This is a genomic window from Aliikangiella coralliicola (genome assembly GCF_007004725.1).
GTDB classification, from domain to species: domain Bacteria; phylum Pseudomonadota; class Gammaproteobacteria; order Enterobacterales; family Kangiellaceae; genus Aliikangiella; species Aliikangiella coralliicola.
Genome location: NZ_ML660160.1, coordinates 346029 through 403699, shown reverse-complemented (window position 1 = coordinate 403699; position 57671 = coordinate 346029). Strand labels below are relative to the sequence as shown.

Below are 57671 nucleotides of genomic sequence, written 5' to 3'. Positions count from 1 at the left end.
TAATGCATAAACTACTGCTATTTATTATTTTTGTCGCGGAGGTATCCTGCCTCGACATAGCAAAGGCGAAAGGTAACTTATCAGAAAACATCAGGATAGAAAGTAAAATACTCAATTATCCGCTTCAGTATCGCGTATACACGCCCGCAGGGATGAAACAGTCAGATAAATTACCAACGATTTACGTGACCGACGGCCAATGGTATCTGGACCCAGGGAAAATGTTATCGGTTCTCGACAGGGAGATCACTAATGGCACTATCGCACCGGTAATCGCTGTTTTTGTTGATAATCGCAACCCGGACAATCTAGAACAAAATCGGCGTAACGAACAATTTTTCTGTAATGAGAAATACGTTGATTTTTACAAAAAAGAACTATTGCCAACAATTGACGCGTCCTATCCAACCGCTAACACGAGGGAAAGTCGTGTCATCCAAGGCGTTTCATTTGGGGGTTTAAACGCAGCTTGTTTCGGACTCATGGCTCACGAAGTTTTCGCAGGTATATCAATGCACTCTCCCGCAAACAGCAAGTACCTGAAAGATATGCGTGCACGCTATCAAAAGGCTGAAAAACTACCGATAAAGATATTCTTAAGTTTTGGCAAAAAAAGAGACAACTCTGTTGAAGGAAGAAAGTTCCGCGATTTGTTAATCAGTAAAGGATACCAGCTGGACTTTAAGGAAAGTAAATTCGGCCACGAGTGGAAGAATTGGAGGCCGCTACTTGACGATAGCCTGCAATGGTTCTTTCCACCGAGCCCTTAGCCCCGATTCGATATAGGCCCGACTGTAGAAAAAAACGTACTCAAAGCTTGCTAAAAATCGTGAGTAGCAACTTGTGCTAGAAACAAGTGAAATGTGTCGCAAAATAATCTTAAAAAATGGAATAAATAAACTAAGCTTAACAGAATGTGCTTTGTGCGCTGGCCAAGAATGTTGAATTTCAATATTTTCTTTTAAAATAATTGTCATCTTAATACGACCGTGAAACAATCTTACTTACAGGACGTGAAATCATAGCCTTTGAGCGATCTAAAACCTAATTCTCGAAACACTACATTTACGGATTCAACAGCATTTATCAACAATGTCACACAAACTGAATCAAATACTTTTTTCCAGCTCTTCAATAGGTATCGGTTTGTTTGATTGTCCGATAGGACAACCGGATTTTAGAAATACCGGCCCGATAAAAAATTACCTTATCGCTTTTCCCCGAACAGCCATCAAGATCCGTCATAGCCATATGAAAGAAGCCTTTATCGCAGATTCAACATTAGTGACACTTTACAACGACGGACAAGAGTATGAACGATACGCGTTATCTGATTATGGCGATCGATGCGATTGGTTAACCGTAAGCCCAGCGATAGCACAATCAATTGAGCAGTTCAACTACGACTCGATTAACGCGTTTCCCAGAAATGGATATAAAAAAGGCTTGGATAGCTCCCCTTGCCTATTTCCGATAACACATTGCGCTAGCTCTCCGACTGCTTACGCCCAATTTAAATATTTGATAATGGGTTTACAAAATAAACAAAAGCTGGATAGTTTATTGGTAGAGGAAACAGCACTTAATATTTTTAACACTATTATTCAATCAGCTTTTTCTAGCCGAGGAATAAAAGCATCACCAAAACGCTCAACGACTCATCAACGGCACCAGAAATTAGTTCAACACACTCAAGAAATTCTAACGGCAACCTACAAACAAAATATATCGTTAGCAAACCTGGCCAAGTCGCTCAATTGCAGCACTTATCATTTGTGCAGAATTTATCACCGGATGACAGGCTCAAGCATACATCAGACCATCAATCAGCTACGTTTAAGAGAAGCGTTGCACGGTCTAACCGAATCAGAACACGATCTCGCCAGCCTGGGTATTCAATTAGGCTATTCCGATCACAGTCATTTTTCCCTTTCGTTTCGTAAAACTTATGGCTTATCTCCTTCTCAATTTCGACATCATTCATTATCTCAAAACAAAATAAAACTGCCGATTGACGCCTAAATAAGCAAGATTTTCATAGCGTAGCCAATTTTTATTTTCATAAACTTTCTCCTGATATTTTTGAGAGTCTTTCTAAACTATCACTACCACTCTGCTACAGGAGAAATTGATGAGAACAAAACATCTATTGTGTTTGACCACACTATTACTATCTTGCAACGCTTACTCAGAAAATTCAGTTACCATTCCTCATAAGCACCAAATTGATCTCAATTCGGAAACACTTTTCAATTCACGCATTTCTAGTAAAGCGATGACAATGTCTTCAGAATTTTTCGAGGAGCCAGGGGTAAATGTGTTGAATACCTTTACCGGAGAACAGCCGACAGATGGGTTTGGCTGGGTTGCCGAAAACCTGGGGGACATTAACAATGATGGAGTCAATGATTTTATCGTTACCGCACCATTTTTCGCGACCAATGTTCCCTTTCCTGCCGGTAAGTTTTATGTCTATTCAGGACTTGACGGAAGCGTGCTTAACAGCGTCACCAGTCCCGGCATTCCTTTGTGGGGTTACAGTGCAAAAGACGCGGGTGACGTCAATGGCGACGGCGTAGGTGACTATGTTATTGGCTCATTTTCAAGTGTCACCGTATTTTCCGGCGCCACTCATGGCATTTTGCAACAATGGTTTAAAGCGGGCGAGTTTTTTGGCTCGTCAGTAACCGGCATTGGTGACATTAATAATGACGGTTTTGATGACATTATTGTCGGCGCAAAGTACGCCAGTAAACGAGCCAACACAAGCGGCAGTGTTTATGCCTATTCAGGTAAAGACGGTAGTTTATTGTGGCGACGTAATGGCCGCCGTGAAGGTGATGAATTAGGCACAGCCACAGGACGTATCGCGGACATTAATTATGACGGGCTCCCTGATGTGGTCGTCGGCGCTCGAGGGGCAGGCAAAAATGAAGAAGGTCGCGCCTATGTACTATCGGGTCGCAACGGTCGAATTATTCACCGCTTAAAACCAGTTGGAGAGCCCGGATTAGTGACTGACGGCGCAGGTGTAACTGCAGGCACATTCGGACAGTTTCATGCCTTTGGCGTCGGCGACGTTAACGGCGATCATGTCGCCGATATTTATGTGGGAGACTACAATGCCTCGCAAGACGGCGTTGCAGGAACCGGACGCGGTTTTTTATATTCAGGAAAAAATGGAAAACGATTACATATATTTACTGCCGAAAACCCTGGTGACGGATTCGGACCAGCACGGGGAGCCGGTGATGTAAACGGCGATGGACACAACGATTTGTTTATTGCAGCTTACACCTATACCGGTGGCACGAATGCCGGGAAAGGTTATGTTTATTCTGGTGCTGATAACTCTTTGCTACGCACTATGACAGGCACTGTGAGTGGTCAATTTCTTGGCGTTGATGCGCTAACGCTGGGCGATTTGAATGGCGATGGTTTAACTGACTATCTACTGACGGGCTCAGGTGTAATACATATCGTTTCTGGGGCTGAAGAATAAATATTGGCTCAATAAAACTGATAATAAAAAGAGGCAATGCCGACCGGGAAATATCTAACTGGCATTGCCTGAAAAATTAGAGAAACGAATGAAACACTTTGTTATGCAAATTCGACTCCCGTAAAATTATCCAATGTAGGAGGAGGAGAGGAAATGAATAAATTTCAGAAGTCGAATCTGCAAACCCTTTTAAAAGCGGCACTATCACTTGAGCTTATTTCAAATTTCGTGCCGCACTTATTAACCTTTGATTAAGTTAAAAATTAGCGCGAACTCCAACAATAAATCGTCGACCATTTCGGTACAAGCCGGTTAAGGCATTCTTAACACCTTCTTGTTGGTAGGTAAAATTAAACTCGTCAGTCAGATTAACTGCCTCAAAAACCAATGCCACATTATCATTAAGTTCGTAAGAAACACTGGCGTCAACTTGCGCATAATCATCGACATATCCAGGCCAGCCTGTACCAGAATCGTATCCTGAACGATAGTTATAGGAGATGCGTCCACTTAACGCTTCGTGCTCATAGTAAGCACTCAGATTCAACGTGTGCTCTGAGTTTCCAGGAATCGTTGTATCATTTCCATCAGCGTCTTTTGCTTCTCCATCAACATAGGTGTAGTTCGCCAAAACGCCTAAACCTTCATAAATTTCTTGCTGATAACCCAACTCTAAACCTTGAATGGTTCCGCTCCGACCATTGGTTGGTCGATTAATCAAAATTTCGACGCCTTCATGTACTTCCAGACCCGCGACATTTTCAAGAAAAGATAAGATGTCTTTGTGAAAATATACTGCTGATAAAAGCGCAGCCTCTTCGAAATACCATTCAACACCAATATCAAATTGGTTGGCGCGAAAAGCATCGATATTAGGATTCCCACCAGTACCCGTTTGAGTTTCCCTGTTGTATGAGGTAAATGCCGTCATTGCGTTATAATCAGGACGCGACATCACTTTAGCCGCAGCAAATCGAACGACAACATCGTCAGTAATGTTTGCAGCAAGATTCAAACTAGGGAGTACGTCAGTATAAGTTCGCTCTTTTTCAACCCATACTTCACTACCAGAAGCGCCTTCATAAGCACCGGATGTTTGTTTAGTTTGTACAACCCGAATTCCAAAGTCTCCGCGTAATTCTTCAGCTTCGATATTGACTTTGAAATAACCCGCCAGAATTTTTTCGTTAATATCAAAAGTACTAGCCTTCAGCACTCGGTAATCCCAATTTAACGCATCGCCTTCGGCACGAATCTGATTTGAGTTGGTGATTGCATAATTTCTTAAAGTGCCGGCACTACCCTGCCCTGATAAAAAATCGGACGGTATTGGTAACGAATAATCCGCCAAATTCCATCCGAGATCGGTGCGGTTATCTGTGGTCATCTTAGTATTAAAACGAGAATGATCGCGGTGCTTGATTCCCATTTTTAATTGACTAAAAATGGAAAGGTCTATTTCTCTCAAAAAGTCCGCCTGAAAGTAAGTTTCATCATCCTTTGCATCATTATTATCGTAACGAAGAAAACCTAAATTCCAATTGGCACCATTCGCCGGGTCAAGTGCATAACTGGTTTCTATACTCTCAACATTAGCTGCACTAAAGCTATGCACCGCATTGCCTTCCCAACCAACACTTCGATCAGCTTGCGTTCCCCCCTTTGCCTCGGTAGTTCCCAGTTGCAAAGTTGTTGTCCACACATCACCAAAATGCTCAAATTTAAAGTCGTAAACTTCAGTGGTCATTTTTGAATTTCGCACTTTGGTTTCATCTAAAATATTATTGCCGGTCGGCGAAAGACCAAAAGTACCGCTAATTAAAATATCGCCGACAGTGTCGTTCGATAAAAAGTTGGCAGAGGTGTATTGCGACCCACCGTAACCAACAAGCCAGAGAAAGTTCTGGTTTTCATTATCCAATTTCAAAGTATTATCGATGACATTGAAAACCATACTGGTGTTTTCTGTTGGTTCTAACTGGAATGTCGCGTTAATGCCAGTGCGTTGTCGGTCTTGCAAAAACATCGCCGAACCACCGCCGCCAGGTGCATAAACATTGTCATAAACGGTCCCGTCTTCGAGTGTCACTGTTTTATTCGCCCAGCTCCAGGCTTCGATACCATCGCGGCGTAAGTTTCGTTTCTGCGAGATAAGGGATACCAACATACCAAAGTTTTCATTCTGATTTTTCCAACTGTACATGCCTGACAGTTGCGGATCGGTTTCACCAGATAACTCACTGTGTTGAGCCAGTGCTGAACCAAAAAATGAATGGGCATCCAAATCAAGAGGCTGCCGAGTTCTGACAATAATGGTTCCGCCGATAGAACCTTCATCAAGGTCAGCTTGAGGTGATTTATAAACTTCTAGGTCAGATACAATTTCCGACGGTAACATCGTGTAGTTAAACCCGCGACTAGCAGCAGAGTTGGTCCACCAGTCAACAGAACCAACAGCTTGACCATTTAACAAAGTTCGATTTTGGCTATCGGTTGTTCCTCGAATGCTGACTCGTTCGCCTTCACCGAAAGCGCGGGTAATTGAAACACCTGTAATACGTTGCAATGATTCCGCAACATTTTGATCGGGAAACTTACCGATATCTTCAGCGGTAATTGCATCGACAATTGATTCTGCATTTCTTTTGGTATTTAACGATTTGACAACACTGCCACGAATTCCTGTGACAACTAATACATGAGCTGATTCAGATTCTGAACTTGTGTCTGATTCAGTTTCTGTTGCTTCTTCCGCAACAACACTGGATGAACTAAATATCGCCAGGAAAGCGCTGGCAAGACTATTCAAAAATGTTTTTTTCTTAACTTTATCCATATTATCCTCAGGCGTTTTTGTTTCTTCTTGAGAAAGTGCGGAGATCGTGATCACCTTACTTTCTGTGAAGCCGCCGGAGAGATTAGTGCCTTCGAGCAGAAGGTCTAGTGCCTGCTTTAGCGTATATGTTCCACTAATGGCATTGGTAGTAACAGATTCAATTTCGATATTTTGGAATAGCAATGAATGCTTTGTTTGACGGGCTAAACTCTTCAACGCAATACTCGCCTCCGAAGACGGTATCTGCAAGTTATAGCGAGCGTCAATTTCACTAGCGCGGGTTAATTGTATTGAAAAAACCAATTGCGCCGAGAAAAAATACACCAGCATTAAAGAGAATGAAAAACATCGCTTTAATAAACTTGTACAATTATTTTTTTCCCAAAATATGGAAATTGAAGCCATTATTATCATCACTACGATTGCGGCTTCTAAAGAGGTAGTACCCTCAGGATAAAAAAACCGCTATAAAAAATTAAAAATATTTTTCTTTTTTTTGGAAAATGGTAATTTGGAACGTTATCAAAACCTCTGTGGGTCGCTTAATCTGGTGATTACAGTTGATTTTATTTCTTCTGGAGAAAAATCGACAGCTAGCTATCAATTGGCGAATTACGACTTAAGCGAACAAGTTTATCATTTACTTTTACGACCTTGATATCGAAGGTTGTCTCCAGTGCATCAAATAATGCCTGTAATTCATCGGTTCTAAAAAGGCCACCAAATTTCATGTTTCTCAGTTCAGGGTCTAGTATTTCAATCTCAAGCGACGTATATCGGCTGAGATCTTCAACGACCTCAATGAGAGGCGTTTCCGAAAAATCAAGCAGTCCATCTTGCCATGAAAGTTGCCGTCTTATCTCTCGTTCCGAAACGATTTTAATTTGTTCAGTGCGTATTTGTTTTTCGTCTAACGGATTATAAGCAAGGGTCTCTCCAGCACTTAAGTAGATTTTTTCGGGCTCATCAGTTATCTGTTCACTATCTTTCGAGGGCTCTAATAGTGCCGTCTTAGTCACTTTTTGCTCACTAACAATCGGCTTATCCTTCGCAGTATCAGACAATTCAACTTTACCTTCTGTCACCGTTAACTCAAAGGTTTGAGGAAGTAAACTGACAGCAAACGCAGTACCAACGGCGCGCACAGAATTCTTACCTGCATAGACGATAAAAGGCCTATTACTGTTATGAGCCACCTGGAAAAATGCTTCGCCTTTCAGTAAACGAACTTTTCGTCGATTTTCGTTGTAATCAACTTCAACTTCACTATCAGTATTTAACGCTAACAATGTACCATCAGACAAAATAACCTCTCGGTGTCCCCCAACAGCGGTGGTATAAAGCTGTGGAGTAGTTAGGGAGTCGTTTTGTTGAATGATGAAGATAAAGCTGAAAAACAGGACTGTTGCCAGCGCAATACCCGCGGTGAAATAGTTTTTTGACCAATAATTTTTTGACACCCGGGAGCTATGACCAGGATTAATCAACTCTCTCTGTCTGGCCGCGGCGTCCTTCAACGGCGAAGCCATTTCGGTCAATATATTAATTTCGCCAGACAATTGAGCTAAACGCCTGATTTCCGCTTTATGGGCAGCGCTTCGTTCAATCCACTCTTTAAAGGCGGCCAAGTCATCCGATGTCATACCTTCACTTTCGATTTGCGCAATCCAGGCACACGCTTCGGCAGTGATGTCATTTGCTTGATTTGATGAGAGTTTTTCGCTCATTTCTTAACTACTTTGTGATTGTCGTAATTTGGAATGTCAACGATGTTGTCATGCTTTACCGCACCCGACTGATGCATCTCCATGTATTCGCTGCAACGCTTAAGCCCAGTTGCCACGTGCTTTTCGACCGTACTAATTGATATTTCAAGGTTTTTAGCTATTTCCTTGTGAGAGTATCCATGAACTTTTTTTAACACAAAGACTTTCTGACATTGTGAAGGCAAAACAGAAACGGCCTCCCAAAATATCAGCATTCTTTTTCGGCTATCAATACTCTCATCAATACTGGGCTCATTAGATAAGTACTCTTTGTCACCAAAATCCTCAATAAAATCAATGAGAGATTGGGATTTTTTCTCTAAAGACTTACGCGCGATATTTTTAGCAACACCAAAAAGAAAAGCCTTAGGTTGTTGAATTTCTCGATTTTTTTCTGCGTCAAGGGCCCGCAAGATGGTTTCCTGGCTGATATCTTCAATATCGTGAGAATTTGAGGAATAGCGACGTAAGAATCGTTTAATAATGACTTCGTTTTCAAGGAAAACGTTATAGATGCGTGAGCCAAGGGACATTAGCCCTTGCTTTTTATTTTTGTCACTCATCTTATTAATCTCCCATTTTCTTAGCCCAGAATATAAAGGCCCGGGGGGAGGTTTGTCAAATTAGTACATTGTCTTAAATGTCAGCAATGACAAAATATTCTAACACTGGATCTGATTAGATATATACTTTTTGTGTCGAATAGAGACTTCAAGTTTGCAGATAGTTTTAAGAAATAAAAAATGGGATTTATCAATTTTTCCGATTACTGGCAGACTGATTTTTTCAACATGCCTGACTTTAAAATTATCTAAAATATACTTTGGCATTAAGCTCAGGAGAAAAAAGTATGTTAATAAGAGATGCAAAAATAAGTGATAGTTCTGCTATTTCAACAATGCTAACAGAACTAGGCTATGCTGATACCGATCTATTTATTGAAAAGAAAATTGCTCAACAATTAGCACATAACGATGCGAAAATATTTGTCGCCACAGACAAAAATAATATTTTGGGTTTTATTTCTTTGCACTTTATTCCTCAACTAGCTCTTGAAGGAGATTTTTGTCGCATTAGTTATTTTTGTGTCAGCCAAGCTTCAAGAAGTAAAGGCGTTGGTGCTGAGTTAGAAAAACACACATTGCAACTCGCAAAGAAACGCAACTGCAATCGAATTGAGGTGCATTGTCATTCTCGAAGAAAAGGTGCTCATGAATTTTACAAAAAACAAGGTTACAATGAATCACCTAAATACTTGATAAAGATGATTGAATTGTGAATGTCGTATAGCCCTGATAAATCATGCAAATTCGAACATCTTATTTTTCTTCCGCATAATCAACTCGCGCATAAGACTCAATCGCCGACCAATCGGAATAATGATCTTTTTTATAAACGATTCGCGCGCGCCAATGATAAGTCATAGAGTCATAATCAACCACATTCATGTCAGGTTCAACGAAACTATTATTACGACCAAAATAAGCAGGCAACCAGAAAGAACCGATTTCGTAAGCTCGTTGATATTGCAACTCATAGAATGCGTCGTCCGGTAACTCACCGTTAATTGACATTACCAGTTGCATCTTATTGTCGGACGTCACCATCTTAGTTAACACAGGACGAACTTTATACAACGCCGCCTGTGCATCAACAATCCCTGCACCGCAGCCGCCGGTACAAATACCAGGAATTGGACGTGCAGTTTGTTTCAAGATAGTTTCAACTTCTCTGGGCGTAATCGACGCATTTTTAGAATAAAGTAAGGCTGCTATGCCAGCAACATGAGGAGCCGCCATACTGGTCCCCTGATAGAAACCATAAGTATCACCACCGGGAGTTGTCATACCGTTATTTAAAGTGGAGAGAACGCCATAATCGGCAGTGATTTCAGTTTCTCCTCCTGGTGCAGTTACATCAATACCTGCTCCAAAATTAGAGTAGTAAGCTCTGTTTCCCTCACGACTGTTTGCAGCAACAGAGACTACACCTTTACAATTTGCGGGTCTTTGAACTGATACATCCGTGTTACCATTTCCGCCCGACACAACAACCGTTGCCCCCTTAGCACGAGCGAAATTAATCGCCTGTTGATAGGTCGCACCACAACGACCGCTACCACCGAGACTTAAATTAATAACCTTTGCCGGGTGTCTATTAACGGGCACGCCGACAACGCTTCCGCCGGCAGCCCAAACAATGGCATCGGCGACATCGGAAATAAATCCTCCACATCGCCCTAGCACTCGAACGGGCAGAATCTTAACGCCGTAAGCAACTCCGGCAACGCCTCTTTCATTATCGGTTACAGCGCCGATCGTACCGGCTACATGGGTTCCATGCCAACTGCTGGTACGCGCTCCACACCAGTCACCTTCATCAAGCGCTTCATTGTCACGTCCATCCCCGTCGCGTGCCTGAAATGCATCGCTGATAAAATCATATCCCTGAACAATATTATCAATTAAATCTCGATGCTTGGTATATCCGGTATCTAAAACCGCAACCACCACATTATCACCATTATGAGTATTCCACGCCTTAGCCGCGTTAATTCCTCCTGCTTCTTCATGATAATGCCATTGTTCATTGAGCCGCGCGTCGTTCGGCTTTGAAGTGTGTTTCATAATTGCGTCGTACTCAACTGAAACAACACTTGAGTTTTCTTTGAGCTGCTCGATCAGTTTATTTAACGCCCCCTTAGACACATTCTCATTTAACTTGAAAACATATTTACCGGGTAACGCCATGGAGCGAACATAGGAAAGTTCTTGCTGACCCACTGCAAATTCAAATTCTTGAACATCCCGTTCAATTGAAGCATCAGCACTATCTTTAATTTGAATGATTAACTGTTGTGCTATTGGAACTTCCGCATTAGCGGCGAAATTCAAGAGCGCCGAAGTAACAATGACACCGAACACTATTGTTTTTTTAATCAAGGGGAAAGTGGCAATCTTAAGTATTTTCATCAGCTATTCCTTATTGCGATACCAGAAAGAAATCATCCAGTGGATCATTGACGAACAAAAAGTGACTGGCTCGTAAAAACGGAATGCTGATTTATTAAGGGTTAGATTAATTTAACTAAACGCTAATTAATCTCTTAAAAAGATAAAATTGAGGCGCTTTTATTTCTCGCCGCGAGCATTGATAACATCAAGTTCTTCTGCGAGCCGATTCAAGTGCTTAATACGAGATTGTGAAGTTGGGTGAGTGGAAAGAAAACTGGCAAAAGAAGCTTCCTTTTCTTTCACTAATTGAAAAAATCCATCAATGCCTTCAAGATTTCCGTATGCTTGCATTACAACTGAAGCGCCAAATGCATCCGAATCTTTTTCTTGCTGTTGCGAGTGCCTTGCTTCTAAAAACGCGATGATATTTTGAGTGATAGCTAATTCGCTATCTCCACCAAAAATAATTGAAAATACGACGCCAAGACCAAGCGCTTTTGAAAAACCTTTTAAATGATGACGGTGTTTGAAATGTCCTAGCTCATGACCAATCACAAAGGCTAACGCCTTCTCAGAGTTTAACTCATCTAATAGCCCGGTTGTTAAACCGATAGTCCCACCAGGAAAAGCAAAAGCATTGATTTCGTCAGAGTCGAGAGCGATAAGTCTGTAATTTAAATCCGGTACATCACGACTCTGAATCAAATTGGCGAGAATTGAGTTGGCTTTCGCCAGCTTCTCTTCAGAGTCTCGGCCCCCTGATTGCCTATCAACAAAAACATTCCCGTGACCAAACCATTGCTTTTCTTGTTCAATCGAAACTCCAGAAATAAAATATTCGGCGAGGTAGACGGTAATCAGATAAAGGCAAACAATCAGCACTAACGCCAGTGACAACAATTTGGCAAGCTCAGCCAGTTGATTACCATCACCAGCGTTGACTTCGGCCGCATCACCCATATCTTTCGCAACATATTTCATTAACCGGCTTGCTCCCATGGTTGATAATGAATTGCGGTTCCATAGGCGATTGCTTCTACACATCCAACAGAGCGTTCTCCTGAACGACCTTGTTTAGAAATTGTTGAAGTCTCAATTTTAAGATTGATAATAATGTTGGCAGCTGGGCATTTTGCCTTCATTCGCAAGATTGCTTCACGACGCGCCCTATCAACCAAACTCTCATAAGCCACAACTCGGCCGCCAAAAATATTCCTCAGTGCAGCAAGAAGCCGTTTAAAATAGTCAACAGAAATCACGGCCGATCCCGTTACCAGATAAGATTTATGGATCGGTTGTTCATGTTGAATTTTACGAAGGTTGACCACCGGCGTGTGCCGAGTCGCTTCTTCCCGCTCTCTGATTGAAACATAATGCCTTCGCTCAAGATAAGAACCGACTAGAAGGCCGAGCAAGACCAACGCCAATGGGATTAGCAGTTGAATCATTATTTCCAGCGATTCACTCATTTGAATCCTCCAGTTTTACCGCAGTTCCATAAGCGTATAGCTCTGATGCGCCCTGGGCAACTGAAGAAGTTGAGAAACGAATGTTGATAATTGCGTTGGCGCCCAGTGCTCGCGCCTGGGTTTTCATTCGCTCGACAGATTCAGCGCGAGACTCTGCCAATAATTCGGTATAGCCCTTTAATTCTCCGCCGACAATGTTCTTAAGCCCCGCCATAAAGTCTCTACCAAGATGTTTTGCCCTGACTGTACTGCCGGAAACTAAACCATAGTGTTCTGCGATAACCTTCCCTGGAACATTTTCTACATTAGTGATGATCATTTATTTTTTTCTCCTTATCATTGATATTGTTTGATACTCATAGTTGAACGAACAACCACCGAAAATATTTCTCTTCCGATGCAATTTTTTCCTGGCGTAAAAAACTGCGACTAGATTCAGTCGTTTGTTTATCGGCTGATGCGACTATAGAAGAATAACAGTGAAAATCAGTAATTATGAGAGATTAAAAATTAATATATTTTATCGATGAAAAAGTACAATCTCTTTTTTCACCGATGCAACCGTGGTAACCAGCATCCTTTGTGTCTTCAAATCAACACTATCAATATGTTTTAAAACGTCGACAATCTTGAACAGCTTTTCTTTTGAATGAGTGTTTAAATCGAAAATCCAGATAGAATTATCGCGGGCTGTTAAAACAAGCTTCTGTGCTTGATAGAGAAACCTGCTCGTTACTCTAATATCGCTAATCCCTTGCAGTGGTATTAGCCTGCCATTAACCACCTGAGAAACCGTATCGTTGCTACTGGCGATGTATAGCTTTCCGGATTCTGAAAGCTGCGCCCAGCGAACTTGGCCCTCAAATAAAACTTCGCTGTCCATTGTTTTTAAATCGAGCAGAATAATTTGTTTTCGCTTATCCTTAAAAACATCTAATAGAACTTTATCTTCCGCGGGCGCTTGATAAATATTAAGAATACTATAATCCGTTTCCAGTGATGTGATTTGGCCATCCAGATTGATCAGCTTCAATTTTCCATCGACCACAGCCACGATTAAGTGACCATCATAAGACCAGACAAACGAATAAATTAGCGAACTACCAGAAAGCTGACTCAATTGCTTCGGCTGACCGATAGGTTTCAGTGAGTTTTTACGCACAGTTGCAAGCCAGATTTGTTGACTTCCATTGCTCTGAGAAATATAAGCAATTCCATTTCCCACAGGTTGGAATTTTGCGTCTCGATCAATGACGATACTACGATGGAGAGTCTCACTTTGATATGGCGTCTCAACATCTAGCATTTCGCCGTTTATTTTATCATACCACTGCAAAAGCTTGACGTCCTTATCGAAAAGCCCCATTGAAGCAATAATACTTTGCCCGTCTGGATGAAACATTGGATCAGAAATACTTTGCATGGTTGGTACAGGATATTCCGTAAACTCTCCGTTAAGATCAACTTCAAACATTGAATTTCTTTTCGCAGTAATTAACCGTGGTTCCGTTGGATGCCAATTTGTATTCCATGCCAGTATTCCGGCAAAGTTACCCGGCGGTTTGAATGGGATCTGAAACACTTCCTGAGTATCGATATCAAACAACATCATACTACTTTTCAGAGAAGAATCATGTTGGGTGACAGCCAATTTTCTCTGAGCCGGAGAATAAGATAACGAAACAAAATTAACATTTTTACTTTCGTAAAGTTGCTCAATTTTTTTCTCAGGCAAGTTCATCCTTAACAACTGCTGTTCAACCCCTTCCTTACCTAAAAATGCGATGTTGTCATCATCAAGCCAAACCGCGGCAGAAAAATCCTGCTTATCGCAAGCCATGAGAATTCTCGCATCCTGAGGTTCGCTTTTGGCAAGCGCAAAAGAGAGAATCCTGATGTCTTTACAGCCCTGAAAATCACTTGCTTGAGAACAATGGGTCACATTAGAAAAAGCCAGGCTTTGGCCGTTTGGCGACCAAGAAGGTGTGCCATAGATACCGCTATGTTTGGTTAACAAATATTCTCTGTTATCGACTAAATCTTTCGCCCACAGCTCATTTTCACATAGTCCGACATATCGTTGAAACGCAACAAATCGGCCATCAGGTGAATAAGTCGGCGAAAACTCTTTTTTGTCAGTGGTTGTTAGAGCGGTCAGTTTGACAAGTGGCAAGGACGAATGCCCCGGCTGATTAGTCCAAATAGTAGCCAGAGAAATCAATAGAACTATTGCAACCATTCCAGCCATGAGGAATTTGCGGGTCGATTGTGTTTTTTCTATCGGCTCACCAGGTGTACTGGTCACTTTTTTCTGAGCTTCTTTCTTCTGAGCTTCGGTTAAGTGCGCTTGCCAAACAACATCAACGATTAAACTGTAACCAACCTTAGGATGAGTTTTGATCACATTCTGGCGTTTTGCGTCATCGCCCAAAGCTTTACGTAGCTGGGCAATACACCGCTGTAATGTATTCGGAGCAACTTTTACATCTTTCCATACCTTGTCGAGTATTTGTTGATGGGTAAGTACTTGCCCCTGCTGCTCCGCCAGAATTAATAAAACCTGCAGGACTCTGGGTTCCATTGAAACGATCGCATCTTGCGCGACAATTTGGGAACGACCCATATCAACTCGAAATTGGCCAACAAAAAACTCATTCATAGAACAAATAAACCACAGATTTAGGTAATGATAAAAAAACCAAGGGGTCGAGAACCTCGAAAGCCAGCAAATTATACCGATAACAAGCACTCTATCCACGCCGATTATTAGCCGCAAGCGCAGTAAAATCAAGCCATCAGCAATTCATCAGCTTTTTCTCAGCCGTAAGACCTTGTTGAGATGATTGATTGATAGACAATAGCCGTTATCAACTCCAGCACAGGACTAAAGAATGACTCAAAAACTAAAATTACTATTTCACATCGGATTACTCATCTCACTGGCGATCAACCTCAACCTTTTCGCCAAAGAAAAAAAGCCACCTGAAATTACTTTTAATCAAATCAATGAGCATTTCTGGGTACTGCATGGTGGCAATGGACTCGGCGCCAATGTGGGCATGAGTGTTGGTAAAGATGGTATTTTATTGATTGATGCGATGAATATCAAAACTGGTAAAAAGTTAATCAAAGCGATTCGAACTATCTCTGACAAGCCTATCAAGTATGTTATTAATACCCATCAACATCGTGATCATCGCGGAGGTAATGAAGAACTGGTTAAAATTGGCGCAACCGTCATTTACCCCAATTTTTTGAAATACCTCTCAGGCTCTAACACGCGATATGAAGGTGTTAAAAGAGAAATCCAGTTTCGTGATCAAATGACGCTCAAATTCAATAACGAAATCTTTAATCTCTACCATGTGAAGTCTCACACCTGGAATGACGTCATCGTGCAAGTTAAAAACAGTAATATCGTTTTCACCGGCGACAACCATGCGACTAATTGGGGGCCAAACATCGGTGTACGAGGTATGCGTAGTCATCGTGATGTTATTGATCTGGTACTATCACTGTCTGATGAAAAAACAGTTGTAGTGCCAGGTCATATTGCTTTGGCTGATAAAAACCACGTGATTCAATATGATCAAAAAGTGCAGCAATGGTTTGAGTACATTTTGACCTCTTCCGCAAAAGGTCACACTCCTGAGCAAATCGCCAATACAGCCAAGATTAAAGCATTGATTCTATGGTTTCACGGTGGAAAACACCCGGACTGGCTAACCAAAGAGCGTTTTGTTGCAAGAGTGAGCCATACAATGTTTGCCGACGAGAAATCTGCCATTAGTTTGTCCCGTTCTCAGCTTACTCCCTACACAGGAATTTATCGACTAAAGGATGGTAGTCAGGTTGAAATATTTATCCACCAAGATGAACTTCACGCCTTTAAAGACAAGACCTTTACTGCAATGTTATTGGCCCGTTCAAAAAAGCATTTCGACTTTGCCGGCTGGAATGAGCAAGAAAGAATCGATTTTGAATTTGATTCGAATGACAAGCCCACTCAGCTAACTTTTCGATTGAACGGGAAAGTAGAATTTTCGGCTACCAGGATTAATAACGGATAAATAGAGCGTCAGGTTTGATTATGAAACTCGAAATTATGAAATTCACAATGATAAAATTAAAAAACGCGACAATTTGCAAATACGTTGCCACTTCTGTCATTTTTCTCTCGGTTTTGTTTACTCAACTATCACGGGCTGAAAGTGCTATTCCACCGTTGACTGTTGAACTTGGAACGAAATATCAAATTTCCTCTAAAGCTCTCGAACAAGAGAGAACTCTATTTGTCCGACTACCAAAGAACTACGATAAAAGTAAAAAAAGCTATCCTGTTGTTTATGTATTGGATGCCAATTCGTTTTTCAGCGGCAACATTTATCAGGAGGCTGTCGCACTTATTACCAGGATAGAAGCCACGGCAGGTATTCCTGAAACAATTGTGGTCGGCATTCAAAGCAATGAATGGTACAAGGATGTGATTGTTGAATCAGAACCATTTGAGGCTTTTGTTAATCGAGAAGTGCCTGCGTTCATCGATGGCAAATTTAGAACTTTGCCAAATCGAGTTTTAGTCGGCCACTCCTATGCCGGTGCATTTGTCAGCGGTGCCCTTCCGGTAGATAGTAAGAGTTTCAATTTATTTCTCTCGCTATCTCCAATTTATCCTAGCTTGGCTTTTATCGAAAAGGTACAAAACCGATATGCAAATCTAAAACCACTGTCCGCTCGATTGCATATTATCGACGGTGATGAGAACCCGATAGATAAGCTGATGCTAAAAGAAGCGGCATCAAAACTTGATAAAAATGTTCTTTCTTTTGAATATCATTCTATGCCGATGGACAGCCATATGTCAGTGTTTACCGTTGGGTTGAACCATGGACTGAGAAAACATTTTAGTGACTACCGACTTCCGGCTCGGGCAGACTTAAAAACAAAGAATTTTGATATTGCTGAACTAAAGCAATATTTAAAAAATAGAGATTTGAAATACGGCACAGTATCTAAAAACGAATTTATTCAAGATGCTTTCACCAGCATGGCCCATAAATATACCAGCATGAATCGACTGGACTTAGCCATTCCCTACTGGCAACTGAGTAAAACCAGATTTAAAGAATATTTTATGGGTGGATATGCCGATCGTTTTGTTAAAATGGGAGACAGGCAATCTGCAATAATCCTGTGGCAAGAAATGCGAAAACTATTTCCCAATTCGGATAAAGACTACCAAAGTTTGTTAAAAAAACACCGTAAGCACAATGTTCATTAAAGCCGCATAAATTTTGCTTATTTGATAGTCAATTGAGTTGCTGCTCGAACAACCTGAGACTTTAAATTGAGTTTCTTTATCTTTTATTAAGAAACTCGCCAGAGTTTGGTCTGATTTGCCAACCATTTTATGAATACCATCACATAACCGTTACAAACCGGTAAAACTCAACTGGCACAGATTTTGCCAAACAATTTAGTCTCTTACCGAGCTGTCCAATAAGAACAGCGAAATAAACAAAGGCTAATAAAATGAAACGACACTTTAAAATTACCTTCCTGATTATCATCTCACTCTTTACTTCTCAAATATTTGCACAAAGTAACGATGAGGCAAAATTAGACTCACAAATGCGCAAGTTAGATGCCCTGCTTTTCGAAGATGGATTTAACTTATGTCGTATAGAAAAATTTGAACCATTTATCGCCGAGGACTTAGAGTTTTATCACGACATAGCGGGCCATCAGAACAGAGCGGAATTCCTTAAAGCGGTTAAAGATAATATCTGTTCAAATCAAGATAAAAAGCCAATCCGTAAACTGGTTCCAGGAAGTATGAAAATATTCCCACTCAAGAATAATGGCGTTTTATATGGCGCAATTCAGAACGGCGTGCACGAGTTTTATATTAAAGAACCTGAAAAGACTTTGTATAAAACAGGCATTGCTAAATTTACCCATCTATGGCTCTTAAAAGATGGGCAATGGAAATTGAAGCGTGTATTGAGTTTTGACCATCACCCGGCAAGCGATTAAATCCGCAGTCGCTATCGCCAGCCGGTGAAATACGCTCTTCGCATCAATCGTCTACTGAAATGATTATCAGGAGAGCGGCTCACAGCCTTGTGCGATTAGTGCAATATTGGCTGCCATTTTTGCGCGTTGGTAGTAATTGCCTGTCCCCGCCTCCGCCGAATTGACATTAACCATGCCGGAAAGCTCTGCAATCGCGGTTGCAGACTGGCGGTCGGCATCATAGGCCTTAAATGCAGCGTAAATCTGTGGACAAGAATAAGCCGGCGTTTCACTGGTTCTCATTTGATTGAGCTGAGAAACAGAATGACAGCCACCAATAACCCCGACCAAAGAAAATAATCCCACTAACTTCAACGTTTTCATCATTATATTCCCAATATTTCAAACTGCTATTATTTCACAAAATGATATTAAAGGTTCACTATTTTGTTCAAAATGAATCACATTATTCCCTTAAGCGTAGCTACTCAACAGCGTAAAAACCATGCCAACTTGCTTTCATAGCTACTTGCTTTCATAGCTATTTGCGTTCATAAAAGAATCCGTGAAAAGTTATAAACCCGAGTCGACTCAATCTACCCTCCATTTCAAAACAATTCAACTGAAAAGAAAGTGACCTCTTTGGGAGCTTATTCAATTATGTTAAGCTGATCGCATAAACGCTTGCGCTTGCTTAACCACTATAATGTCTTTAATAACAATCAATAAAACCCAATATCACTCTCTGCTTGAATTTGAAACTCCACAATATGTTTTAAGCTCTGCTGTACTCAATGGCGGACTTCAATATGCTAATCGGGTGGTCAACTTAAAAGTTAGCTCAAATTCAACGCCTGATCTAACACCGCAACAAAGCATTCAGCAATATTGCAATCGCCAAAATTGGCACGGCCTGTCAGTTGGAATGATGACAGCCGCCTCAATGAATTCACTTAGAGTTGAGCGACAAGTATGTTAAGGTGTTGAAATTGGTGTCGCGGTTACCGTGGGGCTTTCTAATAGCAGACGCGCCGGAGATGTCGCTGAAGCTCAAAATATTTTTGCCCACAAGTTACTACCAGGAACGATTAACCTAAACCTATTTACTTCTGCCAAGCTAAGTCAAGCGGCCATGGTAGAAGCCATGATGATAGCAACGGAAGCTAAAGCCGCCGCATTGCAATCATTGCAAATTATCAGCCCAGTTTCTCAAAACCTCGCTACCGGAACAGGCACCGACGCAATTGCCATTATTTCATCTCCAACCGGCCCAGAAGTACATTATTGCGGTAAGCATGTTTTATTTGGCGAGATAATTGGTAAATTGACGATACAATCGATAACCGATTCAATTCTAAGACGTAAAATACCAGGACAAAAAGAAAATAATATCATAAGCCACTCCGACGATATCTAAACCTTGACTCACTCCGGAGGTTAAAATTATTCTAGTGTACTAGCCGATATTCAAACTAGAGTGATTTCTGTTCTTACCCAAGGAAAAATACTCAGGTAAGATGCCCTGAAACTAATTTTTTTGTTAGCTTTGTTGCTATTCAACAACATCGACCCCTTTCCAAAATGCAACTCTATCCTTAATATTTTTAGCGGCATCCTTAGGGTCCGGATAATACCATGCAGCATCCTGGTTTTCTTTTCCGTCGACAACTAGCGAATAGTAGCTAGCATCTCCTTTCCACGGACAGTGAGTGTGAGTATCGCTAGCCTTGAAAAACTCATTGTTAAGTGCAGATGCGGGGAAGTAGTGATTATTTTCGACCACCACTGTATCGTTACTTTCGGCTATTATCTGACCATTCCAAACAGCTTTCATCGTGATTTCCGCCTATGTAAACTGAGATTCCCTCACTCTACTCTCCATTCAGGGTTCATTCAACAATTGTCGATAGTTTTAGCGAGGCTCCCTACTTTACAATAGTACGAGCTTTGTTAAGATCACAGTGTTCTGACAAACAATTCGATAAAAACGTGCAAAATAAATTACCCGAAATACGTATTGTATTATTAAATACCTTTCATCCAGGCAACATCGGCGCTGCAGCGCGTGCCATGAAAACCATGGGGATCAAAGAGCTAGTTTTGGTTAACCCAAAATGCTTCCCTGATACTGAAGCAACAAGTCGCGCAGCTGGCGCGGTCGAGTTACTTGAGCAGGCAAAAGTGGTAAGTTCTCTCGAACAAGCCATAGAGGACTGCACTCAAGTATTTGGAACCAGCGCACGACAAACTCATAGTTTTTCCCGCCCTCAAAAATCAGCGGAAGAAGCAGCTCTGTGGGTAAAGCAAAACCCGGCGGAAAAAGTGGCCATTGTTTTCGGTGGTGAGCGCGATGGAATGAGCTCTCACGAGCTTAATCTGTGCCAACAGATTCTTTTTATTCCTGGTGATTCGGACTACAGTGTTTTAAACGTCTCTGCGGCAGCTCAAATTGTATGTTATGAATTATTTAAATCCATGGGTGAAGACCGAGATATGGTAACTAGCGAAACTGAAGCAGACACGACATCCGAACCTCCCAAGTTAGTCAGCCAGCGAGAACTCAATAATTTTTACTCGCATCTGGAAGAATTATTAATTGAAAGAAACTACATTCGCCCCGAGCAACAATCAGATACCTTAAAAAAATTGAGAACACTCATCAATCGCGCTGAGCCATCGGCTAAAGAAGTCAATTTATTGCGAGGTATGATAAAAGCACTAAGTCGAAATGGAACACAGTAAGTAACCCGAAAAATATCACAAAGAAAATATCAAAAGCTTATAGAATAAAAAATATTTAAATGAGATTTATTTTCCATCACATAAAAATTGAGATAACTCTTTAATTTTTCCTATCGCTTTTTATTTCAAGAGCTTAGGCTTTCAATGTCACTCAATTAAAAAAAAGAAAAATAAATTGTCACTCATCTGCTACTAGTTTCATTGCCCCATTTGGTAGGTTTTCCACCCCCACAAGGGGCTTTTTTAATTAGTGGAGAATAAAAATGAAAACCAAAAAATTATTGAAGTTAGCAATTGTTGGAATGGGTTGTTTTTTAGGTAGTCTATCGGCAACACCTGTTGTAAATGGCGTAGCAGTAACATCAAACAATCTGGGCTTGCAAAACTGGCATTGCTATAGCCAGCGACAAGCTTGTTTAGCACAAGCCAGCAGCGACGAAGATAAAGTTGAATGCATTGAACAATACTATGTTTGCATGGGCCATGAAATCCCATAATTATTTGCTTGTTGCACGTTAGTTAAAGATGCTTGGGCTCTTTTCGAGTAGTTTTTTCAACTCTTGGATCGTAGCTCGAGTATTTGCTTTTAGCTTTATAAGGTAATTCCTCGTTACGCTGTTTTATAAAGTTAGTTACTTTTTTGACCGAGTAAAAAGCAATCTTAAATACCTTATCAGCTAATACGTCACCCAAATCTTTATTTTGAACTTAGTTAGTTATTTAACACCGCTATAAATATTTTTCGCTGAGATATTTGATTTTCGCTATTTCGCCCCAATACTGGTTAAATGAACAAATCAAAACACTGGCTAAAACACTTTGAACCGGCTCTTTATTTCACCCTAATATTATGGGTAATTAAATCAGCCGAAGAATTGTTTTCACTCGACTTCCACTTATTGACTATCCAGCCTCGGGAAACTCTAGGCTTACTCGGTATTATATTCGCACCGCTACTACACGGCTCATGGGATCATTTGATGGCCAATAGTTTGCCAATGTTGTTACTCGGTGGACTACTGTCCTATGGTTACCCGGCTTCAAAATGGAAAACCCTGCTGGTGGTTTGGCTTATTTCCGGCATAGGTGTTTGGCTATTTGCCCGTCCCTCTTACCACCTCGGCGCAAGCGGCTTAACTACCGGATTTTTTTATTTCCTGTTTATCGCTTCGATCATTCGGCGAGATAAAGTATCTATCGCACTGATGTTTATCGCCGTTTTTATGTACGGTGGTATACTGTTAGGAATATTGCCATGGGATCCGAAGATATCATTTGAAGCACACTTTTTTGGAGCAATCGGTGGCGCACTAAGCGCGATAATCTTTCGCGATCAAGATCCCAAACCTGAGCGCAAAGTTTATGAATGGGAAGGCGTAGAAGATTCTGATGAAGATGAGGAATATTGGAAAGCTGATTATTTAGAGAAAGAGCCTTAACACCTATTGTTCTTTTCTTTTATCACGAAAGATCTGTTAAGTAACTAGCCTTATGACGCGTAATTACTTACGCCAATCGAGAAGAAAACTCGTGATTGTTTTGAAATAATTTTTTGACAGAGTCCTGGCCTTTAAATTTTTCGAGTTCCTCAGAGTCCGGCTCACTCAAAGTTTTTTCGACACGAGCGATTGATAATTCTCAGCTCTACTTTTCTAATCAAACATTCTTCATATCAACATATCTAGCGATGAGTTTCAAAACTTTACCTCCAGTACCTTGATCTAAATCAGAGCAACAAATACCACACAAGGCTAATATTCAGAGGAGGATTTAACGTGGCGGAGTACGCCAATCACTATGCACTAATTGAAATGAGCCAAACTTTTATTGCCGAGCATCAGGTCTATAGCCTGTTGTCGCAAGTCGGTATCAAAACGCCGAAACATTGTTTCGTCGACAACGATTTTTCTGATATCCCTTTCGACTCGGGAGAACCTGTCGTACTGAAAGGTATGGCCACTGATCTATGGCATAAGTCTGACAATGACGCTTTACACTTTCGCGACTTCGAGCTTGAAGAGATTAAGTGTCTACACGCTAAGATGCAGAAAAACCTTTCTGCCAAGTTTGAATGGCTAGGAACCTTAATTACCGAAAAGATTGCAATTCAAAAAGCAGACAACGCACCAAGCGAAATTTTTGTCAGCTTGCAACGAGATAAATGTTGTGGTGCCGTTATCAGCCTGGGATTCGGCGGCCTGCTAACCGAAGCCTGGGCGAAAGAACTGAAACAATCTTTGCTTGTATGGCCCGCCTCTGTGTACACCCCATTAGAAGCATTAGAGGAGCTTGAGAACCATTGGTTGGGAAAAATTCTACTGGGAGAAATTCGACAGCAAAAGCCATTACTTAATCGACAAACACTATTGAGTTTTCTTGAGTCTTTATGGCGACTTGATAATTTGATGGCAGAAAAAAATATCACATTTCTTGAAGTGAATCCTTTTGTCGTTGATAACTCGGGTGAGATCATCGCACTAGATGGTGTCGGCCTATCGTGCCAGGACAAGCACCTCGAGCCTTGTCCAGTTCCACTTGAAGATAAAAGCTTCCTTAACCCGAAAAGGATTGCGCTTGCCGGCGTTAGCGCCAAAACAGGGAGTGTCGGTGGTCTGATACTGGAAAATATTCGCCAGTCATCGTTGAGTGAAGATGATATTTTGGTAATTAAACCGGGCGTGTCTCATTTTGCAGGTATCCAATGTGTTCCAGATGTCGCCAGCCTGATTAAACATCCGGTCGATGTATTAATTCTGGCGCTACCGGCGAAAAGCTGTGTCGAAATGATCACAGAATTATGCGCTCAAGGACAAGGGGCGCAGGCCATTTATATTGTTGCAGGCGGAATTGGAGACGGTGCGGACCAAAGCGGTTTCGGCGAAAGTTTATCTCGGCTAATAAAAGATCGGCGAGCTTCAGGTCAGTGGTGCCCGGCGATTGTCGGTCCCAATGGTTTGGGCATGCTACTTTCGCCGCTTAAACTCAATAGCTTGTTTATTCCCCAACGAAAACTTAACGTCAATTTTAACCCTGACTCTCAAGTCGCACTAATCAGTCAAAGCGGTGCTTTTCTGATCACTCGCTTGTCTCGCCATTGTAATTTGAGTTTGAAATACGGCTTTTCAATCGGTAACCAACTAGATATGAAGTTATCTGACTTTATGGCGCTGATGGCAAGAGATCAATCGGTGCGCGTCCTCGGACTTTATGTAGAAGGATTTGCCGAAGGCGACGTATGTGCAGTCGCCAAGCTGGTTAAACAATTTCGCGCAGAAAACCGCCACGTGATTATTTATAAAGGCGGCCGATCAGCGCTAGGCCAGGCTGCCGCAGCAGGACACACAGGGGCAATGACCGGTGATTATCATTTACAAAAACGCTTGCTGCATAAAGCCGGAGCGGTTCTGGTTGAGTCCTTCAATCAATTCAACGCCGTGTTTAAATGGATGGCTGCCTACCCAGACTTGCATACTCTGGGCAAACTGGCGATTGTGACTAACGCTGGTTATGAAACTGTCGGTAGTGTGGACATTTTAGGAGACAACGATTCCGGTAGGCTTTACGAGTTTAACGATGATAATTTCCAACGGCTCAACAAAATTTTAAAACGTCATCAGCTCGAAGGGTTAGTCGCACCGTCGAATCCTCTTGACCTGACGCCAATGGCTGATGAATCCGTTTATTATGATTGTGTTGAATCAATGATTGAGTTTGGCGCTGGAGTGGTTATGTTGGGATTGGTACCTTTATCCGAACAGTTAGATACCCACTCATTATCCAAAGCTGAAGCCTTCGCAGAAAAATTAAAAAAGCTAACGGAATTCAGCGGTCGCCTGATTGGCATAGTCATTGACGCTGGAGTGCCCTACCAACAATACAAAGCGGTGTTTGAACGTCAGGGCTTTCCGGTATTTGACGGCATGGATATGGCCGTGCTGGGAATTAATGTGTTGAAGCGCAGTTGGTAGTTTTAAATTCCTTTCGTAGCGGAAATTTCTTTTAACTGTAAAAGCCCTTTAAATTCTTCATTGGAAAGTGATCCAGAATAGATAAATCCTTGAATAAGGCTAACATCTTTTGATTTCAGGTAGTCTAGTTGGCGAACGCTTTCAACACCTTCAGCGATGATTTCCAGGCTTGATGATTTTGCGAAAGAAATTATCGCGTCTAACACCGGTTTCTTTACATCTTTCTCGCAAGTTATGGTGTCTACAAACATTTTGTCAATTTTCAGTGTCGATATTTGTAACTCCTGGATATATGAAAAACCGCCATATCCTGTACCAGCATCATCCAGTTTAAGTTTAATTCCATTGCTAATAAAACGATCAGCGGCTTGCTTTGCGTGCGGTAAATTGGGGATCCTGTCACGTTCAGTAATTTCCAGAGAAAAGTTTTCAAAACGAATACCATTATTACTAACCGCTTTTTGTATTTCATCAAATAAATTATCACTATCCAGATGTTTGGGAACAATGTTTAAGCTAATCGACTTTTGGCAGTTTTCCCAGCCAAATGTGGCAATATCGGCCGCTATTTTCTTGACTAGCTGCGATGTTATCGGAATTATCAGCCCGGTTTGTTCCAAATACGAAATAAAGTCTTTTGTTGGCCTCACTGTTCCATCGGGCTCAACCCATTTTAGCAATGCTTCAGCCCCCACAACCTGATTAGTACGACAATCAACAATCGGTTGATAGTAGGGTTTAAATTCATCGTTTTTAATAGCTCTTTCTATTATCGTACGAAAAGATCTTTGATAGTTCAGCAATCTTTCTATCGTATAGATGATCACAAAAGAAAAAAAGCAGGAAACCAATATTGTTGTAATCAAGCTGACGCCCGAATAATACTCAGAAATTTCATTAGTTGCTTCAAATATGACAGTCATCTCCAGGTTGTCTATTCGTTTTCTTAATTGAAAGCGATAAGCATAGTTGTCTTTCAATCGTTCACCAAAACTGATTGGTGGGTCGCCATGTATGGTGACTCGATAGCTAACACAACTTTCACAAGGTAAGTCATTGAGCGTGTTAACAGACAAATTATTTAGATCAGCAACATAAAGACTTTCAGCACTTTCTTTAATTAACAACAGCTCAGAATGACCGTCACTTTGGTCTAAAGTAGCTAGTGAATAGTCGCCATAAAGCTTGTGCTTCTGAAACTTGTTTAGAGAGATATCTAACGGCAAACTACTGCAATAGTCACCATTTTGATCGCTTAAACCCAACCATCTGACGGAATCAGCCTCGTATACAACATTAGCAAGTAGCTGAATTGACTGCTGACTACATTTAACTTCTGTCAACGCAGGAAGACTATCGATGACACGAATGGAGTCGACAATGACGTTCTCCATTCTTTGCGCAATTTTTTCGCCGTCAAGTTTAAGCGCATGATTGATGTAAAACTGGTTGATTTTGTGAAAACTAACGACACAGATTAGTAAGATCACAAAAAAAGTAATCCAATATCTATTCACTCGCTATTCCTGTGACACATACGAACCATTTTCTTTTTATTTTTCCCCGTGAAAATAAAACCAATACACCCAAACAAATCAACTCAATAATCAATCATCGGAAATAAGCTCAGGTTGAAAATACAAAGCGACAGACATCAGCTCAGTCGCTTTAACTTCTTTTATCTCAAGCCTCATGCCTTGTGAACTTGCTAAAGTTTGGCATAGTTTCAACCCAATACCGCAGTTAAATTCATCGCCTTTCGCTTCTGCAAAAAGCTCACTGTGTTGCTTTAACTGATTGCGAACTTCAATATAAGAATCGGTTAAATAAACTTCGACATGAGCATCTTCAGAGTGAGTTAACGCATTTTGGATAATATTTCGAACCATTACTGAAAGTGCAATAGTCCAACAAACGGTATATGGATTATTATTTACTCGAAAATCGATTCGCCCCATAGAGTTTTTATATTGCGACTCAATACTCGATATCACACCGCGAACTAACACCTCCAGGCTAACTTCTGAACAAGTTATTTCGCTATTGATGTCAGCGTCAGCTCGAGTAATCAGCAACATCATTTCTGAAATATCTCTTAGCTGATTGACTTCGTTAGATAGCCTTCTAATCAACTGCCTATTCCTCTGACTTTGTGGTTCCTGTTCTTGCTCGAGTAATTCAATTGCGCCCATAATCACCGAAAGTGGTGTTCTAAACTCATGACTCATGTGAGCGCTAAAACTGCGTTCTCTCTTAATCACATTTTTAAGTGCCGAGTCATATTGGTGAAATGATGAAAGTAAGTAGTTTAGCTCCTTAATCTTACTATTTTCCGATTCGTCATTGGCAGCCATAATATCATCAGAATCCTTCATTTTTTTAATGGCGATCGTTAATTTTTTTAACGGTTTAACGACTTCGCCACTTAGTTTCAAACTGATTAACAGCGCAGCTATCAAGCTAATCGACAAACCGAAAGCCAGAGACAAATAGGAAAAAAATTCAGTTTTCTTTATTGCTTCGATATCAAAAAGAAAATAATAAATATATTGGTCGCGCTCAACTATCACTAACTCATAATATTTATCCTGAAAGATAACCTCATCAAGGTTATTTTCAACAGTTTGCAACTCTTTCGGGATAATTTCGCTATTAGTATTTCTTTTTTTTCTGAAAAGAAGAAAACTCTCAGTTTGATGGCGTGACAAGTTTTCAATTGAATCATATATTTCGGATAAAATAAGCGCTTCCTGATAGTTATTTTTATTTTCTATTTCATATTTAAGATACTGAATAGAGCCGAAATCTATCAGCGAATAAACAACCGCGGTAATTATCCCGACCATTAAATTGGCCTTTAAAATTTTGCGACTAAATTTTGTCATCACGACCTATCTTTAACCCGACACGCGGAACTGTATGAATAAGTGCAGTCTTAAAAGGTTTATCAACGGCAGTTCTTAGTGTGTGCACATGCGTACGCAGCGAACTGCTTTCTGGCACATCTTCACCCCAGATATGATCTTCAATTTCTCGAAAGGTGGTTATACGATGTCGATTTGCCGCCAGCAAACAGAGAATTTTATAGGCAATAGGTGGTAGCGTAAGTGCCTGGTTGCCTCTAAGAACTTGACGCGTATCTTTATCGATAGTTAAGTCCTCAATCACCAGCGAACTCTGCGACTCAGTCTTTTGATAGCGTCTGATGACCGACTTAACGCGGGACTCCAGTTCTCGTAGCTGAAACGGCTTCACCAGGTAATCATCGCCACCGAGATCGAGTCCGGTGACTTTGTCGACCAACTGCGACTTGGCCGTCAAAAATATGATTGGAGTGTCTAGCGCCAGTTCATTCCGTATCTTGTTACATACGCTAAAACCATCGAGCTTCGGCATTACAACATCAAGAATGATCAGATCGTATGGTTGATTTTTAGCGAGTTCCATCCCATGTAAACCATTTCTCGCCCAATCCAACAAGTATCCCTTCGGCTCGAAATATTCAAATATATTTTGTGCTAAATTTGCGTGATCTTCAATAAGTAGTAGTTTCATTCAACAGGCTCAAACAGGCTTTTCTCATTTAATATAACAAATCAGCGATTTAATACCCAACTGTAACTATTAACTTTCTTTCTTAACGCTTTCTTAACATCAAGTTTAATAGAATATCTCAGTTTAGAAAATTAATTGAGAGTTTCAATGAAGCGAGTAATTCCGATTTTTTTTGTCGTAATGGTTAGCTTTTGCGCATCGTCAAATTCGAATGCATCAAATACCCTGGGTACGTTCTTAGGACAGACCAGACATTCCGGCGAAAACCGAACGACCTATGGTCTAGAGTATGAAAGATTAGTGGCTTCCAATTTCTCAGTTGGGGTGGCCATCGAACAGTCTCGCGAAGGTGGTCATGATATTAATTCGCTCATTGGCAATGTATTCTACTCTCCAGCAACTCACTGGCGACTAGGTATTGGATATGGCAAGGAAGACGTTAGTGGTAAAGATGCTGAAGATATTATTCGATTTTCCCTCGCCTATGAAATCCACGTTACCAATTCAATCAGCCTCGCACCGTCCATCGCCAAAGACCGTATAGACGGTGAGTCACAAACTCTCGCCGGCATCTCGTTAAGCTACCACTTCTAAAAGACGTTGCATTAATATGTATAAATTATTTCAATCACTCTTCATTTGTGCCATTGTGTCAGCCACATGCTCTATTCCGGTGAAAGCGAAAAATAACCCGATAAAGGAACTCACCGAGATTTGTATGTTATCTGAAGAAATTTTTCAGGAATACATTCTTCTAGGGTTAGGGATTGAGCCCCAGCAGTCGGCAGCTCAAATTAAAGCGAATATTACCGCAGTAGATTCCAAACTTGCCGGGTTTCAAAAGATAGTCGAAAAAAATCCCCAAATTGTCAATAAAACTCAGCTAATTCCCCACTGGAAAGCAATCAAGCTAAAAGCCAGTCAACCACCTCAATACTCTCAAGCAAACGAGCTTAAGCTGCTGGTCAATCAATTTATTGAAGAATGCCTGGCGATCGACTTTCAATTGATTAATGAAAACGATAGTCGAGCGAGTGAGAGTTACATAAAACTATCTGAGTTAGAAATTCTTTCACGACAAATGGCGTCACTTTACCTGCTAAAAGCATGGGGCCCTAAAAGCCATGGCTCAACAAAAGAGTTTCACGATATTGCGAAGAAATTTTCAAAGGAACTTCATGCCCTACTTTCGATGCAGGAGGAAATTGTTCCAGAAGAGGTAAAAACTATACTTCGACAAGTTAAATCTGAATTTATGGTTTTTAAGATTTTCTCTAACTCTAATAGCGGTCGATACATTCCGAGTTTAGCGAAGGTCAAGTCAGATAGAATTAAGAGTCATTTGGAACTTGCGTTAAAAAGAGAGGAGTCGGAACTCAAATGAAGCTAAAGAATTTATTTTTAGTTTTTCTAATACCATTGTTTTTATTTGGCCAATGGACGTTAGCCAAAAATAGTGATATTGAACAATTAGCCGCGGCAGAAGATATCGAACTGAAAAGTCAACAAATTGCCAAACTCTACTTCTATATACACAATGATGTATTAGTAAAAAGTTCAAAACTAGCACTCAATGCCACGCTTAATGAACTAATCGAGAGTATTAACAAACTGGAGGTAGATAATAATTCTAACCTGGAATCTGGTTTAAAAGAATTTATGCTGAATACCCATGAGGAATTATCCAAGGTAGCCCTAAGTCCACACAGTGTCACCAATGCAAATCTGGTTTTGGATTATAGCGAAACCTACCTCGAAGTGGCTGAGTTTTTTGTGAAAAAGCATCTTGAGCAAGGCACTGGTGATAATTTTTGGTTTACCCAATTAAAACGGATGTCTTTAGACATAGAGAGAGCCAATAAATATTATATTGCCATGTACGCAGGACACAGCGACAAAAATACGCTAAACCAGGTTTCCTCTAACATCAGCGAATTTGAAAAGAAACTTGAAAAGATAGGCAGTGTTAAATATGAAGGGCAAGCACGTTATTCGTTAAATGAGCTGATAAAACACTGGAAAATCAGTAAGTCGATTTATAGCGGCTCGCAAACCAACAATATGCCAATTTTTGTTTTAGCGTCAACCAAACACCTTGAGAATGCGCTTGATGAACTAGCCGACTACCACAGGGCGAAAATGGAATAATACGATTGCAGAATCTTAACCTTCCAAAAACAATAAAAATTAAATATTCATACACAACAATAAAGCTTTACGAAGAAGCTAAAACAATTATTATACGATTTAGCTCACTAATAATCGAAACATGATGAAATTCAGCAGCATATTAGTCGCATTACTCCTGTTAACTGGTTGTTCGACAAACAAAAAAGTTTATTTGTTCGCCAGGTATATCCAGCCGGTACAAGTTGAAAAGATAACTGAATCGCTCAATTCGCCGGTTACAGTGTCGAATCGAATACCTATCCCTTCCCTGCCAGTGTCAAAAACAACCAATTGTTTCACGCGCCCCTGATAGAGCAGTCTCAAATCAATGACATTACTCAAGCGTTGGAAAATCTGGGCTTTTTTTCAGTAACCTCTGGAATATACAATTACTCAGGCAAACATTATTTTAACAAAGATAGTTTCGGCCTTTACCTTTTCCCTGAATCATTAAAACTTACCGCTAAAGAAGAGGGTAACTTGCTGGCCGCTGCCGAAAAGACTTACCAACTTGATTTAGTTGGTACATTCGAAAGCGCCGAAGATTGTGTTAATCATTCTGTCGTTCAAATCAACAAAGATGCTTCGTTTCAACAAAATATCACGATAAATGGGGAAAGAGAAACGACGGAAAAAATTTATAAAGGAAAATGGTATCTTGATGACGGTGTCGCAGTGCTAGTTTACTATGATTTGCCCGGGAGATATAAGTTCGACATTTCAAGTAGTACTTCAAGTGTTGGTAGTTTTACAAGATACACAAAAGTACTTTCCCCGCTTGCAACGGCTAAAAATGTAGCCGTCAGTTGCCGCCTTGAGAGACATTTAATGGAGTGATTTACCGTCGCTATCGAGTCTTGTTGACCCTATTCATCATCTTGGATGTCATATGTCAAACTTGACGAAACACTCTATGAGCGGAACAACTCAACTTTCTATCGCTTTTTCTATTACCTGAAGCGACGGCGCGTTTTTGGCTCTCATTGAATGCAATAAAGTCAATGTAATACCAAAACTAGCATAAATGATCCCAGCGAAGGCAATCGTATTTCCCTCAAGTATTGTCGTTAGTAAAATAGAGAGCAGGCTAGTTATCATTATAACTAACCAGGACATAGCTTGCGTTTTCGTCTGATAAATTTCCCAATCTGTCAATTGCAATTGTCTGGCCCGGGCTAACGCCAGTTTATGCATTGCCCATAAGTTGAGCGCTAAGGCAAAAAATCCACTCGAAAAAAAGTAAAACAGAAATCGAATTTCGTCTTCTGAATTGACTGTCATATTACTTGGGAAAAATCCATCACTGATCCAGCTAAAAAAGCCTGCGGCCATCGCCTTTAGTGGGTATACGTAAGTTAACACAATGACTATCAAACTGCCGCTAAGTACGATCGTCCATGCATCTTCAAGTCCGTATCGACGGCTCCAGACAGCATGTTCATACCAAATCCAGATTATTTGTAAGGCGCTCACACTAAATGCAGGAATGTTCAGCACAGCTAGTTGAAACTCTGCGATACTTTTCGGAATTTCGTTTCCGGCGACCATAACCATGGTCAAAAGAAAAGCAAATGCGGCCGCGACAAATGTCTCTACTCGGCTCATATTATCGCCGCGAAGAAAGAAACCGTCTTTTGTGGGCAGCTGTAAAAGTTGTTCAGGTGTCCATTTCATAAAGAAACTCTACAAGAATCGCGATTTATTCGCAAAGTAAATAACCTGAATTCGAGATAAAAATAAAAGATGCCGTTTATCAGTAATCCTTGTGCGCGAATATGAAATATCACCACTAATGATCACTTGACTCTATTCTCATCGGTTTAAGATAAGTTTAACTGCACCGAAATTTTTATCTGAGTTTGCAATATTTCTTTGTGCACAGATAAATATTCGAAAACCTGGTCACTAGAATACACACACTTAAAATCTCCTTTAGAGTTTTTTTGTTTCGCGAATTTCACAATATAAATCTCATAAACAGAAGAAGTGACGGATTAAAAACTGCAATTGATTAATACAAAAATAAAAATATCGTTTGTCTCATTTATACAAACTTCTGTCTCAAATTTAATAATCAAATTAACAAGTTAGCGATTAACCTTTTCCGCATCCGGTGAATCAAACCGGCAGATTGTTCAACGAAAAACAATCGATAAATTCGATACAAATGGAACACATCGTCATTGTTGATGGTTAATTTTTGATAAGCCGAGCCACAAAGCGCTTCATAGAGCAATTCGATTATGACTTTATGGTTCAGTCAATCTTGAGGAGGTGAAAGGAAATATTGATTAATTAATTTGTAACAGACAACGAAACCAAATTTTATTATCACTAAACAACATGGAAATTTAATATGATTAGTAAATATTTAAAACAGTTTAAAAAAGCAACATTGATCGCACTACCAATAATTGGTTCTGTAGTTTTCTCTTCAAGCGCAATTGCCGGCGATGAAGAAGTCAACTGTAAAACCACAACCTCTGAGGTTCGAGTATATTCAGGTCATGCCCAATGCTATGCTTTTTCGGGCGGGCAGATTTACACTGTTTCTCAATTTGTTGCACCTCAACTGAGCTCTACTGCACGTTTAACAGAGTTGCGCTATGTTAACGGTTCTACCAAGTGGTTATCTTGTACTGCTAATGTTCCGTTTTCTCACTACGACACAGTTTCTGTCAGAGAATGTGAATATACTCCAAAAGCCAATTTTTCAGCGGCCGAATATAGTTATGGTTATATCACAATCAATGATTTTTCATCGGATAGAGACGGCTCAATAGTTAAGTGGGAGTTCTGGTTGAATGGCGTCAAGCGTGCAACTTCAACAACTTCAGCAGGTATCGGTGGCAATTGGCCTGTTGACATCGGAAGCACGGTAACCTTGAAAATGGTTGTTACTGATGACCAAGGACATACAGACTCAGTGACTAAGACAAGATACATTCAGGGTTTGCCGCCTTGTAATCTTGATCCACAAGCTGATCACTGTTTATAGCAAAAGGTGTAATACTCTCACACTCACTTTTGGTGTGAGAGCTTTATCGATTAATCATTCACCTCAATCATATCGTTCAAATTATTCCAAAAGTATTTTATCGTTAACCTGGCCATATTCGCTTGGGGGTCGGCCATATTCTTTTTTAAAGCAACGGGAAAAGTAAGCCACAGAACCAAACCCAACGCTTTCGGAAATCTCTGAAATCGATCTCCCTTGCCGTATCAATGCCAGCGCTTTTCTCAATCTAAATTTCCTCAAATAACTCGAAAAGTTATGCTCAACTAACGCTGAGAGCTTTCTATTTAATTGTCGCTCTGTCATAAAGAGCTTACTCGCAATGACGCCACGATTTAACTCAGGATTTTGATAGTGCTCTGTGATACATTGCTCGAATTTTTTTACAAAAGCACTATCAGCAGGAGACATCTTTGAAGCCTCGGACAGCTCAAGGGGCGAATGAAATCCCAACACAGAGCCGTAAAGAGAGCGTAGTTTCTTCCTGTTTGCTAACAATGCTTTGATGCGTGTATTCAATTCTACTGGATTAAATGGTTTAACAACGTAATCATCAATCGTCGCTTGCCATCCCTTGATCCTGCTTTTCAAGTCGCCTTTGGCGGTCAATAACATAATCGGAATATGACTAGTCTTTTCATTGTTTCTCAGCTCTTCGGTCAGTTGATAACCATCTTTCACCGGCATCATAAGGTCACTGATTATCAAATCAGGCATATGCTCAATCGCCTTATTGACCCCCTGCTGACCATCCGATGCGCAAATGCAATGGTAATTTTCCGAAAAACAATCTAGCAGATACCGGTGCATTTCTTGATTATCTTCAACAATCAATATGCTCATTTTCTGTGCGTCTTGTTCTGTATCGGTATTAACTTCTACTGGTGATTCAGATTTTAATTTTGACAGCTCGGAAATGAGGTAATTGGCGCTCGGTTTAGCTTCACTTTGTAAAGCCTCTCCAATTTTGTTATCTGGCGCCTTAGCCAATGGCAGAACAACTGAAAAACAACTCCCTTTCATGAGTTCGCTATTAACAAATATTGATCCAAGGTGAGAACTAACGAGTTCTTTAACGAGCGCTAATCCAATTCCAACACCGACTCCATTACTGTCGTATTTGTTAACTTGTACAAATCGTTCAAATATACGGGCCTGATCCTCTTTTGCAATTCCATAGCCATCGTCGATTACATCAATTTTAACCTTTTTCAAATCAACGCAACTTATTTCGACATTAATGCAGCTCTCATCGGGACTGTATTTAAATGCATTGGACAACAAATTGGTCAGTATTTTTTCAAATGAGTCCGGCGTCATATTAACACCCAAGTCAACTCTCACATCAGGGTTCAAATTAAGTTTAATATTACGTGACTGAGCAATTCCCCTAAACGACTCAACAATAAAGTGGCTACTTTGCCAAACATCGATATACCGCCACTCAGTCGAAGCGTTACGCTTCAACCTGGCCAGGTCTAACAGTTGGTCAACCATCGCTAATAACCGTTGTGAATTGCGTTTGATGCGTAAGATTTCACTCTTATCTTGTTCTCTTTCAGACTTTTCGGCTAATGAATCCAGAGGTCCTAAAATGAGCGTTAAAGGCGTTCTAAACTCATGCGATATGTTGGCCAGTAATTGATCTTTAGTTTCCGCTATTTTTAAAGCTGCGGAATGCTCGCTTTGCACCTTTTGGCGTAAAAACTCTGCATTCCGTTTTTTAGCATATAGCCATAGAAATGCGCTGACCAAACCTATGGTCAATATGATATAAATCGAATAAGCCCAATAAGTTCGCCAGACCGGCGGCAAAATTTTTATCGCGATAGTTGTTGTTTTTCCCCAGTCATGATGCCCTTGTTTGGCTTTGACATTTAAATAATAATCACCGGCGGGAATATTACTGTACGTGGCATATCTTTTCTTATAATTCGTTTGCAGCCATTGCTCATCCCACCCCTCAAGCTGATAACTATACTGTACCAACTTAGGATTGCGTGAATTTAGCGCGGAAAACTCAAAAGAGAATAAATTATCTTTATGGGTTAAAACCAGCTTTTTGGTATTAGATATGTTTTGCTTTAACTTGAATTTGTTTTTAGAATCGTTTTGCTTAGAGTCAACTAGTACCGTATTATTAAAAAGTAAAAAATCTGTAAGCACAACGGTAGATGGTTTATCAGGTTGTCCAATATTTGCGGGGTTGATTCGATTGTAACCGTTTATCCCACCGAAAAATAATTCACCACTTTTACTCCTAAATGCTGAGCGAAGATAAAAATCATTTTCTTGTAATCCGTCTTCTGCAGTAAAGTTTGTCCACCGTTTTAAGTTGGTATTAAACCTTGATAAACCTGAATCGGAACTTACCCAGACATTATGGTGATCATCATTCAATACCGCCATGACATTATTACTAATTAAGCCATCTTGAGCTTCATATCGAGAAACCAGGTTGTTTTCGACATCCAATGAATTTAAACCACCACTGACAGTTCCGATCCAGATTAACCCACTTTCACTTTCTGAGATACTACTGACAAAATTGCTACCAATAGTATTTACGTCATCAGGGTCATGCTTAAAATGCGTGAATGACTTTGAAGCCTGATCAAATAAGTTTAATCCTCCTTTTTGGGTTCCGACCCAAAGGCGGTTTCTACTATCAACCAATAACGCGAGGACATTGTTGTCGCTTAAGCCGGTATTTTCTTGTAAGCCAGTACTTTCCTGTAAACCAGCACGTTCCTGATCGCTGTATAAGTAATGAGTAAACTCTCCAGTCATAAAATTAAAATGATCGACGCCTTTAAATGTGCCAATCCAAAGAGAATCTTTCCCGTCTCGATGGAGCGCATGAACGGAGTCATTGCTAATACTATTATCGTCATTTTCATTATGCAGAAAATGCGTAGCAGTATGCGTTTTTGGATCTAATCGATTTAAACCGCCACCGATTGTAGCAACCCATAATAATCCACTATCATCTTCGACAATCGATGAAATTGCTCCTCGGCTGATACTATTTTGGTCGTTTGGATTATGTGCATACTGCCTGATTAACTCGTGATTTTGATTATATTGATACAAGCCACCGTGAAATGTCCCAACCCATAGGTTATTTTTTGAGTCGACAAATAAGGCTAGTATATCCTTGTCAAAAATGACCTCGCCTTCTTGGCCAGTATGCGGAAAATAATCGATATTTTGGCTAACTGAACTTAACTTGCTGACCCCCTCAGCAGTCGCAACCCACAAGTTGTTATGCCCGTCAAAATATAGCTTATTAACATAGTCACTATTCAAGCCACCGGTATTTCCTAATTGGTGCGTGTATTGAACATACTCTTTACTACCAGGCTGGACCTTTATGATCCCACTCTTGCGGCTTCCCAACCAAATATTGCCGCGCTCATCCATCGTAATGCTGTTTATACTATAGTTAAGAAACTTGTCTTGATTGCTTTCAATTAAATTTGTAACCTGGTATTCATTCCCTCGCTCTTTCATGCGATAAATACCCTCATTTGTCCCTACCAAAATATCATTTGAATGTTCAGTGTAAATGGATAGAACCGGATTATATTTTTCTTTAGAAAATTCATTTTCAAATTGATAGGTAGCCTGGACAGTATCAAGCTGACTATTTATTTTATCCAGACCCTTCTTAGTTCCCACCCAGATATTGTCATTGCTATCAGACACAAGAGTATTAACAGTGTTGTCACTTAAGCCCCCCTTCTCCTTGCCTTGATAAAAGCGTTTTACTTTTCCAGTCACTTTGTTCAGCTTATTTAAACCATCGGCAGTACCCACCCAGATATATCCAAAAGGATCTTCCGTTATAGCATTGATGTGATTGTCGCTCAGAGTCGTTGGATCATCGGGACTCGATTGATAATGGACAAATCGGTCTTGGTCAAAATCATATCGGTTAAGACCACCACCGGATGTGCCAACCCACAAGGTCCCTAAACTATCTTTGAACAAACAAAATACATAGTTTTCTGATAGAGAGTTGGAGAGATTGTTATTGTGAATATATTGTTTGAGTTCATATCCATCAAAACGATACAGCCCCGTTTCACTTGCAATCCAAATAAATCCATTGTCATCTTGAACAATTGCGGTCGCCGATAATTTAGACAGTTCAGGAATATCATAAAAGTGTTCGAAGCGAATAGGTTTAACCGAAGCAGTTACAGAAGTAACTATTAAAAAGTAAATCCCAAAAAAAGCGAGACAAGAGAAAGTTGGTCCGTATTTAATTTTTTTCATATATCTAATCTGATCAATAAATCATTGAGATAAAAGACAACATCGATTGTTAGGCTTATTGAGATATGACCATCAGATTTTTAATGAAGAAATCCATTATTCCCTGTTAGCTAAACGCTCAACCTCATCTTTTCTACCTGTTCGAATGCTGAAAAAATAGCAAGAGGAGATAGTCCCTGAATACAATTCTGGATTGATACTGTCCACTGTTAAATGCGCACTTAATATGCCAGCATAAAATAATTTCGGCAAGTTATTTTGTCCTGGATAATTTGCATTCAGCTTTTCTAATTTTTGAGATTTCTAGCGGACTTTTATATAAAAAATAGAGAATAGAAAAACGACAGAACAATCATAAAGAGATAAAGTGTGGAAGGCATACTTAATAATTTTAGCGGTGGTTCTGGCCCAACGATAAACCTTCTCTTTGTTATCAAAAATAATTGAGAAGTGGTGTGCTTTTATTTAGAAGTTGGGTCAAATAAGAATCTACCTATTTGTTGACTGTCTGATTATTTTCATCATTACCTAGGCGTTTGCTTTTTGTGCGGCTAATATCAGTGCAGTTCGGCCGCTACCGCTCCGCGATATTTCGGCCCTTCGGTAGGCGCACGGCCATCCTTGCCGGTTCTCCCTAACAACGTTTCATTAAACCAATAACTAAATTCATCACGACTCTTAGCCAAGCAATTAAATTGGAGTGTCAGATCTCATTAAACATTGCGCTTTAACTTGTTGATTTTAAAGAAGTTAAAACTGGGGGGGGGTGATATTGGTTCGCTACTCAGGATCGTCGCTATGCTTTAATTTAAACTCAATCAAATTATTTTGTGCTGTCACCGTATGGACTGACACCATAAAGTCTTGCGCGTAATTCATTGAGAAATGATCACCCTTAACTTTTTTAATCACCGTTTTTTCATCGCTGTTTAAATCAAGCCGAGTCAAGTTGTCATTTTCAATATAAAACAATGAATGGTTAATCACATCATACAGATTAGAATGAAATTGAACCGTTGAAAAAGGTGCTGGTAGAATTTTTTCGACACCGGCATCTGTCTGTCGAAAAAGCCAATCTTGATCATCAATTTTTCGTAAAAAATAAAGTGTTCCGTCCTGATCTGCTTTAGGTAAAAATCCATTTGTAATTTCCTTTGCCTCGAAATCTTCAAACACAGACAAGTTAAGAAGGCTGGTTCCCTGTTCGTTTTTTTGACTCACTACTAAGTGGCGACTGTCAGAACTAAATGTAAAACCTTTAGTGACTCCTGAAAGGCTATGTAATATTTCTCCTTTCCGATTTTTAATAAATATAGTGCTACTTAAGAGGTAAGCAATTAATTCGCCATCAGGAGAAACAGCCATATCTAACACACGGCCATTCCTTGGTAGTTCCGCAATTTTGGTGACTCTATCTCCAACCCTGTAGTAAAGATGATGTTGCAGGTTTTCGACCAGTGAAAAAACAATACTGTTATTTTTTCCTTTGACAACCACGCCTTGATATTCGTCAAACACGGTTACTAACATATCATTGGTTGTATTATTGTTCAGGTCGTGCAGTACTACTTCCCTGTCCATTGTTGGGCCGCGGACAAAACCAATCGTGCGCTCATCAATGGCAAACACATATTGAAGTTGTTCGACTTCTTGAAAGACAACAGGTGTACTTTTTACATTCCCATCGATGATATTAACAATTTCATAGCTTTCATCTGATTGTGCCACAAGCTGATCCTTATTCAGCCATGCGATAGAGTATAAAGGATGCTCATAAGATTTAATTAACTGATCAGTTTTTGTGGTAAAGTCATAAACTCTTAACTCGCTGCCTATGCCGGTTGATTGGCGAAGATACGCCATTCGCTGGCTTTCAGTGTGGTAATAAATATTATAATCGCCGTAATAAGTGTCATTGGGTTCGGTAATAAATGTGTCTTCTTCTGTCCAAAGATTTAGCTTTACAACCTGGAAAGGCTCCACCCCGAGCCTTGACGATAATAACAGGCTAGTTTCAGAAAGCCATTGAGGCGTACGGACAAGCTGCGAGGGTTTACAACGATAGACTGTTTTTTTATCGCTGGTTTTTAACGAAGTTGTATCAAAATCAATGGTAATGACTTCGCAAAAGGTTCTATAGTCAGAACGAACCCACGCGATTTGTTTACCCGATGGCGAGAAACCTGGCTCGGTGTTTTGGGTATATGCTCTGGTTTCATTGGTAAGCTTTTTATGGGTCTTTGAATGTCGCAAGGTCACGGTCAGATCCCAGGTAGAACTATTTTGAGCCTGACGTGAATAGACAATGACTTTACCGTCAGGTGATGCTACTGGTCTTTTAGAGCCAGCTTTCCAACTGGTGAGTAACTTGGGTTCAACGGCCTCAAAAGTTTCTGATTTAAATGCGCCTGAAAAGCCAATAATTAACGAAACGGTTAGCAAACTGGACAATACACCGCCTTTAATCAATGAGCGCTGCGACGGTGCAAGGCCGTAATAATGCGGGGTAACTTTGGGCCGAAAAAACAAGTAATTGCGAGCGCTAGACTGGATCATTTGTAAGTCTTTATCTAAGCCTCTATCGCCAACAAAATCACGCAGCTTGTCAATACGTTTTCCAAACGTGTTAAGATTGCATGGACTATCTTTCCAAAGAATATCGATTATCTCTTGTCTGGATATATGCTCTCCCTGCCTGCTTATCAATAACTCAAGAATTTCTCTTTCATACTTGCTCAGAAAAATTTCCGTTCCATCAACAACTAGCTTTGCGGTTTTGGGATAGTAACGGCATCCTTCAAACTCAAAATAGTAAACCCTCTTTTTATCGATTTTTTCAATGCCAGGATTTTTCAACAAATTCAGCATATCCGTGCCGTGTTCCCCTGTATATAATATGAGTTCCCAACAATATATAAGAGACAGTAAAACGGAGCAACAATGTGAAACAATCCATTCGATTAATTTTAATTTTTATCTCATTGACAGGTATCTCGTTTTCATGGGCCGAGGAAAAAAACGAGTCTGAGCAAACAGAATCATCATCAAACGAAACAGCAAATTATTATTACTACTGCAGCCCTTATCCTGATTGTTCGGGAAACAGTGATCAATCAAACTCTGAAACGGGTAATCCTGAATGGCTTAAATGGTTAGAGTCGTTAAGAGGCAATGCCAAAAATAATAATGAGTCAGAACAAAAACAATAACTAACTCGTACTAAGGGATAATAAAACGAACAGGGAATTGGCAATTGATGTTCAAGTTGGGATTGATATCGTTAATAATGATATCAACAAAAATATTTTCTCACCCTCACTTTCTTTATTAGCAGTATTTTACAGCAAGAATATTAAACGAATTCGTTATTGTTCCCACTTCACTAAGACGAATTAAAAACGAAACACGATATTTATCTCAATTTATTTCGTTTTCCTGATTTCATCACTTACCATTTCTTTACTTTTTAGCCGATGTGTTTCAAGACGTAATGCCTGACTTTAAATTCTTTTATGTCAGGTAGAAACACGATGGGGAGTAAATATGAAACGAGAGAGTTTAACCAGTCTTGAACAACTTAAGCAGTTAGAGAAAAAACTTAACCAGTGTCAAAAGGAAGTTCGTGAGCTGATTCAGTTAAAGCAACCTCCGGTAGTCTCCGCACGGTCGCTTATTAATATCAAATTGAGCGGGCTAAACGACTATGAAAATGACAGACTGAATGCCATTTTAAATTCGATGAGTTTTTCTGAGAGAACGAATGCATCAATTAGTTGATTTAAAAAACTAAACCAAGGATAAAATAATTTTAATCACACAAAGGAACTGTCAATGTTAAACGGTTTACAAAATTGCTTTTTAAAACGGATAGATAAATCTAGCATCTTTTATATTGGTGTGATGGCAGGCATAGTTCTTAGCTCGACACTCAACACTTGGCTTGTCTGGCAGGATGCAGAAAAACAAAAAAAGTTTTCAGACAAACTGCTACAAACTTATATTAATAGCACAATGGAAATCGAAGAGTTACGTGCTTATTGCCAAAGGTGCAGTAATGTTTCTCGACATCGTTTTTTGATCAGAAGGTAATCATTGGAAAACACGCTGAGAAAATAAGATAAAGATTTCTTAACGGTTGTTTTATTGGTCATGGAGATTAAATCAAAATAACTCAAGAAAAGATTTGATCCCCTTGGGGATCTTACTTACCCTCTTTCTGAGAGGATTCTAACTTTAACATATGGAACTGAAATAAGGATATATAATGAAAACATTTATCAAAGCAGCATTCGGCATAATTGCCATTCTATTTTTCTCCAGTGGCGTCTTTGCCAAAAATTATTTGAAGTACGCACGCAATACCAGTGATAGTGTTTTAAGGGGAAACATTATCGCGCAATATACCCGTGTGATGGACCCGACCTCTTGTCAATTTAGCCCAACGCAAGCGCTCGCCTCGCGAGGGGATCAATGTGAACCCACGATAGAAGTAGTGCCGCCTTCCAGTCCAGAAATTCACTACTTTGCGAATGATGCACTTAACGAAGTTATCAAATACCGCGCGTCAAAAAGTGCTAACGGGCTTCTGATAGTCAGGCAGCCATTAAACGCGAAAGAGAAAGAACTCTCTCGCATTGTAAAAGAGGGGCGCGCCAAAGTGGCACAAAACTTAAGGGATTTTGAAGCAGAGTTTGAGGCGGAAAATGGCGGAAACAAACCTGTTCCCAAGGCCAAAATGGTTATTTCAGATGGTAGTGCTTCGAGCGGTCCAGATTGTACTCAGGGGGAAGCCAGCGAATTGATGGATAGTTCATTGGATGCGCTTAAAAATGAAGTTGATATTTATATTCGAGAGCAAATTAAAGCGGGTAATATACCCGTTTATTCCGAGGGGGATACCGATATTAAAAGTTTGAGTCTTGGGGTATCTTTCGGACGTAGTGGTATCGGTGGCAGCGCGGGTGTACAACTGGTTTTCAACGACAACCAGTTTACCCAACTCAGTACCAGTGATGGTGGGTTGATTTACTATAGTTTTTCTAATGGACAACCTTACCTGAACCTTGAAAGAAGCCTAACTCCACCAAGAGGTGCCCTAAACGGTAGAGCGGAGTTTAGCAAATATTTTTCTCGTAACGGGAATTGGGGACCTTATAAAAGAGTTGGTGAAAATATTGTCGATGAGAAAGATTCCTGTTTTTTTCAAGAGATGGAAGCGGTCATGCAAATAATCGCTACACCCATTGTCGATAAGAGAGGTGCTAATGCCGGGTTTGCTGGCCAATGTGTCGGTGGCGCTTTCCACAATGGTGATATGGTGACCTTTAATTACTGGACTCAGAGTGCCACCTGGAATAATTCCGTGATAGTCATCAGCATGAAAAAAGTGACGGTCACTGTCAATCGAAGTACCTATAGTTCCATGTGCCGTTAGTTGAAACGCACACTATTTATTTAATTTGAGTGCACCATCAGTAGAGGCTTGTTGTTTAAGTCTCTGCTGTTAGGCCGATGTTAAGAGTCTCCTTATGATATGCGTGAAACACTGGGTCTCTATTAAAGACGTATACGGAGGCTCATGAGCAGGACAAATTTTTGAAGACAAAGAGAGATATCAGCGGAAACAAGAAGCTCCCACCTAAAAGTTAGAACTAAATTCAGACACCCTCACTTTTAGCCAATTTATACTCTCTGTAATGTATAAATTAAAACTTGGATGTCTTGTCATTGGTTTCTGCGAGTTCAGCCAATACTTCATTTTTGTACTCGTCATACTGATCTAGCATGCGTAGCTAAGTAATAACCTCTACCCTCTCCACCAGAGTAGTGATTAATACTCATTCTGATTTGGTTGCCATCCACATCAAAAACCACTTCTTCAGCTTCACCGTCTTCAGTCTAGCCGGTACCAACAAGTTCTCTATGCCTGTCTCTGCTAATAAAAAAATAGTCGTTTTAACAGCGTTTCTTTCGAAGGGCGACTTATTTTTAATGCCTCATCTATCTCATCTTGATTCAGTATCCTTGCATGATGAGACGACACATATTGATCGACCTCCAACTCCAGTTGATTGAGTTTATTCGTTAACACATCAAGCCTATGGTAGGTGTCAGAACTCGGCCAACTGCTTCGAGAATGGAAGGCTTTTTGAAAGCTACTGCCAAACATGTCCTCGGTGAATAAAAGTTTATGCTCGGGTAGATAAATTGCCAGGTTGTGGTTGGCGTGACTATTGGGTACATCGATAAGCATTACCTTGCCATCGGCCAGGTAGCTTTTCTCTGCAATTGGCACAAATCGGTCATCAGCCAAAGGCTTTGGCAGGTGTTGCTGAACCGATGGAATATCCGATGGATGAATGACTAAGTTAACGCCTTGTTTCAATACATCGCTCAGGCCCATCATATGATCATGATGATGATGAGTCACAATATGTTGTCCAACCGGCTTGTCACTTCCTGTCTTTTGCCTGAGTAGATCCAATCCTTTTTGCCAGATATGTGATTTGCTGTCCATACCCCAGGCACCAGCTGAAATATAGTATTCACCTGCATCAATAAACAAGGTATATGCCCAGTCTTGACCCACAAAGTAAACGCCCTTCGCTAACTGCCTAAAAGTCAGTTGTGACACATCCACAGCTTGAGTTTTTGGTCGCAATTTATAGCCGGAAGGAAGGTTGAACTGGCGGTCCTCGGCTGAATTAAAACGGATTTTGCGGGAGTCAGTATGATAAATGGGCTTCTTTGCCGTACTCACCAAAAGCTGTTTAGCCCATGTGATACCCTGGGTTTGACGATGTTCTAGAAAGTCATAACTGCGAAATTGCGGGCCTCGCTTTCTAAGCAGCCGAGTCAAATAACCATTTTTTTGATTAAGATAAACGACATATTCATTATCAGTACCTGAATTCACGGAGAGTACATCGTGGGCTTCACCTTGAATGTAAGCAATATCTGTCCACTCGCTGTTGCTTCTGTCTTGGCTGAGTTGCCTGATGATCAACGGGTCCAGCAGTTGGCTATTCCCCATATCTGTATTGCCATAATTGATGTTTTTTGCGGGTTGATATTGCAGTAAAGCATGATCGACTGCATAGCCTTTGCCGCCAGTAAAGACTCGATGCGTAACGGTCGGTACGTTGCTACCGGAACTGCCGACTAACCTTGCGGTGGCTTGTTTAAATACTTTGCGCTTGTTAATCAAGTCTACAGTTAATTCGATCCGGTATTCACTCAGGTAGGTAATCATTGGGCCTTGTAAAGAGTGACCACTTTGCCATTGGGAGTAATGATTTATTTTATCCGTCAGACTCAGGCTTTGTAATTGAGTCAACCTGTCACCACCGTATGCCTCAACAGCCTTATTAATAATGCGGTTTTCCCTATCGCCTGCCAGCAGCGCTGAATTGAAATTCGTTAGCACCATTATTAGTGCCCCCAGCGTCAGTCTTTTTAAATAGCTATTTTGGTTGCGCATTTCATTTACTCTTTAACTATGATTTTTATCAATACCCATCAGCAATACCGGTCATCAATACCAGTCATCAATACCAATAGGGTGTCGTGATTCGAAAAGGCATATTTAATGAAAAAGCAGGCTCTGATGGCCACAAAGACAGGCTTATGAAATGCTGATGAATAGCTGATGGTCGCTAATTACATGGCCTTCACGGCGATTCTATTCCCAAACTCAGGTTCCTTAATTCTCGACAGTTAATTTAATTGCGCATACACTTCCGAGCCTGGGTTTACTTATGTAACGAGCAAATGGTAGAAAAAACGATATTTTACATTAATGATTTTCAGATTGATGTGTCTCGTTCTGTCTTAATAAAAGGTGACCGCCAAACTCAGGTTGAGCCTAAAGTTCTAAAGGTATTATTCCTCTTAGCCCAGCGACAAAACGAAGTAGTGACTCACCAGGAGATCATGGAGCAGGTCTGGCAAGGCGCTGAAGTGGTCCCCAATGCTTTGCAGCGTTGTATCGCTATATTACGTAAAGAGTTGGGAGATGATGCCAAATCTCCGACGATAATAGCGACTCACCCCAGAATTGGTTATCGACTACTTGCACAAGTACGCTGGCAATCACCGCCTGTTGCTCAATCAGGATCTGAGGCAGAGACTAAAGCTAACAATACAGGAAAACATAAATTTCCTGGTTTGCTGCTGATATCAACTGCCTTTGTATTGACAGCTTTAGCAATTGTGCTTTGGCCTGATACTCAACCCAATCGGGACGTTCTAACTAACAGTGACGTTCTTCAAAATCAGAGCTCTATTCAAAATCAGAACACTCTTCAAAACCAAGACTCTCTAAAAAACCAGGACTCTCTTCAAAATCAGGATTCTCTAAAAAACCAATACACCCAGATAAAACCGTTAACTCAAACTGATGCCCATGAGTCTCACGTAGTATTCAGTCCTAACGCAGATTACCTGGTTTTTAATCGTTATGCGGGTTCATGTAAAAGTCATATATGGGCAAAGCATTTGGCGAGCGGAAAAGAAACCCAACTAACCTCTCAGCCCAGCTTTTTTGGATCAGTGAGCTTTACTGGTGACGGACGCGAACTGATATTTGCAGCAAAGAACCAATGCGACAAGCTAAATAATAACCAGCAGAGCAAGATAGACAAACAAATGTGCTGGAGCCTCGCCACATTAGACTTTTCCCTATCGCTAACATCCCCACAAATTCCTAACTTTCGCCATCAATGTCAGGCTGACAAATTACAAACGCCAAAAGCACTATCAAATCATCAATATGCTTTTTTACAGTCTGAAAACCGTCGATATCAATTAATGCATTACAACGACCTCAGCAAAGAGCTTCGCTCTTTATACACTTCAGAAACACAATACATTTATCATTTTGATTATGACCCTAAAAACAAACGCTTTGCAGTGATCAGTCGCGATAATGACTTTAACAACATACTGGAGTTGTTAGATGAGAATGGCCAGGTTTATAGCCGTGAAACGATCAAGCTCATACCAGGAATGAGCCGCTACCAGCTATTCGCCGGCAATTTTGAACCAGAAGGAAATTATTTACTCGCTGTTAGTAATAACAGACTCTATAAAATGTCATTAAGCGGGCAATTACAATGGGTGCAAACACCGACAACCAATTTGATATCTGTGGTTAAACATCCTACAAAGCAAACTTTGTTGGCAGTACAAGGTAAAAAAGATATCGATATTGCCCAGCTTAGCCTGGGAGAAAAGCCATCGCTCGGAGAAAAGAACTTCGCACAAGATCAATCAGAACTAGGCCAGGCCGAATCAGATTTAAACCAGGCTGAATCAGACTTAAATAGCATCACGTTACCCTTTTCGAGTTTTGCGCGATCTTCAGCTCAGGAACGTCTAGCACTCTACCAACCAAACGGAGATAAGGTGGCGTTTATTTCTGATCGCAGTGGCGATGATCAACTGTGGATTTGGCACAATGGTAAGGCTTCTCAATTGAGTTTTGAAACGACTCAAAATACTATCCAAAGCTACAGGTGGTCGCCGGATGGAACTCGATTGTCGTGGGCTTCCGGCGATAAAATAGTTATTACAGATTTAAATGGGAAGGTAGAGTATTTAAACACCCATAAACCAATCTATTCCGTTCTGTCCTGGTATAAAGAAAATCAACTTTTAGTTTCGCTAAGTGACCCCCAGCCTGGGGGGTTGTATCACTTGAATCTGGAGCAAAACAAGCTGACTCGTTATGGCGTCAATCAAGTAGAATCAGCCTGGGTTTTGCAAAACAAAATCATCTTTCGCAACACCAATGGAGAGGTCTTTACTCGCTCTGTTGACGTTGACAAAACCGAAACTAAACAACTTTCTGACCTGAATAGCAGAACAATATTTATTGCTGACCGGTCCATCTATAGCGTTGATAAAAATAGCTTGATGCTCAACCAATATAACTTAGACGGACAACTGACTAAGCCGATGATGCGCCTGAAAGCAACGGCCTGGAAAGCAACAGGGTTAAAAGATGAGCAACTGCTACTAAGCCAGTTTATCGCCATTGATCACGATATCGTGATGTTAGAGTAAATGTGTTAACTATTAGTCGTTAGCTTTTAGCCGATATTATTTAACTCCTTGATTTTTAAAAGATCTAAACCGGGGTGTCTGTTTAGTTGCAGCTGAATTTTTTTATCTTTTCTTTCTTGAAATTAGTTTTCTCATTTTTGTGGGTAGAGTGTCCGTTAGTTTTTTGAACACTCAATGCATCAGGAATCTAATTGACTAATCAGTTTTTCTAATAGAGAAGAAACTAACTTTAATTCTTTTTCCTTAAAATTCTCCGCTATTGAATTAACCCACGGTATCTGCTTTTGCATTGCTTGCTCATAGGCTCGCTTTCCCTTGCCTGTAAGCTTCATTAATTTAGCACGTTGGTGCTTTGGGTTTGGTTGAGTTTCCAGTAAACCAGCCTGAATCATTTCATTTGATAGTCTTTGTACTGCTTGTCTTGATTGGCCCATCATTCGAGCAATATCTGACACTGTCATTGGCCCAGGTCCATTTGACAATGCGCCAAGTACCTTCCAACGGGCACTTGTTAGTCCTAAGTCATTAATTAACAGGTCGCCTTCTAAAACCAGCAAGCCATTTAGCTTAAATGTTTCCAGAATGATATCGGTCATTAAGCTTCCATTAGTTGTGTGTTTCATTATCAGCCCCTTTTAATTTACGACAACATGTTGTCAAATCTGTAATTAATGTATATAGTGTCAACATGTTGTCATTTTATACAAAGCGAATAAAACAGTGAAGAATAAAATACATCCTGTCGCATCGATTGTAGCAACTTTATGCATTGCTTCTTTTTTTACTATGACTGTTTTCGTTGAGTTGTTCGGATCGCACGAAGCCATTGCGACTGTAAAAAGTTTAATTGTGATGCCAGGTTTGTTTATTCTTATTCCTGCATTAGCGATAACAGGTGGCACTGGTTTTGCCCGTGCGAAAACCAGGAAAGGTCGCTTAATTGATAGCAAGTTAAAGCGAATGCCTTTCATCGCTGCGAACGGCTTACTTGTGTTGTTGCCTTGTGCGATATTTCTGAATCAATGGGCTTCTTCTGGGCTGTATGATACAAGATTTTATACAGTCCAAGTTGTCGAGTTATTGGCAGGAGCCATCAATCTGACATTGATGAGCATGAACATGCGAGACGGCTTAGTAATGACGGGCAAATTGCGACGAAAGAAACTTAAGACTTCCCCAAAATAGAAAAATTGAGAGAAAAAGATTTCCAATAAGCTGTTAAAACGCCAAATCAAAAGATAAAGGAGAAATAGAATGGTTGCTTTTAAAGAACTTAACGATGCTGTAGGAATTGCAGATCAGATACAATCCAACGAGGATGGTTCTGTCGTTCTCATTAATGTATTTACAATTGATCCAGCAGACGAAGATGCTCTTATTTCTGCATGGTCTCATGATGCGGATTTTATGAAAGAGCAACCAGGTTATATTTCAACACAAATGCATAAAGGTATAGGCGGTAGTTCTACTTATATTAACTATGCAGTTTGGGAGAGTGTTGAAAGTTTCCGCAATGCTTTTACCAATCCAGAGTTTCAAAATCGTATTGGTGAGTATCCGTCAAGCGCCGTTGCATCACCGCATTTATTTAAGAAGATAGCTGTCAAGGGGCATTGTGTCGCATAAATAAATGTGGCCTGCTGCTATGCAGATTGTTATGCGGCACCATCCATAAGCAAAAGTTCTACCCCGAAGTCAGCCGCCGCTTTATGCAGTCGGCTGCAATTTCTTGTTTTACTCGTTCACATTAGCACTAGATCCATTTTATAATCTGGGTCGAAATTTTATTTATAAATAAAAGGAATGATTACTAAAAAATGGTAAATTTAAGAAGCATCACTGTATATATTTTATTTCTAGTGAGTATAACAATATTGGGAAAAGTAGTTGCCGCCCCTTTAGACAAAAGTAGGTTTCGAATTGATGCACCTGACCGTAATGGAGAAGTCTTTCTCGCCGGGGTTTACATGTACCGACCCACTTATACTCGAAATGATCCGAGAGATGGCCAAGGTTGGGATAAAACCAGTTTAGAGGCACATTTTCGATGGTTGTCACAACTGGGCGTCAACCTGATTCATACTGATGACATCCGAATGAAGGACAGAGACGACACTACAACATTTTTGGCATTAGCAGAAAAGTACAATTTAAAAGTAATCTGGCAAATTGGCGATTCATTTGTTAATAGAAATGACGCGGGGCCGACTCTAGAAGGCTGGTGCTCTCAAAGGTGTGTTAATGGCGCATATTATGCGGGACGTAAAATTAAAGAGTTTCAGTCGAATAATACCAACATTTTAGCCTATAGCGTCAACGAAGAACCACACCATAATCCAATAAGTATCGAACAACCATGCTTGACCAACTACACGGTTACTCTTGCGGATGGAACAATAGAAACCAGAGTCCGAGTGGATGAAATGTGTTTTCTGATGAACTATTATGAAAAAATTATTTATAACGTCGTACAGGAAGGTGGAACTAATGACGTTCCACTGTTCCTACTTCATAACAAAACTCAAACAGCTCAGTTTATTAAAGACAACTACACCGGATACGAAACCAATGTCCCTATATTGACGGGCAGTGATCGCTATTTTATGGCGAGAGATGAAACTTATTTGTTTAATCCTAACAAAGCATTAAATTTATTCGATAACCCCGATCTCAACAATAATGAAAATAAAGGTATCATCGCATTTCGGAAAAATAAGCTTGAACCACAAACTTTTCTATCTGTAATTTCCGGAAATTCCCAAATAATATTTAATGACGACGGAGAACTCGATATTAGCTTACCCGGGTTTAACTATTACGCTCCCAAATATGCCATTCGGGCTCAAGTTTGGTTAAGTATTGCAAATGGCAGTCACGGAATCATGGCCTGGAGTGCCGACGTACTTGATCAAGATGCGACCAGCAATTTGAAAATATCGAATATGGTAGGGCCTGATCATCGTGGTCATCGCACGTTATTTGAATACGCCGAAACGATTCGTGAGTTACAAAAGTTTGGTTGGATAATCAACAGAACAGAAAACCCAGCAACCGATAATTCGATATTGGCGGGCAACGACAACATGATTGTTTCCCATTCATTGAATATTGAAGGTGTTCCCAATGGAAAGCTATACGTTGTAGTCAACAAGAAGATCTCCACTGACACCCAAGCCAGTAGTATTGACGACGGTCGATATAGCTTCAATAGTCAGGGAGAATTGAGCGAAGAAAGCTTTCCACCAATAGATGAAAGCTCGACTATCCAATTTAGCACCAGTGTAAGCTCAATATATAATATCGCTACCGGTGAGCAATATAGTTCTGGTGACACACTGACTATTGAACCAGGTGCTGGAATTATGTTGTTTAAGGGCACTCTGGCTGATCTTAACAATATAAGAAAATTGTCAGGTATAGCCAGCACATATAAAATTAACGGCACCCTATCTGGCGATCTAGATAATAGATATCTTAACAAGCGTATTGTTTTTCCCGCAGCACCTATAAAAGGAACCGGAAGTTACGTAATTGACGGTTTATTTCAGGAGCGAGAGTTTGAACTAGATAGACGTTACCGACTTCATGCTGCAGTAACAGGTAAAGATGGTGCATCTTTCCAAGCGAGAATATTTGGCTATCAAAATGGTATCCAAACAGCCACTTCAGATATCGGAATCAGTGAAACACTTGTCGGCTCTGATATCACCAACATTGTCAGTGATGACTTTACAATAACTTCTTCGGAAGCTGATACGGCGCGAGTATATTTCTATCATCAAAATAAAACGGGAGAGCTTACAATCCATGATGCCTGGTTAGAAGATGTCACTGATGAAACTTCCTTTTCATCCTACTATAAAATTAACTACGGAATTTCATTGAGTCCCAATAAAACTTATAAGGTTTATGTTGAAGCAAGAGAACTAGAAAACGAAGATAGCAACATTGGCGTAAGATACTTGGCATTTAACAGTCAAAACCAGATTATTGAGACTAAAGACATTCCGGGAGTCGTCTGGGGAACAGAGCTGACTAACAACTTTCAGTTTGTCACCTCTGACGAATCTAAATTTAATGTTAGCCATCCTGATGTGGCTTATATAAGAATAGCTATATACCGACCTAACAAGAACACAAAACCTGATAACACGATTGTTTTGAGAAACGTTTGGGTTGAAGAGATATTATAATAATTCGACTGAATACCTTTGAGTAGATTAAGGCCGCCCCTACAAGCTTATCCCAAGCTGTCGGAGCGGCTATACGATAAAACCAGAGTGTCTGTTGTTAGTAACATCTATTGTGGATAGACTGTCTGTAATTTTTTTGTTTCTTTTGTTTGAGTTTCGTTTTCTAGAATTTAAATCGGGGTGTCTGGTATTAGTTTGTTATTCTCTGTTTTCGTTAACTGAGCATCGCGATGGAAATACAGTTAATAAGCTGGAGGAAATGTTAGATGTACTGCGGTAACTTGTGAAATTATCTATTGTAATAGGCTTATTAATTTAACTTTAAGCCTTTTAATAACAGTGAGTTACAAAGTTAATCTTGTTAATAAAAAATTTTTTATCAAACAATAGAAATGAATACTTTTAAAGGTACTTAGGCATATTTTCCAACAAATGCGTAATCACCTCCCGTTGAAGGTTAGAAATATAGCGGTTTTTTATGTAGCTAAGAATGATGGGAGATTGAACTGTTTGTTCATGTTGAACTATTTCAATTTCGTCGTCTTCCTTAACCATGTGTTTTGATACAATGGCTTCCCCGAACCCCATTCTGACCCCATCAATCAATCCATAAACATCGTCATAAAAACTTCTATCAAACTCAAGATCACCCATCCCTTGTTGCTCAAAGAAATCATAAGTTGTCATGTCATGAACGTCATGATCTAAAAAACATGGTGTTAGCGTCCTAAACTTAGGAGATCTGTTGCGGATATGTACCATAGTTTCATTTCCGACAAACACAGACTCTTCGCCAGGTTCTCTTGTTTTCTCATAGGTAAGAATGAAATCCACTTCGCCAGATATCAAAAGAGAAGGCAATTCTCTTAGTTCTCTAGACAGAAACTCAGCCTTTAATTGATGAGCAGAGTTAATTAGCGGAATAAGAGCCGGCATTACAACAGAGCGCATGACAGAGCTAAAAGCTCCCACGCGAATAATACCGTTGGCCATTGCACTTTGACCAGTAACATGATTCAACGCTTCCTTTTCACGAATCTCTAGATCTTTAACATAGTCAAACAAGTACTTTCCAGATTCTGTTAATGCGATCCCGTCTGTGCTGCGAATCAATAAGTTGGTCCCTAACTCTTGCTCTAGCTTAAGTACTCTCTGCGACAATGCTGACTGAGTAATACATAGAACATCTGCTGCCTTACCAAAATTTTTTTCGATGCCCACTTGATAGAATGCGTTAAGGCGATCTGTGTTCAATTTCATTTGCTTATTTCTCTTACTTCGAAGCTAAAAATATATAGGAAGACCATGAAATCAACTCAATAAAAACCTATGTTCTCTATAAGAATGGCCAGAGCTGAGGTAGAATTTGAATCGGACTTTAATCTTTCTTCTAGAACTATGAATAGTACAAATTCTCAATAGTGAATTCAATGGGGCCACCCATTGATTCATTTATTAGACATACAGGTATTGTGAAAGCTCCGATTATTGTTCGAGCGTTTCCCCAAACAATATAATCTGGTACTGTTTGTTCAACGTGATTTATAAAATCCCGAGCTAGAAAATAGATTAATACTTCAACGTTAATAAATCGATGAAAAATATTACAGACTGAAAGAGAAAAATCGTTCTACAGGTTAAAGAACTAAGCTAGCAACTAAAAAGGTAGCGACACACTACCTTCTTCAGCAATCAGTTTATTGTCACCAAATCATTTACGCCATACGCCTGCATAATTTGTTGTTGGATGACCGTCAATCCCCGTTATCAAACTTGTTGAGTAATCAAGCCCGTCATACTCATTATAAAATATTTGAAAGTCTGCAGCGGTTAATCCATGTTTAGCTCTAACCGAATTGGAAGTAGGTTTAGAAGCAAAAATTGCCGTGTAGTTATTTTCGCCATCATGTCGATAAGCATTTAAATAAACTGGAAACTTACCCGCAGCTTTTTCGCTAGCATAAGTAAGATTATAGGCAATAGATGTCATAGTAGAGCGAATTCTCCATGCGCCAATATCTTTCTTATGATAAAGCACGGTATAACGTCTTTGCCCCCCAACAGAAACCACAGAAACACTAACAGGGCTCATTCCTTTCAATTTAGCTTCATCAATTAGATCAAGATGTTCTGCAGGAGTTAAATCATGTCCAGCGAGAGCTCCAAGCGGTTTTTTTTCAAATATCACTGCATATCGAACTCCTCCGGCCGTATTGTAAGAGTCAACATGGACAGGAATATAGCCTTTTTCTTTTGCCTGATCAGTTTTCAATTGATAATCATTCGAAGTCAATCGACTATAGCTACGCCACTTTACGTTAGAAGGTTTCCAGATCATATTTAATCGAGTGGTATTGGCAGCAGTAAAGCCATCGAGCCAGACAGGCTTGAAACCAGAATCAACCAGATGCTTAAAATAGGCGCTGTAACCTGCAGAATTAAAGCCATGTCGTACATGTTGTGATTTCAACGTACGTGGAGCCCATAGTAATATTGATCCTTGAGACATATCCGTTGGAATAACATCATCAGCAAAACTTTTCCAGTTCCCATAAGGATCATCATCTTTTATTACTGATGCAATCCCTCGTTTAAACTTAATTGGCTCAGCATTTTCTCCATCGACTATATGGATGTGTAAATGTGGCCCACGTGAATTTCCACTATTCCCTAACAAGCCAATTCTCTGTCCCTTCTTTATCATTAAAAAACCAGGTATGTTAGAAGAAATCCCCGTAAGAGTTGGATGGTCATTTCCAGGAATACTATCAAGTCCAAGCTCATCATAAGTCGCAGTATTTCTTGGACAAAGCTCCCAGGGAATAGTACCAGGGATCATATGCGAATAACGTACCCGAGTACCATCATCATGATCAACCAAAAGATAATTTCCTGACTTCGGTATAGTACGATTCGGTATATCTCGAATTCTAGGATGCACCCACATTCTAGCTTCTTCATCTTCTCCATTAATAAAAGACCGCGGGTTTTCTGGTGCATTTCTCCAGCATCCAACAACAGTTCCATCGCGCATTGCATAAATCGGCTTTCCATAACCAACAGTATGCTCATTAATTATTATATTATTAGTCACATCTGCATCTTTAATAAGCTTCGTCCAACGTCTATTGTCAAAATCATATCGCATGGCTGAAATATCAGAACCAAGGCTCTGAGACTCAGAACCATGGTCATGCTTTTTAGTTGTTAGCTTTTCATTATCCGCAAAATCTTCTCCTTTAAAAGGTAAGTCGTATAAATATTCAGCTCCACTAACTGTCATAGTAAAAATACTCGCCGCAATTGAAAGCAGCATTTTTTGTTTCAACGAAATTAACGGTTTCATCATTAAAGTCCTTTATTGCGCAACCAATGACTACATAAAGTCCCTGTTATGCGCTAAATTGATAAAAGTTGTTTTAAGGTAATAAAACAACGGCTTGTGTCTTTTCTTAATGACCAAAGCAATGTTAGATGTACCGCGGAAGCTTGTGAAATTATATATTTTAATAGGCTTATTAATTTAATTTTAAGCCTTTTAATAACAGTGAGTTACAAAGTTAATCTTGTTAATAAAAAATTTTTTATCAAACCCGAATTCAACCAATAAGTGCACAAATTCGTTGTTGAATATTTGGTTAGGTGTTAAGTAACCTCGCGTTTTTCTTGGTCGATTGTTGAGATTTTCTACCACTTGTTTAACTTGATGCCAAGTGACTTTAGCGAAATCTGTTTGCTTTGGAAAAAACTGCCTGAAGGGCTTTTAAGAAGTATTAAGAGGCCAAATCCTATTTGAATAATTTTGTGTGGGTGTCGTTTAGTTTTTCGTTTAATATTGAGTTAAGTTGTTGGGCTCGAAAAAACGAACCCAACCTACCGAGCTCAACTTAGGTTTAATTAATGGATATTCCTGTAAGACAAGTTCGCGCAGTCTACAACGATAAAACTATTCGAGTATACCAAGCATACAATGATGCGATTGCTAATACTGCTTTAGAGCACGGCACCTTTCTATCACCTCCTTTTAAGATGGAACGCATGACCTGGATTAAACCTTCTTTTCTTTGGATGATGCAAAAAGTAGTCAGACACTCAACTTATAGTCAATATCTTACAAGTTTAAAAGTTCTTAGATGATAGCCTTATCGGCTTTTCTCGATTGAGATATCTTTGTTTTACTTCCACAATGAACTTTCAACTCAGTCAAGGAAGATATTTTATGGCAGTCGCCAGACGGAACCTGGTAGATAAAGAAACGCCGGGCTTTTATCACTGTACCAATCGATGTGTTAGACGCGCCTTTCTCTGTGGTTTTGATAAAGAAACAGGCAGAAATTTCGATCACAGGAAAGCCTGGCTGGAAAAAAGAATGTTCGTATTATGTGAAATCTTTTCGGTCGAAATCTATGCCTATGCCATTATGGATAATCATTACCATATTGTGCTTTACCTTGACCCGTTAGCTCCGCAACAGTGGTCCGATGAAGAAGTGGCTGAGCGGTGGCTTAAAGTCTATCCAAGCCGTCTGGATTTGCCTGAGAATGCTCATCTTCGAGAAATGAAGAAACTCGCTATCATGGATAATCCTGAAAAACTTAAAGAATACCGAACAAGGCTCGGTGACTTATCCTGGTTTATGCGAAGGCTGAACGAACCACTGGCTAAACTTGCCAATCAGGAAGAGTTTTGTACCGGCCGATTCTGGGAGGGAAGGTTTTACTCTCAAGCATTGCTGGATGAAGCGGCAGTCTTATCATGTATGGCCTATGTCGATTTAAATCCCGTCAGAGCCAGAATCACCGAAAAACTAGAAGAGTCCCACCACACCTCAATCAAACAACGCCTTGATGATATCCAATCACAAACTAACCAATCAAAACTGGATTCTCCGCTTGAAACCATAGCTGGCCATATTAGAGAAAGAAAACTCAGTATCACCTTGAGAGAATATACCGAGCTGGTTGAATGGGCTGGTAAATCAATTATCCATCCTGACAAGGCGGCTATCCCACCCCATGTTGCTCCGGTACTCGACCGACTCAACCTGCAACAAAACCATTGGCTCAAACAAATTGAAAGTTATGGCAAGCAGTTTTATCGAGTGGTTGGCTCCATTAATAAAATCAGGAAACGAGCCACG

At 40.2% G+C, this 57671-nt stretch carries 46 protein-coding genes and 1 pseudogene (1 of these 47 only partly in view); 27 read left to right on the top strand and 20 right to left on the bottom strand.

Annotated features, from left to right (window positions below; translation table 11 throughout):
- Positions 1 to 2 precede the first annotated feature (2 nt).
- From FLL46_RS01490 to FLL46_RS01480, 3 genes are all read left to right on the top strand, one after another.
- Positions 3 to 770, top strand: a complete 768-nt coding sequence (locus tag FLL46_RS01490; protein ID WP_142891648.1) for an alpha/beta hydrolase — start codon at positions 3 to 5, stop codon at positions 768 to 770.
- 322 nt (positions 771 to 1092) lie between these two features.
- Complete coding sequence (locus tag FLL46_RS01485) at positions 1093 to 2022, top strand: helix-turn-helix domain-containing protein (protein WP_142891647.1); 930 nt, start codon at positions 1093 to 1095, stop codon at positions 2020 to 2022.
- 109 nt (positions 2023 to 2131) lie between these two features.
- Positions 2132 to 3502: an FG-GAP-like repeat-containing protein gene (locus FLL46_RS01480; RefSeq protein WP_142891646.1), complete on the top strand. Its 1371-nt coding sequence runs from the start codon at positions 2132 to 2134 to the stop codon at positions 3500 to 3502.
- A gap of 256 nt (positions 3503 to 3758) precedes the next feature.
- Here the strand turns inward: FLL46_RS01480 and FLL46_RS01475 are convergent, their stop codons facing one another.
- The 3 genes from FLL46_RS01475 to FLL46_RS01465 all read right to left on the bottom strand — a co-directional run bounded on the left by FLL46_RS01475 (position 3759) and on the right by FLL46_RS01465 (position 8667).
- On the bottom strand, positions 3759 to 6641 hold the full coding sequence (locus tag FLL46_RS01475; protein ID WP_210418563.1) for a TonB-dependent receptor: 2883 nt from the start codon (positions 6639 to 6641) through the stop codon (positions 3759 to 3761).
- Between the two features lie 290 nt (positions 6642 to 6931).
- Positions 6932 to 8065 carry a FecR family protein gene (locus FLL46_RS01470; RefSeq protein WP_142891645.1) on the bottom strand — a complete coding sequence of 378 codons (1134 nt, stop codon included), beginning with the start codon at positions 8063 to 8065 and terminating at the stop codon, positions 6932 to 6934.
- Positions 8062 to 8667, bottom strand: a complete 606-nt coding sequence (locus FLL46_RS01465) for an RNA polymerase sigma factor (protein WP_142891644.1) — start codon at positions 8665 to 8667, stop codon at positions 8062 to 8064. The genes FLL46_RS01470 and FLL46_RS01465 overlap by 4 nt, the downstream gene beginning before the upstream one ends.
- Before the next feature lie 287 nt (positions 8668 to 8954).
- Between FLL46_RS01465 and FLL46_RS01460 the strand changes: the two genes are divergently transcribed.
- Positions 8955 to 9383 carry a GNAT family N-acetyltransferase gene (locus FLL46_RS01460; RefSeq protein WP_142891643.1) on the top strand — a complete coding sequence of 143 codons (429 nt, stop codon included), beginning with the start codon at positions 8955 to 8957 and terminating at the stop codon, positions 9381 to 9383.
- Between the two features lie 40 nt (positions 9384 to 9423).
- On the opposite strand, the gene FLL46_RS01455 is transcribed toward FLL46_RS01460, so the two are convergent.
- From FLL46_RS01455 to FLL46_RS01435, 5 genes are all read right to left on the bottom strand, one after another.
- A complete protein-coding gene (locus FLL46_RS01455) occupies positions 9424 to 11076 on the bottom strand; it encodes a S8 family peptidase (protein WP_142891642.1) in 1653 nt (550 codons plus the stop codon).
- Between the two features lie 159 nt (positions 11077 to 11235).
- Positions 11236 to 12039, bottom strand: a complete 804-nt coding sequence (locus FLL46_RS01450) for a M48 family metallopeptidase (RefSeq protein ID WP_168203998.1) — start codon at positions 12037 to 12039, stop codon at positions 11236 to 11238.
- Positions 12039 to 12527 (bottom strand): YbjQ family protein, encoded by a 489-nt coding sequence (locus FLL46_RS01445; protein WP_246119247.1) that lies wholly within the window; start codon positions 12525 to 12527, stop codon positions 12039 to 12041. The genes FLL46_RS01450 and FLL46_RS01445 overlap by 1 nt, the downstream gene beginning before the upstream one ends.
- Positions 12520 to 12846, bottom strand: coding sequence for a YbjQ family protein (locus FLL46_RS01440; RefSeq protein ID WP_142891640.1), 327 nt, complete (start codon positions 12844 to 12846; stop codon positions 12520 to 12522). Before FLL46_RS01440 ends, FLL46_RS01445 begins: the two co-directional genes overlap by 8 nt.
- A 201-nt stretch (positions 12847 to 13047) precedes the next feature.
- Positions 13048 to 15186, bottom strand: a complete 2139-nt coding sequence (locus tag FLL46_RS01435; protein ID WP_142891639.1) for a winged helix-turn-helix domain-containing protein — start codon at positions 15184 to 15186, stop codon at positions 13048 to 13050.
- 232 nt (positions 15187 to 15418) lie between these two features.
- Here FLL46_RS01435 and FLL46_RS01430 point away from each other — a divergent pair, with 232 nt between their 5' ends.
- The 3 genes from FLL46_RS01430 to FLL46_RS01420 all read left to right on the top strand — a co-directional run bounded on the left by FLL46_RS01430 (position 15419) and on the right by FLL46_RS01420 (position 18563).
- On the top strand, positions 15419 to 16597 hold the full coding sequence (locus FLL46_RS01430; protein ID WP_142891638.1) for an MBL fold metallo-hydrolase: 1179 nt from the start codon (positions 15419 to 15421) through the stop codon (positions 16595 to 16597).
- A gap of 47 nt (positions 16598 to 16644) precedes the next feature.
- Positions 16645 to 17808 carry an alpha/beta hydrolase gene (locus tag FLL46_RS01425; RefSeq protein ID WP_168203997.1) on the top strand — a complete coding sequence of 388 codons (1164 nt, stop codon included), beginning with the start codon at positions 16645 to 16647 and terminating at the stop codon, positions 17806 to 17808.
- Positions 17809 to 18059: 251 nt separating this feature from the next.
- A complete protein-coding gene (locus FLL46_RS01420) occupies positions 18060 to 18563 on the top strand; it encodes a nuclear transport factor 2 family protein (protein ID WP_142891636.1) in 504 nt (167 codons plus the stop codon).
- A gap of 66 nt (positions 18564 to 18629) precedes the next feature.
- Here the strand turns inward: FLL46_RS01420 and FLL46_RS01415 are convergent, their stop codons facing one another.
- Positions 18630 to 18929 (bottom strand): hypothetical protein, encoded by a 300-nt coding sequence (locus FLL46_RS01415; RefSeq protein WP_142891635.1) that lies wholly within the window; start codon positions 18927 to 18929, stop codon positions 18630 to 18632.
- Positions 18930 to 19248: 319 nt separating this feature from the next.
- Between FLL46_RS01415 and FLL46_RS27525 the strand changes: the two are divergent.
- A pseudogene (locus tag FLL46_RS27525) lies at positions 19249 to 19959 on the top strand (adenosylcobinamide amidohydrolase).
- Positions 19960 to 20094: 135 nt separating this feature from the next.
- Here FLL46_RS27525 and FLL46_RS01400 read toward each other — a convergent pair.
- Entirely contained in the window at positions 20095 to 20376 is a 282-nt protein-coding gene (locus FLL46_RS01400; RefSeq protein WP_142891632.1) for a DUF427 domain-containing protein, read from the bottom strand.
- Between the two features lie 155 nt (positions 20377 to 20531).
- Here FLL46_RS01400 and FLL46_RS01395 point away from each other — a divergent pair, with 155 nt between their 5' ends.
- The 4 genes from FLL46_RS01395 to FLL46_RS01380 all read left to right on the top strand — a co-directional run bounded on the left by FLL46_RS01395 (position 20532) and on the right by FLL46_RS01380 (position 25252).
- Positions 20532 to 21284 carry an RNA methyltransferase gene (locus FLL46_RS01395; protein ID WP_168203995.1) on the top strand — a complete coding sequence of 251 codons (753 nt, stop codon included), beginning with the start codon at positions 20532 to 20534 and terminating at the stop codon, positions 21282 to 21284.
- A 263-nt stretch (positions 21285 to 21547) separates the two neighbouring features.
- On the top strand, positions 21548 to 21781 hold the full coding sequence (locus FLL46_RS01390) for a hypothetical protein (protein ID WP_142891630.1): 234 nt from the start codon (positions 21548 to 21550) through the stop codon (positions 21779 to 21781).
- Positions 21782 to 22072: 291 nt separating this feature from the next.
- Positions 22073 to 22723 (top strand): rhomboid family intramembrane serine protease, encoded by a 651-nt coding sequence (locus tag FLL46_RS01385; protein ID WP_142891629.1) that lies wholly within the window; start codon positions 22073 to 22075, stop codon positions 22721 to 22723.
- A gap of 336 nt (positions 22724 to 23059) precedes the next feature.
- Positions 23060 to 25252 (top strand): acetate--CoA ligase family protein, encoded by a 2193-nt coding sequence (locus tag FLL46_RS01380; RefSeq protein ID WP_142891628.1) that lies wholly within the window; start codon positions 23060 to 23062, stop codon positions 25250 to 25252.
- A gap of 2 nt (positions 25253 to 25254) precedes the next feature.
- Here FLL46_RS01380 and FLL46_RS01375 read toward each other — a convergent pair whose 3' ends face one another.
- The 3 genes from FLL46_RS01375 to FLL46_RS01365 all read right to left on the bottom strand — a co-directional run bounded on the left by FLL46_RS01375 (position 25255) and on the right by FLL46_RS01365 (position 28807).
- Positions 25255 to 26769, bottom strand: a complete 1515-nt coding sequence (locus FLL46_RS01375; RefSeq protein ID WP_142891627.1) for an EAL domain-containing protein — start codon at positions 26767 to 26769, stop codon at positions 25255 to 25257.
- A 90-nt stretch (positions 26770 to 26859) separates the two neighbouring features.
- The gene (locus FLL46_RS01370; protein ID WP_168203994.1) at positions 26860 to 28098 is read right to left on the bottom strand and encodes a sensor histidine kinase; all 1239 of its coding nucleotides are present in this window, start codon (positions 28096 to 28098) and stop codon (positions 26860 to 26862) included.
- A gap of 25 nt (positions 28099 to 28123) precedes the next feature.
- Positions 28124 to 28807: a response regulator transcription factor gene (locus tag FLL46_RS01365; protein WP_142891625.1), complete on the bottom strand. Its 684-nt coding sequence runs from the start codon at positions 28805 to 28807 to the stop codon at positions 28124 to 28126.
- Between the two features lie 147 nt (positions 28808 to 28954).
- Between FLL46_RS01365 and FLL46_RS01360 the strand changes: the two genes are divergently transcribed.
- From FLL46_RS01360 to FLL46_RS01345, 4 genes are all read left to right on the top strand, one after another.
- Complete coding sequence (locus FLL46_RS01360; protein ID WP_142891624.1) at positions 28955 to 29401, top strand: hypothetical protein; 447 nt, start codon at positions 28955 to 28957, stop codon at positions 29399 to 29401.
- Positions 29402 to 29417: 16 nt separating this feature from the next.
- Positions 29418 to 30191: a hypothetical protein gene (locus tag FLL46_RS01355; RefSeq protein ID WP_142891623.1), complete on the top strand. Its 774-nt coding sequence runs from the start codon at positions 29418 to 29420 to the stop codon at positions 30189 to 30191.
- Entirely contained in the window at positions 30188 to 30955 is a 768-nt protein-coding gene (locus FLL46_RS01350) for a hypothetical protein (protein ID WP_142891622.1), read from the top strand. The genes FLL46_RS01355 and FLL46_RS01350 overlap by 4 nt, the downstream gene beginning before the upstream one ends.
- Before the next feature lie 312 nt (positions 30956 to 31267).
- Positions 31268 to 31813 carry a hypothetical protein gene (locus tag FLL46_RS01345; protein WP_142891621.1) on the top strand — a complete coding sequence of 182 codons (546 nt, stop codon included), beginning with the start codon at positions 31268 to 31270 and terminating at the stop codon, positions 31811 to 31813.
- Positions 31814 to 31903: 90 nt separating this feature from the next.
- Here FLL46_RS01345 and FLL46_RS01340 read toward each other — a convergent pair whose 3' ends face one another.
- Positions 31904 to 32650 (bottom strand): DUF1211 domain-containing protein, encoded by a 747-nt coding sequence (locus FLL46_RS01340; protein WP_142891620.1) that lies wholly within the window; start codon positions 32648 to 32650, stop codon positions 31904 to 31906.
- 682 nt (positions 32651 to 33332) lie between these two features.
- Here FLL46_RS01340 and FLL46_RS01335 point away from each other — a divergent pair.
- The gene (locus tag FLL46_RS01335) at positions 33333 to 33974 is read left to right on the top strand and encodes a hypothetical protein (protein WP_142891619.1); all 642 of its coding nucleotides are present in this window, start codon (positions 33333 to 33335) and stop codon (positions 33972 to 33974) included.
- 81 nt (positions 33975 to 34055) lie between these two features.
- On the opposite strand, the gene FLL46_RS01330 is transcribed toward FLL46_RS01335, so the two are convergent.
- Both FLL46_RS01330 and FLL46_RS01325 read right to left on the bottom strand, forming a co-directional pair.
- Entirely contained in the window at positions 34056 to 38273 is a 4218-nt protein-coding gene (locus tag FLL46_RS01330) for a hybrid sensor histidine kinase/response regulator transcription factor (RefSeq protein WP_142891618.1), read from the bottom strand.
- 780 nt (positions 38274 to 39053) lie between these two features.
- Complete coding sequence (locus tag FLL46_RS01325; protein WP_142891617.1) at positions 39054 to 41141, bottom strand: winged helix-turn-helix domain-containing protein; 2088 nt, start codon at positions 41139 to 41141, stop codon at positions 39054 to 39056.
- Between the two features lie 74 nt (positions 41142 to 41215).
- Here FLL46_RS01325 and FLL46_RS01320 point away from each other — a divergent pair, with 74 nt between their 5' ends.
- From FLL46_RS01320 to FLL46_RS01305, 4 genes are all read left to right on the top strand, one after another.
- On the top strand, positions 41216 to 41482 hold the full coding sequence (locus tag FLL46_RS01320; RefSeq protein ID WP_142891616.1) for a hypothetical protein: 267 nt from the start codon (positions 41216 to 41218) through the stop codon (positions 41480 to 41482).
- A 334-nt stretch (positions 41483 to 41816) separates the two neighbouring features.
- The gene (locus FLL46_RS01315) at positions 41817 to 42050 is read left to right on the top strand and encodes a hypothetical protein (protein ID WP_142891615.1); all 234 of its coding nucleotides are present in this window, start codon (positions 41817 to 41819) and stop codon (positions 42048 to 42050) included.
- Positions 42051 to 42104: 54 nt separating this feature from the next.
- Positions 42105 to 42362, top strand: a complete 258-nt coding sequence (locus FLL46_RS01310) for a hypothetical protein (protein ID WP_142891614.1) — start codon at positions 42105 to 42107, stop codon at positions 42360 to 42362.
- Between the two features lie 175 nt (positions 42363 to 42537).
- Complete coding sequence (locus tag FLL46_RS01305; protein ID WP_142891613.1) at positions 42538 to 43707, top strand: hypothetical protein; 1170 nt, start codon at positions 42538 to 42540, stop codon at positions 43705 to 43707.
- Positions 43708 to 44208: 501 nt separating this feature from the next.
- Here the strand turns inward: FLL46_RS01305 and FLL46_RS01300 are convergent.
- Positions 44209 to 45753, bottom strand: a complete 1545-nt coding sequence (locus FLL46_RS01300) for an MBL fold metallo-hydrolase (protein ID WP_142891612.1) — start codon at positions 45751 to 45753, stop codon at positions 44209 to 44211.
- Positions 45754 to 46043: 290 nt separating this feature from the next.
- Between FLL46_RS01300 and FLL46_RS01295 the strand changes: the two genes are divergently transcribed.
- Positions 46044 to 48338 (top strand): winged helix-turn-helix domain-containing protein, encoded by a 2295-nt coding sequence (locus FLL46_RS01295; protein ID WP_142891611.1) that lies wholly within the window; start codon positions 46044 to 46046, stop codon positions 48336 to 48338.
- A 179-nt stretch (positions 48339 to 48517) separates the two neighbouring features.
- On the opposite strand, the gene FLL46_RS01290 is transcribed toward FLL46_RS01295, so the two are convergent.
- Positions 48518 to 48961, bottom strand: coding sequence for a MarR family winged helix-turn-helix transcriptional regulator (locus FLL46_RS01290; RefSeq protein ID WP_142891610.1), 444 nt, complete (start codon positions 48959 to 48961; stop codon positions 48518 to 48520).
- A gap of 97 nt (positions 48962 to 49058) precedes the next feature.
- On the opposite strand from FLL46_RS01290, the gene FLL46_RS01285 reads away from it, so the two are divergent.
- From FLL46_RS01285 to FLL46_RS01275, 3 genes are all read left to right on the top strand, one after another.
- Positions 49059 to 49523 carry a hypothetical protein gene (locus FLL46_RS01285; RefSeq protein WP_142891609.1) on the top strand — a complete coding sequence of 155 codons (465 nt, stop codon included), beginning with the start codon at positions 49059 to 49061 and terminating at the stop codon, positions 49521 to 49523.
- 69 nt (positions 49524 to 49592) lie between these two features.
- On the top strand, positions 49593 to 49964 hold the full coding sequence (locus FLL46_RS01280; RefSeq protein WP_142891608.1) for an antibiotic biosynthesis monooxygenase family protein: 372 nt from the start codon (positions 49593 to 49595) through the stop codon (positions 49962 to 49964).
- A 191-nt stretch (positions 49965 to 50155) separates the two neighbouring features.
- Positions 50156 to 52531 carry a hypothetical protein gene (locus FLL46_RS01275; RefSeq protein ID WP_142891607.1) on the top strand — a complete coding sequence of 792 codons (2376 nt, stop codon included), beginning with the start codon at positions 50156 to 50158 and terminating at the stop codon, positions 52529 to 52531.
- A gap of 402 nt (positions 52532 to 52933) precedes the next feature.
- Here the strand turns inward: FLL46_RS01275 and FLL46_RS01270 are convergent, their stop codons facing one another.
- Both FLL46_RS01270 and FLL46_RS01265 read right to left on the bottom strand, forming a co-directional pair.
- Positions 52934 to 53791: a LysR family transcriptional regulator gene (locus tag FLL46_RS01270; protein ID WP_142891606.1), complete on the bottom strand. Its 858-nt coding sequence runs from the start codon at positions 53789 to 53791 to the stop codon at positions 52934 to 52936.
- A gap of 451 nt (positions 53792 to 54242) precedes the next feature.
- On the bottom strand, positions 54243 to 55880 hold the full coding sequence (locus FLL46_RS01265; protein ID WP_142891605.1) for a M23 family metallopeptidase: 1638 nt from the start codon (positions 55878 to 55880) through the stop codon (positions 54243 to 54245).
- A 551-nt stretch (positions 55881 to 56431) separates the two neighbouring features.
- On the opposite strand from FLL46_RS01265, the gene FLL46_RS01260 reads away from it, so the two are divergent.
- Together FLL46_RS01260 and FLL46_RS01255 are read left to right on the top strand one after the other, a co-directional pair.
- Positions 56432 to 56668, top strand: a complete 237-nt coding sequence (locus FLL46_RS01260) for a DUF4291 family protein (protein WP_210418562.1) — start codon at positions 56432 to 56434, stop codon at positions 56666 to 56668.
- Between the two features lie 82 nt (positions 56669 to 56750).
- Positions 56751 to 57671, top strand: the 5' portion of a protein-coding gene (locus FLL46_RS01255) for a transposase (protein ID WP_142891604.1). The gene runs 69 nt beyond the window's last position; 921 of the gene's 990 nt are visible here — the first part of the coding sequence; its start codon is at positions 56751 to 56753; the stop codon falls past the right edge of the window.

Bases quoted from the DNA above. Each gene is read 5' to 3' on its own strand.
- FLL46_RS01490 (WP_142891648.1), top strand. From the start codon at position 3: ATGCATAAACTACTGCTATTTATTATTTTTGTCGCGGAGGTATCCTGC.
- FLL46_RS01485 (WP_142891647.1), top strand. From the start codon at position 1,093: ATGTCACACAAACTGAATCAAATACTTTTTTCCAGCTCTTCAATAGGT.
- FLL46_RS01480 (WP_142891646.1), top strand. From the start codon at position 2,132: ATGAGAACAAAACATCTATTGTGTTTGACCACACTATTACTATCTTGC.
- FLL46_RS01470 (WP_142891645.1), bottom strand. From the start codon at position 8,065: ATGAGCGAAAAACTCTCATCAAATCAAGCAAATGACATCACTGCCGAA.
- FLL46_RS01465 (WP_142891644.1), bottom strand. From the start codon at position 8,667: ATGAGTGACAAAAATAAAAAGCAAGGGCTAATGTCCCTTGGCTCACGC.
- FLL46_RS01460 (WP_142891643.1), top strand. From the start codon at position 8,955: ATGTTAATAAGAGATGCAAAAATAAGTGATAGTTCTGCTATTTCAACA.
- FLL46_RS01455 (WP_142891642.1), bottom strand. From the start codon at position 11,076: ATGAAAATACTTAAGATTGCCACTTTCCCCTTGATTAAAAAAACAATA.
- FLL46_RS01450 (WP_168203998.1), bottom strand. From the start codon at position 12,039: ATGAAATATGTTGCGAAAGATATGGGTGATGCGGCCGAAGTCAACGCT.
- FLL46_RS01445 (WP_246119247.1), bottom strand. From the start codon at position 12,527: ATGAGTGAATCGCTGGAAATAATGATTCAACTGCTAATCCCATTGGCG.
- FLL46_RS01440 (WP_142891640.1), bottom strand. From the start codon at position 12,846: ATGATCATCACTAATGTAGAAAATGTTCCAGGGAAGGTTATCGCAGAA.
- FLL46_RS01435 (WP_142891639.1), bottom strand. From the start codon at position 15,186: ATGAATGAGTTTTTTGTTGGCCAATTTCGAGTTGATATGGGTCGTTCC.
- FLL46_RS01430 (WP_142891638.1), top strand. From the start codon at position 15,419: ATGACTCAAAAACTAAAATTACTATTTCACATCGGATTACTCATCTCA.
- FLL46_RS01425 (WP_168203997.1), top strand. From the start codon at position 16,645: ATGATAAAATTAAAAAACGCGACAATTTGCAAATACGTTGCCACTTCT.
- FLL46_RS01420 (WP_142891636.1), top strand. From the start codon at position 18,060: ATGAAACGACACTTTAAAATTACCTTCCTGATTATCATCTCACTCTTT.
- FLL46_RS01415 (WP_142891635.1), bottom strand. From the start codon at position 18,929: ATGATGAAAACGTTGAAGTTAGTGGGATTATTTTCTTTGGTCGGGGTT.
- FLL46_RS01400 (WP_142891632.1), bottom strand. From the start codon at position 20,376: ATGAAAGCTGTTTGGAATGGTCAGATAATAGCCGAAAGTAACGATACA.
- FLL46_RS01390 (WP_142891630.1), top strand. From the start codon at position 21,548: ATGAAAACCAAAAAATTATTGAAGTTAGCAATTGTTGGAATGGGTTGT.
- FLL46_RS01385 (WP_142891629.1), top strand. From the start codon at position 22,073: ATGAACAAATCAAAACACTGGCTAAAACACTTTGAACCGGCTCTTTAT.
- FLL46_RS01370 (WP_168203994.1), bottom strand. From the start codon at position 28,098: ATGGTCGGGATAATTACCGCGGTTGTTTATTCGCTGATAGATTTCGGC.
- FLL46_RS01365 (WP_142891625.1), bottom strand. From the start codon at position 28,807: ATGAAACTACTACTTATTGAAGATCACGCAAATTTAGCACAAAATATA.
- FLL46_RS01360 (WP_142891624.1), top strand. From the start codon at position 28,955: ATGAAGCGAGTAATTCCGATTTTTTTTGTCGTAATGGTTAGCTTTTGC.
- FLL46_RS01355 (WP_142891623.1), top strand. From the start codon at position 29,418: ATGTATAAATTATTTCAATCACTCTTCATTTGTGCCATTGTGTCAGCC.
- FLL46_RS01350 (WP_142891622.1), top strand. From the start codon at position 30,188: ATGAAGCTAAAGAATTTATTTTTAGTTTTTCTAATACCATTGTTTTTA.
- FLL46_RS01340 (WP_142891620.1), bottom strand. From the start codon at position 32,650: ATGAAATGGACACCTGAACAACTTTTACAGCTGCCCACAAAAGACGGT.
- FLL46_RS01335 (WP_142891619.1), top strand. From the start codon at position 33,333: ATGATTAGTAAATATTTAAAACAGTTTAAAAAAGCAACATTGATCGCA.
- FLL46_RS01330 (WP_142891618.1), bottom strand. From the start codon at position 38,273: ATGAAAAAAATTAAATACGGACCAACTTTCTCTTGTCTCGCTTTTTTT.
- FLL46_RS01325 (WP_142891617.1), bottom strand. From the start codon at position 41,141: ATGCTGAATTTGTTGAAAAATCCTGGCATTGAAAAAATCGATAAAAAG.
- FLL46_RS01315 (WP_142891615.1), top strand. From the start codon at position 41,817: ATGAAACGAGAGAGTTTAACCAGTCTTGAACAACTTAAGCAGTTAGAG.
- FLL46_RS01310 (WP_142891614.1), top strand. From the start codon at position 42,105: ATGTTAAACGGTTTACAAAATTGCTTTTTAAAACGGATAGATAAATCT.
- FLL46_RS01305 (WP_142891613.1), top strand. From the start codon at position 42,538: ATGAAAACATTTATCAAAGCAGCATTCGGCATAATTGCCATTCTATTT.
- FLL46_RS01300 (WP_142891612.1), bottom strand. From the start codon at position 45,753: ATGCGCAACCAAAATAGCTATTTAAAAAGACTGACGCTGGGGGCACTA.
- FLL46_RS01295 (WP_142891611.1), top strand. From the start codon at position 46,044: ATGGTAGAAAAAACGATATTTTACATTAATGATTTTCAGATTGATGTG.
- FLL46_RS01290 (WP_142891610.1), bottom strand. From the start codon at position 48,961: ATGAAACACACAACTAATGGAAGCTTAATGACCGATATCATTCTGGAA.
- FLL46_RS01280 (WP_142891608.1), top strand. From the start codon at position 49,593: ATGGTTGCTTTTAAAGAACTTAACGATGCTGTAGGAATTGCAGATCAG.
- FLL46_RS01275 (WP_142891607.1), top strand. From the start codon at position 50,156: ATGGTAAATTTAAGAAGCATCACTGTATATATTTTATTTCTAGTGAGT.
- FLL46_RS01270 (WP_142891606.1), bottom strand. From the start codon at position 53,791: ATGAAATTGAACACAGATCGCCTTAACGCATTCTATCAAGTGGGCATC.
- FLL46_RS01265 (WP_142891605.1), bottom strand. From the start codon at position 55,880: ATGATGAAACCGTTAATTTCGTTGAAACAAAAAATGCTGCTTTCAATT.
- FLL46_RS01260 (WP_210418562.1), top strand. From the start codon at position 56,432: ATGGATATTCCTGTAAGACAAGTTCGCGCAGTCTACAACGATAAAACT.